The organism is Streptomyces sp. NPDC048473, assembly GCF_043200155.1.
Taxonomy (GTDB): Bacteria; Actinomycetota; Actinomycetes; order Streptomycetales; family Streptomycetaceae; genus Streptomyces.
On the sequence record NZ_JBICXE010000010.1, the window covers coordinates 55,138 to 112,808 of the forward strand.

Sequence of the window (57,671 nt, forward strand, 5' to 3'; positions counted from 1 at the left end):
CCAATGCGCGCGGCACTTCATGGGGCAACGGCACACCGCAGGGCGAGTCGATACCGCTGGACCAGTTCTACGTGGTGAAGCCGGGAGCGAGCGCCGCCACCATCAACGCGGCCGTGCAGCAGGGGCTGCATCTGCTCTTCACGCCCGGCGTCTACCACGTCGACCGTCCCATCGAGATCGACCGTGCCGACACGGTCGTGCTCGGCCTGGGGCTTGCGACCATCGTCCCGGACAACGGGGTCTCGGCCATCAAGGTGGGCGACGTGGACGGCGTGAAGCTGGCCGGGCTGCTCGTCGACGCCGGTCCGGTCAACTCGGACCGGCTGATCGAGGTCGGCCCCGAGGGTGCGTCCGCCTCTCACGCCGCCGATCCCACCTCGCTCCAGGACGTGTTCGTACGCATCGGTGGTGCCGGACCCGGCAGGGCGACCACCGGCATCGTCGTGAACAGCAACGACACGATCATCGACCACACCTGGCTGTGGCGCGCCGACCACGGCGACGGCGTCGGCTGGGAGACCAACCGGGCCGACTACGGACTCCGGGTCAACGGTGACAATGTGCTGGCCACCGGGCTGTTCGTGGAGCACTTCAACAAGTACGACGTGGAGTGGGCCGGCGAGAACGGCCGGACGATCTTCTTCCAGAACGAGAAGGCGTACGACGCCCCGAACCAGGCCGCCGTCCAGAACGGCAGCATCAAGGGGTTCGCGGCCTACAAGGTCGACGACTCCGTCACCACGCACGAGGGCTGGGGTCTGGGCAGTTACTGCTACTTCAACGTCGATCCGACGATCCGTCAGGACCACGGCTTCGAGGTGCCGGTGAAGCCGGGCGTGAGGTTCCACGATCTGCTGGTGGTCTCGCTCGGCGGTCAGGGACAGTACGAGCACGTCATCAACGACACCGGATCTCCTACGTCCGGGACGAGCACCGTTCCGTCGCAGGTGGTGTCGTTCCCTTAGCCGGGGGAACGGGGAACGGAGCGGGGCCCGGTCGCGTCGACAACGGCGACCGGGCTCCGCTCCGGCACTACAGCCAGCCCTTCTCGCGGGCGATGCGGACTGCCTCGGCCCGGTTGCGGGCCGCCATCTTCTGGATCGCCATGGAGAGGTAGTTGCGGACCGTCCCCTGCGAGAGGTGGAGCGCGGCCGCGATCTCCGCGTTGGTGGAGCCGTCCGCCGCCGTGCGCAGCACATCGCGTTCGCGGTCGGTGAGCGGGCTCGCCCCGTCGGCGAGTGCGGCCGCCGCGAGCGTGGGATCGATGACCCGCTCCCCCGCGAGCACCTTCCGTACCGCCGAAGCCAGTTGGGAGGCGGGGGCGTCCTTCACCAGGAAGGCGTCGGCGCCCGACTCCATGGCCCGGCGCAGATAGCCGGGGCGGCCGAAGGTGGTGACGACGACGATCTTCACGGCCGGGAGTTCGCGCCGCAGGACCGCCGCCGCGTCGATACCGGTCATGCCCGGCATCTCGATGTCCAGGAGCGCCACATCGATGCGGTGCTCGTGGGCCGCGGCCAGCACCTCGTCGCCGCGGGCGACCTGGGCCACCACCTCGATGTCCGGCTCCAGGCCGAGGAGTGCCGCGAGGGCCTCTCGCACCATGGACTGGTCCTCGGCGAGGAGGAGTCTGATCATGCTCATTCCGTGGATCCTAGGGCGGATCCGAGCGGAACACTCAAGGTCAGGATGAAGCCTTTACCCGAACCGGAACCGGGTTTGCCGGCCCGGGTGGTCAGCGTGCCGTCGACCGTGGCGAGGCGTTCGGTGATGCCGGTGAGGCCGTTGCCCGGTTTTGTGCCCGCGGCTCCGACGCCGTCGTCCGCGACGGTGAGTTCGAGGACCCGGCCGTCGAGGGTCTGGCGCGGAGTGAGGGCGACCGTGCAGTGCCGGGCGCTGCTGTGGCGTACGACATTGGTGACGGCTTCGCGCAGCGCCCAGGCGAGCACCTCCTCCGGCTTCTCGGGGAGGTCGTCGGGGGCCTCGGCGGGAACGTCTGCGGTGATGCCCGCGGCGGCGAGTGCGGTACGGGCTCCGGCCAGTTCGCCGGGGAGGGTCGGCCGGCGGTAGCCGGTGACGGCGCTGCGTACGTCGACCAGGGCCTGGCGGCTGACCTGTTCGATGTCCGCGACCTGGGCGGCCGCCTGCTCGGGGTGGTCGGGGAGCATCCGCCCGGCCAGTTCGCTCTTGAGCGTGATGAGCGAGAGCGAGTGGCCGAGCAGGTCGTGCAGATCGCGGGCGAGCCTGAGCCGTTCCTCGTTGGCGGCGAGCTGGGCGACGGTCGCGCGGGCCTCGCGCAGCTGGATCGTCGTACGGATCAGCTCCCGTACACCGGTCATCGCGAACCCGCCGAGCAGCGCCGGGAAGACCAGTGCGGTGATGATCTCGCGGGAGTGGTCGCCGGTCAGGCCGATGCCGACCATGACGGCCGTGACGACGGGGATCAGCCAGCGGGCGGTCCTCAGCGGCATGGTGGCGCCGACGGAGACCGCCACGTACACGAAGAGGACCAGCCACGCGGTGCCGAGCGCCAGGGAGAGGACGACGGCGAGGGCGCCGAGGAAGGCGATCGTGGAATGGACGAGGCGCCGGTCCAGGGCCTTTGACGTGTGGCGGAAGACCAGCACGAGATACGTCCCGACGAACACCGTCAGACCGAGGGCGCCGAGCGCGGTCGCCCACGGGGTGTGGCCACGGTCGATGAGGTCCTTGACCGGGGCGCTCATGAACGCGAGCCAGACACCGATCCAGAACAGCTTGATCCAGACCTGACGGCGCCCCGTGGGCGGGCGCCCGATGCCCACTGACGTCTCCTCGTCGTTCACGCCTTCAGGGTGTCCTTCCGGTAGAGCCAGGCCGCTCCGCCCGCGAAGATCAGGAAGTAGGCGCAGAGGATGGCGACGTCCTTGGCGTGCGGCGAGCCGCCCATCTCGATCGCCTGGCCTAGAGCAGCGTACGCGTGGGTGGGGAGCCACTCGGAAATGTTCTGCAGCCACTGCGGGAAGGTCGCGCTGGGCATCCACAGACCGCCGAGGATGGAGAGCCCGAAGTAGATGATCATCGTGATCGGGCGGACCGCGTCACCGCTGGCGATGTAGCCGATGGCGACCCCGAGTGCGGCGAAGACCAGCGAACCGGCCCAGATGACCCCGGCCAGCGCGAACCACTGCCAGGTGTCCAGCCGTACGTGCTTGACGGAGGCGGCGACCAGGAACACGACGACGATGCAGGGCAGGGTGACCATCGCGGCGCCGGCGATCTTCGCCAGGACGTAGCCGCGGCTGGGCAGTGCGGTGAGCCGGAGCTGGCGGACCCAGCCCTTCTCGCGCTCCTTGGCGATGCGTTCGCTGTTGCCCATGAGGACGGCGGTCAGCGCGCCGAAGGAGGCCATCGAGACCATGAAGAAGGCCTGGAGGGTGAGATCGCTGTTCGGGACCTTGTCGGTGGTGTTCTGGGTGCCGGAGATCAGCAGATAGATCACCGACGGGTAGATCACCGAGAAGAACATGAACTTCTTGTTCCGCAGAGTGCGGGTCACTTCGAGCCTGATGAGAGCCCACGAGAAGAAATTCAGCATGCGGTCCTGGCCTCCTCGGCCTCGGTGATGGCGACGAAGGCCTGCTCCAGGCCGAGTCCGGCGACTTCGAGCTCGCGCGGGTAGAGGCCCAGTGCGTAGACGGCGTGGACGGTCGCGTCGGCGTTGTGCGACTGGATGCGGACCCGGTTGCCGGTGATGTCGAGCGTGGCGAGGAACGGCAGCCCGCGCAGGGCCGCTTCGTCGACCGGGCCCTCCAGCTCGAAGGAGATCCGGCGGGCTCCGGCCTTCGCCTTGATCTCGGCGGCGGTGCCGTCGGCGAGCAGCCGGCCCTTGTGGAGGACGAGGACGCGGTCGGCGATCGCGTCGGCCTCTTCGAGGTAGTGGGTGGCGAACAGGACGGTACGGCCCTGCTCGGCCTGCTCGCGCATGGTGGCCCAGAAGGCCTGGCGGGCGGTGACGTCCATGCCGGTGGTCGGCTCGTCGAGGACGATCAGGTCGTTGGCCCCGGCGGTGGCGAGCGCGAACCGTACGCGCTGCTCCTGTCCGCCGGAGAGCTTGTTGACCATGCGGTCGGCGATCTGCGCGATGCCGGCCCGGGACAGCACCTCGCCCACCGGGTAGGGCCTGGGGTGCAGATCGCAGGCGAGGCGGACCAGTTCCCCGACCGTGACGTCCTCCATCAGACCGCCGCTCTGCAGCATCGCGCCGACGCGGCCCGCGGCGATGGCGCCCTGCGGGGTCGTGCCGAAGACCCGGACGGAACCGGAGTCGGCGGTGCGCAGGCCGAGCAGCAGGTCCAGAGTGGAGGACTTTCCGGCGCCGTTGGGGCCGAGGAGTGCCACGGTCTCGCCGGGGTGCAGGTCGAGGGTGAGTCCGTCGACTGCGCGTACCGCTCCGTACGCCTTGCTGACCTGGTCGAAGCGGACCACGGCGGTCTTCGCCCCGGTGGCCTCGGTGGCTGTCGTTGTCATGCGTCCAGCGTGGCGGAGAGGTGGGTACATCCGGCAGGGTCGCGGGTCGTGGAAACGGGATGACAGATGTCATGCCGCGCGCATGACGCCGCTGCGGGACCGGACGCATGCGGAGCGCGGCGCCGCTGTGGTGCTGAACGCCTGCGGCGCGCAGCGCCGCTGCGGGGCCGGACGCCTGATGCCGTTGTCGTGGCGTACGCCCGCCGGGCATGACGCCGCCCCCGGCCGGGGGTCCGGACGGGGGCGGGTGTGCGCTGTGGTTCGCCGCGGTGGGCGGTCAGCCGTTGCCGTTGAGGCTGATCGTGGCGGTCCGCTCGGCGGGGGTCTTGCCGAGCAGCGCGGTCTGCATGGCGGCCGCCACGTCGTCCACGCTGAGCTGGTGCTTCTTGCCGTCGCCCTTGGTGATCATGATGCCGTCGAACACGCCGTCGCAGAGGGTGTCGATGGCCTTCTTGTCGTAGTGCTGGACGAGCCGGCCCTTGATCGGCACCATCGTGAGGATCTGCGGCAGCGACTTGGCCGGGCCGAACTGGATCTGCTTGGGCCCGGCCTTGATGGTGATCAGACCGGACATCGCGGGCTTCGCGAAGTCCTTCATCGCCCGGTCCAGTTCGGCCTGGGTGATGGTGGGCTCGCGGGTGGTGACAGGCAGTTGGACGGTGCTCGCCCGGCCGGTCTGCACCTGGGCCCGGTACGCGTCGCGCACCGAGATCATCGACTGGTTGACGTCCAGCGCCTTGCCCGACTTGCCGGGTACGGCGACGGCCTTGCCCGGCTCGAACTTGATCGTGCCGTCGTTGGCCGAGCCGGAGACGCCCGCCAGGTCCGTCAACGCGACACCGAGCTTCTCCTCGTCGACCGGGATCACCGGGTCGACGGCGCGCTTGCCGCCGAAGAGGGAGCCGATGACGGAGACCGGGTTGTAGTCACTGCCCGCGGCGGAGCGCACGGTCTCCTGGCTGTCCAGGGCGAGCCCGGCCTTGTCCGGTGCGAGCTCGGCCTTCTTGCCGTCCACGGAGAGCTGGAGGGGTGCCTCGGCGCGCTTGCCGAGGGCGGCGTCCAGCTTCGCGACGCCCTCCTCCTTCGTACCGCCGCCGATGTCGACGCCGAGGACGGTGGTGCCCTTGGGGACATCGGAGTGGTTCATCAGCAGTCCGGCGCCGTACGCGACACCGAGCAGGCCGACGACGCCTGCGCAGAGGAGGACCAGCTTGGAGCGGCCCTTCTTCTTCGCGGGCGCGGGTGCCGGAGCTGGGCGGGCGGCGGCGGGCGGGGTGGGCGACGGGGCGACGGGACCGCCGGGGCCTGCAGGTCCGGTGCCCATCGGGTCGTCCTGGATACGGGGCGTCAGATCGGGACGTCCACCGCCCAGGCCGCCGGGGCCGCCCGCGCTCGGGAACGGGGACGGCGAGCGGTGCTCCGGCGGGACGACGGGGATGCCGCTGGTGAGGGTGTCACCGGAGACATTGCCGCCGGGCCCGGCGGAGGCCGGGGCCGCGAACTGGGGCGTCAGCACCGCCGTGTCGTCGGACATCCGCGGGGGCACGCCACCGGGGGCGCCGGGACCCTGCGGGCCCGCAGGACCACCGGAGACTCGCGGACCGCCGGGGCCTGCCGGGCCGGAGCCGAGGCCGCCCGCTCCGTCGAGGTTCGGGGTGAGGGACGAGGTGCCGGTGACCGGGCCCGTGGTGGGTCCGGAGGGGCCCGGCGTACGCACTCCGAGGTTCGGCGTGGGACGCGGGCCGGCCGCGGGTGCGCCGGGGCCGAACTTGTCGAGGGCGCTGCCGCCGGGGCGGGGCGCGTCCTGGTCGCCCGTGCGCTGCGGACCGTCCGAGAAGTACGGCAGGTCGGCGCGGGGCGGGGTGGGCGCGGCGCCCGTGGGGCCGTCGGCGCCACCGGCCGCGCTGCCGCTGCCGCCGACGACCGAGGTGTTCATGGGGGCCTTGCGCGGGGCGAACCAGTCGCCGCCGCTCTTCTCCCTGGCCGGCTTGTCGGCAGCCGGTTCCGCGGGCGCGGCACCGGCTCTCGCCTCGGCGCCCGGCGCGGCGTCGGAGGCACCCGACGCACCGCCCGGCGCGGGCGAGGCCGGGCGCGGGATGCTGCCCGTGCGCTCGGCTTCGGCGGTGTCGGCGTCGCTCATGGGCGTACGCATGACAACCGGCGGGATGGGGCGCGAGCCCGGAATGTTGATCCGGATGCGCGTCGTCAGCGTCGTCTCGGTCCTCGGTTCCTCGGACTGAGGCGGGTCCGCAGCCTCCGGGGCCCCCTCCGGGGCGTCCTGCGAAGGGTGCAGCGACGGATACTGGCGGGATCCGTACGGCGGCGTCCCCGAGGGGTACGCGGCTCCTCCGCGCCCCTGGGGCCCGGAGGACGAACTGTCAGTTTCACGACTCAAAGCAGGTTCTCCCGATTGGCTCCGCCGCCCGTACTTCCCCCATGCCGCAGGCCAGGGGACGGCTCGGCGCGCGAACCACCTTACTGGCCGCCGCCGACAGACACCCCTCGACCGGGGGAAACGACTGCGTGACCACCGGACGGACAACGGGCATTACGGGATCGGACGTGGCACATTACTTGCCAGGTCGGCCGCTGTCGGCGCCCGGTTGGGGCGACCGCGACATGGTGGCACAGATCACAGCGATCGCCATCCCGCCCAGCAGGAAAAGAGTGAGGCCCAGTTCATCGCCGAAGACATAGTCGCCTTCCGGCCGTCCGCCGAGCAGAAGCACGATCGAAATCAGCCAGCCCGCCGCGGGTGCCAGGGCGCCGAGCTGGGTGCCGAAGATGCAGCGCCCGCCGTAGAACAGTCCGGCACAGGCGACCAGCGCGAGCACCAACCCGGCGGGAAACCAGGCGGCTTGGACGAGCGCCCCGGCCATCCCGACGAGCGCGCCGAGGACGGCGAGGCCCACATAGGCGGCGATCCGCCCAGGGTTGACGGGCGCGGCGAGACCGGTGGCCTGCACGTCCCTGGAGGGCGGTCCGGTGCGCGGTGTGCGCTGCTTGCCGCTCATCGTTGCGCCCCCGGTACACCGGCGAACAGATCGTCTTCGCGCGCCCCTTGAGGGGCTCCGGAGGCGCCGTGCACCAACTCGTAGTACTCGGTGGTGAAGAGGGGCTGGCCGAGGTCGTTGGAGAGGGCGAAGAAGGGGCCGTCCACGGCGATCTGCGTGGCGTGGGCCCGCATCGCCGCACCCTTGGCCGCCGCATGGGGCAGGCCGTCGATCTGCGCGGTGATCCTCGTGTCGTCGACCACGCCCGGTACGTCGTCGATGGCGGCGATCCCCGGGAAGGCGTCCGGCGCCGCGTCCCGCAGACGTGCGAAGCCGGCTTCGGCGACCGAGCGCGGCACCCGGTTCCAGTAGATCTTGGCGACGGTGTGCACCGCGCCCGATCCGGTGCGGTACGCGGGATCGGCGGCGAGCTCCGCCGCACGCATCGCGACGCGGTGTGCCTGGATGTGGTCGGGGTGCCCGTAGCCGCCGTCGGGGTCGTAGGTGACGAGGACCTGCGGGCACACCGAGCGGATCACCTCCACGAGGTACCCGGCGGCTTCGTCCACGTCCGCGTCCCAGAAGGCGCCGGGGCGGTGGTTCTGCTCGGTGCCCATCATTCCGGAGTCGCGGAAGCGTCCCGGGCCGCCGAGGAGCCGGTGGTCGGTGACCCCGAGCTCCTTCATCGCCGCGGCGAGTTCGCCCTGGCGGTAGGGGCCCAGGGTGTCGTCCCGGTCTGCCGCGAGATGGGCGAGTGAGGGCGGGATGACCTCGCCCTCCTCGCCGAGCGTGCAGGTCACCAGGGTGACCTGGGCACCCTCGGCCGCGTACCTGGCCATGGTGGCGCCGTTGTTGATCGACTCGTCGTCGGGGTGCGCGTGCACCAGGAGCAGACGCCGGGCGGGATGGTCCGTCATGGGGACCACCCTACGAGCCGGGCGCGCCGGGGGCCGACCGTGCCCGCTCACCGACCGCCGACGAGCCGGGTCTCAGAACTTGATGCTTCCGATCATGCCGGCCACATTCGTGGTCAGGTCCGAGATGGTGGGCGCAATGGACGAGCTGGCGAGATAGAAACCGAGCAGCGCGCAGACCACCGCATGTCCGCCCTTCAGTCCGGATTTCCGGATCAGCAGGAAGACGACGATCGCCAGCAGCACCACCGCCGAAATCGAGAGTGCCACGGCGGTTCACCTCCATCAGTACGGTCGGGACGGGCAGCACATATGGAGCCGGCAGGTTCCTACCCACCGAGCGCTACGGATCATAACTATCCGTGGCACCGCATTGATCGGGGCACAGCAGCACGAGGGGCGCACGACCGGGTGGTCGGGGACTAGGTTCGGGCCCATGACTTCGCAGAAGATCTCGTTTCCCCGTCAGCACGCCAGGACCATGCGATTCACCCTCGGCGCTCCCCGCGCGTTCACCGTTTCACCCGACGGGGAGCGGGTGATCTTCCTGCGGTCGGGCTCCGGCACGGACCGGACGGGCCGGCTGTGGGTGCTGGATCTGCCTGCGGGCGGCACGCCGAAGGAACGCGTCGTCGCCGACCCCGAGACGCTGCTCGGCGGTTCGGCGGAGCGGCTGTCGCCCCAGGAGCGGGCCCGGCGCGAGCGCAGCCGTGAGGGTTCCTCGGGGATTGTCGGCTACGCGGTGGACGCGACGGCCGAGTTGGCCGCTTTCGCGCTCTCCGGGAAGGTGTACGTCGCGGAGTTGCGGGCGGGTACGGCGCGCGCGCTGCCGGTGCCGGGCCCGGTGATCGACCCGAGGCCGTCGCCGGACGGGCGCCACATCGCGTATGTGTCGAAGGGCGCGCTGCGCGTCGTGGGCACCGAGGGCGACGGGGACCGGGCGCTCGCCGAGCCGGAGGACAAAGACGTCTCGTACGGCCTCGCGGAGTTCATCGCGGCCGAGGAGATGCAGCGCTCGCGGGGCTTCTGGTGGTCGCCGGAGTCGGACCGGCTGCTGGTCGCCCGGGTCGACGACAGCCCCGTACAGCGGTGGTGGATCGCGGATCCCGCGCACCCGGACCGCAAGCCGGCCGAGGTCGCCTACCCGGCGGCGGGGACGCCCAATGCCGAGGTGCGGCTCTTCGTGATGGGCCTGGACGGCACCCGTACCGAGGTGGTCTGGGACCGGGCCCGCCACCCGTATCTGGCGCAGGTGCACTGGTCGTCGGCCGGGGCTCCGCTGCTGCTCGTGCAGGCCCGTGACCAGCAGAGCCAGCTCTTCCTCGCGGTGGACACGGAGACGGGTTCGACGCGGACGGTGCATGTCGACGAGGACCCGGTATGGCTGGAGATCTTCCCCGGTGTGCCCGCCTGGGCGCCGGACGGGCGGCTCGTGCGGATCGCGGACGAGGGCGGTGCGCGGGTGCTCGCGGTCGGCGACCGGCTGCTGACCGGGGCGCAGTTGCAGCTCCAGGCGGTCCTGGACATCGGTGAGTCGGATGTCCTGGTCTCGGCGTCGGCGGGCGAGGAGGCCGCGGAGCCGGAGATCGGCGAGAGCCATGTGTACCGGGTCAATGAGCTGGGCGTCGAGCGGGTCTCCGAAGGGGCGGGGGTGCATTCGGCCGTCCGCGCGGGCGGCGTGACGGTGCTGGTCTCCCACTCCCTGGAACGGCCGGGGGCCCGTGCCGAGGTGCTCCGGGACGGCAAGCGGATCGCCACCGTCGCGAGTCATGCGGAGGAGCCGGTTCTGTCGGCGCGGGTGCACCTCACCGAGGGGGGCGCACGGCGAATTCCGTGCGCCGTGCTGCTCCCCGAGGCGTACAAAGAGTCGGACGGCCCGCTTCCGGTACTCATGGATCCGTACGGCGGCCCGCACGGCCGGCGGGTGCTCGCCGCCCACAATCCGCATCTGACGTCGCAGTGGTTCGCCGATCAGGGCTTCGCGGTGGTCGTCGCGGACGGCCGGGGCGCACCGGGACGTTCACCGGGCTGGGAGAAGGCCGTCAAGAACAACCTCGTCCTCACCGTGGACGACCAGGTCGAGGCGCTGCACGCGCTCGCCGGACGGTTCCCGCTGGACCTCGGCAAGGTGGCGATCCGGGGCTGGTCGTTCGGCGGCTACCTGGCGGCCCTGGCCGTCCTGCGGCGGCCGGATGTCTTCCACGCGGCGGTGGTGGGCGCGCCGGTCACCGACCAGCGGCTGTACGACACCCACTACACCGAGCGCTATCTCGGCGACCCGGCCAAGCAGCCTGAGGTGTACGCGCACAACTCGGTGCTGACGGACGAGGGGCTCTCCGAGGCAGCGGACCAGGTCCGGCCAATGATGATCATCCATGGTCTGGCGGACGACAACGTGGTCGTCGCGCACTCGCTCAGGCTGTCGTCGGCACTGCTCTCGGCGGGACGCCCGCACGAGGTGCTGCCGCTCAGCGGGGTGACGCACATGACGCCGCAGGAGCAGGTGGCGGAGAATCTGCTGCTGCTCCAGGTGGACTTCCTGAAGCGGTCGTTGGGGCTGCTGGGGTGACCTGACCGGGGCGACCGGGCGATCGGCTCCGGCCGCCCCCGTCACCAGCCGGGCGGGGGCTGGGACGGGGGCGGCGGGCCGAAGACGCCGGGCTGCGGATAGCCGTACCCCTGGCCGTACCCCTGGCCGTAGCCCTGGTGGGGCCGGCCGGGGGCATCCGCGGAGCCTCGCCGGGCCAGCACGATGAGCACCACCGCACCGGTGATCACCTCGAAGAACCAGGTCGCCACCGTGAGTTGGTCCTCGGTCGGCAGATCGCCGAAGTGGTCCAGCATTTCGTAGTGCACGGCGCGGACCACTCCCGTCACCCCACCGGTCAGCAGCACAGCGGCGGCGATCAGGCCGAACGGCCGTGCGTGCACGGCGTGGAAGAGCGCGCTCGCGGCCGCGAACAGACAGAGCAGCGCCAGGACTGCGGTGAACCAGCCGGGCGGCGGGTCGATCAGCCCCTGGAGGACCCGGTCCCCGCCCACGTACCACTCCGGGTAGATGTCGGGGAACCTCACCGCCTGGCGGATCTCCCAGGCGATCGCGACCGCCCCCGCGGCGCCCAGCAGCAGAAAGGCGGTCACACTCGCGCCCTGGCCGGGCCGGGTCGGGGCGCGTTCGGAGAAGTCACGCGGTGGCCTGCGACCGGCCCCCGCGGTGATGATGAGCGCGATGCCTGCCGCGAGGGCCGCGAAGGCACAGATCAGGGCGCGGGTACGGAGGTCGTCGGCGAACCGCGGGTTCATCCGGGACTCACCGATGTTCCAGAGTCCGGGCAGCCGCACGGCGAGCGTGACCACGCCGGTGGCGACCAGCACAGTGGAGGCCACCGAGGACCGCAGGGCCGCGAAGGCGGCGACGAGATACACCACGAGCAGCACCACGTCGTTGGCCGAGGTGGCGGGCATCACGGAGAGCCGCGCGTCGTAGTAGCCGGCCCAGTACCGCCACAACTCACCGGAATCGTCGACCGCCCTGACATCCCGTACGAGCCAGCCGACGACGATCACCGCGAGCAGGGCGCAGAGTACAGCGCCGGTGATCCTTGCCCCCCGTGTGAGTATCACGCGAGCGATACTCCACCGTCGCCGCCCACCGGACAAGGGGTGCGCCCAGGTGGTGTGCGAACAGGCAACCGACCGGGGAGAGTTGACGTCACCCCGGCCGGTTCACGGCACCCGCACGGCCGTACGCAGACCATGCTGGCGCGTTCGTATATCGGACGTGAGACGGCCAAGTTGCCCGCGCGTTAACGCATCCTCGGTCAGCCGGCCCGGCCGCTCCCGGAAGGCGGCGGCCCGTCCTCCTGGCCCACGGCGCCCTCCTCCTCATCCTCCTCCTCATCCTCATCCTCGTCCTCATCCGCGTCGGCTTCCCCGGGCAACCCCCCCGGCGTCTCCAGCAGCCCCTCCGGCGGCACCACCTGCTTCTCCTCCGCGAAGTGGCAGGCCGAATCGTGCGCGGCCGGTGTGTCCGCCAGCCGGAAGACCGCCGGAACCGCCAGCAGCGGCACTTCCAGTTCGCACCGCTCCTGCGCCTTCCAGCAGCGGGTGCGGAAGCGGCAGCCGGAGGGCGGGTTGGCGGGCGAGGGGACATCGCCGTACAGGATGATCCGCTCCCGGTGCTCGCGGGCCATCGGGTCCGGCACCGGTACGGCGGACAGCAGCGCCTGGGTGTACGGATGCGTGGGGTGGTCGTAGATCTGCTCGTCGGTGCCGATCTCGATGATCCGGCCCAGATACATCACGCCCACCCGGTCGGAGATGTGCCGGACGATCGACAGGTCGTGCGCGATGAAGACGTAACTCAGCCCGAACTCCGCCTGGAGCCGGTCCAGCAGGTTGACGACCTGCGCCTGCACGGAGACGTCGAGGGCGGAGACGGGTTCGTCGGCGACGATGATCTCGGGGTTCAGGGCCAGCCCGCGGGCGATGCCGATGCGCTGGCGCTGGCCGCCGGAGAACTGGTGCGGATAGCGGTTGATGTACTCCGGGTTGAGCCCGACGACGTCCAGCAGGTCCTGGACCTTGCGGCGCCGCTCGCCCTTCGGGGCCACCTCGGGGTGGATCTCGTACGGCTCCCCGATGATGTCGCCGACGGTCATCCGGGGGTTGAGGGAGGTGTACGGGTCCTGGAACACCATCTGGATGTTGCGGCGCACGGCCTTCAGTGCGCGCCCCGACAGCTTGGTGATGTCCTCGCCCTTGTACCTGATCGCGCCGGCCGTCGGCTGTTCCAGATGCACCAGCATCTTGGCCACGGTCGACTTGCCGCAGCCCGACTCCCCCACGATGCCGAGCGTCTCGCCCGCCGCCAGGTCGAAGGAGACCCCGTCGACCGCCTTGACGGCGCCGACCTGCTTCTTGATCAGGATGCCCTGGGTCAGCGGGTAGTGCTTGACCAGATCGCGGACCTCCAGGATCGGCTCGCCGCCGGCCGCCGCGGACCCGGCCCGCGATCTGGCCAGCAGGGCGCGGGCCACCTCGCCCTCTTCGCGCGCCTCCCTGCGCCCCGAGTGGTCAGCGTGCATCGAGCGTCTCCTTCCAGAAGTAGCAGGCGCTCTCACGGTGCTCGGCCACCTCGAAGAGAGGCGGTACCTCACCTCGGCAGATCTCCTGGGCCATCGGGCAGCGCGGGTTGAAGGCGCAGCCGGGCGGGATGTGCAGCAGGTTGGGCGGCAGGCCCTTGATCGCGTACAGCTCCTGGCCCTTCTGGTCCAGGCGCGGGATCGACTGGAGCAGGCCCTTGGTGTACGGGTGGGCGGGTGCCTTGTAGATCTCGTGGACGGGGGCCGACTCGACGATCCGGCCCGCGTACATCACGGCGATGTAGTCGGCGACGTCCGCGACCACGCCGAGGTCGTGGGTGATCAGGATCAGGCCCATGTTCAGCTCGCGCTGGAGCTCGGCGAGCAGGTCCATCACCTGAGCCTGGACGGTCACATCGAGGGCGGTGGTGGGCTCGTCGGCGATGATCAGCGAGGGTTCCAGCGCCATCGCCATGGCGATCATGATGCGCTGGCGCATTCCGCCGGAGAACTGGTGCGGGTAGTTCCCGACGCGTTCCTTCGCGGCCGGGATGCGTACCCGGTCCATCAGCTCGACGGCCTTGCGCCTGGCGTCCTTGTGGGACATCCCGCGGTGGACGACGAACATCTCGCCGAGCTGCTCCCCCACGCTGAGCACGGGGTTGAGGGAGGAGAGCGCGTCCTGGAAGATCATGGCCATCTCCTGGCCGCGGATCTTCCGGCGCTCCTCCTTCTTCATCTTCAGCAGATCACGGCCCTTGAAGAGGATCTCGCCGCCACTGATCTTCCCCGGGGGCATGTCGAGAATGCCCATGATCGCCTGTGCGGTGACCGACTTGCCGGAGCCGGACTCGCCGAGGACCGCCAGCGTCTCGCCCTCGGCCACCGAGTAGTTGACCCCGTTGACAGCCTTGGCCACCCCGTCGCGGGTGTGGAACTCCACGTGCAGATCGCGCACTTCGAGCAACATGGCAGCGGGCTCCTCAGCGCAGCTTGGGGTCGAGGGCGTCGCGCACCGCGTCGCCGAGCATGATGAACGCGAGCACCGTGACCGCCAGCGCTCCGGCGGGCCAGAGCAGCATGTGCGGGGCGTTGCGGATGTAGTTGGCCGCGGCGGAGATGTCGATGCCCCAGGAGACGGCCGGCGGTTTCAGGCCGACGCCTAGGAACGAGAGGGTCGCCTCCAGCGAGATGTACGTACCCAGGGCGATGGTCGCGACGACGATCACGGGGGCGACCGCGTTGGGCGCGATGTGGCGCAGCATCATCCGCGCGTTGGAGGCGCCGAGCGCCCGCGCCGCCTGGACGTAGTCGTTGTGTTTTGCCGTGATGACCGATCCGCGGGCGATGCGGGCGATCTGCGGCCAGCCCAGCAGCACGATGAAGCCGATCACCGGCCAGACGGTGGAGCTCGGCACCACGGAGAGGAAGACCAGGCCGCCGAGGACCACCGGGATGCCGAAGAAGATGTCGGTGATACGGGAGAGGAACGAATCCGACAAGCCGCCGTAGAAGCCGGCAAGACCGCCGAGGAGGCTGCCGAGCAGGGTGACGCCCAGGGTGGAGCAGACGCCTACGGTCACCGAGTTCCTGGCCCCGTAGACGGTCCGGGTGTAGACGTCGCAGCCCTGTCCGTCGAAGCCGAAGGGGTGGCCGGGCTGTGAGCCCTCCTGGGCCTTGCCCAGGTTGCAGTTGAGGGGGTCCTGGTCCGCGATCAGCGACGGCCAGATCGAGATGATCACCAGGAAGACGATGATCAGGGCGGAGATGATGAAGACGGGGTTGCGGCGCAGATCCCGCCAGGCGTCGGACCACAGACTGCGCGGCTTCTCTGCGGGGCCGGTGCCTTCGGGGCCGCCCGGTGTCTTTTCGAGGGTCGCACCCTCCTCCAGGGCCAGGTCCATCACGCCTCCCGCTCCGGCCGGTGAGATCGCCTCGTCCGGTGTCTGCTCAGGCATAGCGGATCCTCGGGTCGAGTACGGCGTACAGCAGGTCGACGATCAGGTTCGCCGCCAGGAAGACGAGGACCAGAATGGTGACGAACCCGACGACGGTCTGGGAGTTCTGGCGCAGGATGCCCTGGTAGAGCTGGTAGCCGACGCCGTGGATGTTGAAGATCCGCTCCGTGACGATCGCCCCGCCCATCAGGGCGCCCACGTCCGTACCGATGAAGGTGACGACGGGGATCAGCGAGTTGCGCAGCAGATGCCGGATGATCACGCGGCGCCTGGGCAGTCCCTTGGCGACGGCGGTGCGGACATAGTCGGCGCGGGCGTTCTCGGCGATCGAGGTCCGGGTGAGCCGGGTGACGTATGCCAGGGAGACGGAGGCGACGACGAGCCCCGGGATGATGAGTTCGTTGAACGGCGCCTCCGAGGAGACGGACGGATCGATGATCCCCCACTTCACACCGAGGAGGAGCTGGAGCAGCAGACCGGTGACGAAGGTCGGGATGGAGATGACGACCAGGGTCAGGATCAGCACGGTGGTGTCGATGGGGCGGCCGCGGCGCAGACCGGTGATGACCCCGAGGCTGATGCCGATGACGACCTCGAACAAGAGCGCCACGATGGTGAGCCGGATGGTGATGGGGAAGGCGGTCGCCATCAGATCGGTGACCTTCTGCCCGTTGAACGCGGTGCCGAAGTCGCCGGTGAAGACATTGCCCATATAGGTGAAGTACTGCTGCCAGACCGGCTTATCGAGGCCGAATTCCGAGCGGAGCTGGGCTGCGGTCGCCGGATCGCACTGGCGGTCTCCGCAGAGACCCGCGATGGGGTCACCCATCACATTCACCATGAGGAAGATCAACAGCGTGGTGCCGAAGAAGACCGGGATCATCTGCAGCAGCCGCCGGATCACATAACGTCCCATGAAGGGCTCCGGGGGTCGCGGGGGTCAGAGGCGCGGGGCTGGGGAGCGCCGGGGCCGGGGAATCCCAGGCCGGGGAACGACGCGTCGGCGGGATGCGGAAGCCGGGCGGCCGGTGCCAGGAACGCACCGGCCACCCGGCCTCGACGGGTCACTTGACCTTGATCTGCTCGTACACCGGAACGCTGAACTGGTTCAGCGACACATGGGTGACGTTCTCCGAGTAGCCGGCGCTGCCGTTCTGGTACCAGAGCGGGATCACGGGCATCTGCGCGACCAGGACCTTCTCCGCGTCCTGGAAGGTCGAGACGGCCTTGGCCTTGTCGGACTCGGCGTTGGCCTTGTCGACGAGGCCGTCGAACTGCTTGTTGCTCCACTTGCCGTCGTTGGACGAGGCGTCGGTGTAGTACACCGGCTGCAGGAAGTTCTGGATCAGCGGGTAGTCCATCTGCCAGCCGGCCCGCCAGGCGCCGGTCAGCTTCTGCTGGGAGACCTGGCTGCGGAAGTCGGCGAAGGTGCCGACCGGGGCGCCGACGCAGGCCTTGTTGTTCCCCATCACCTTGTTGATGCTGTTGCAGACGGCATCGACCCACTCCTTGTGGGAGCCGGTGTCCCCGTTGTACGAGATCTTGAGCTGGCCGCCGGGGATGCCACCGCCCGCCTGGATCAGCTTCTTGGCGTTCGCCGCGTTGTACTCGCAGGGCGCGCCGCACAGCCCCTTCTTGAAGCCGCCGTCCGCGCCGAGCACCGGGGAGGTCCAGTCGGAGGCGGGGGTGCGGGTGTTCTGGAAGATCTGACTGGTGATCTGATCGCGGTTGATCGCCATCGACAGGCCCTGGCGGACCTTGATGCCGCCGGGGGTGTTCCACTTCTTGTCGTAGAAGGGGAAGCCGAGGGTCTGGATGATGCCGGCCGGGGTGTTGATGTACCGGTCGCCGAGGTCCGCCTTGACGTTCTTCAGCTGCGAGGCGGGCACATCGTCGACGAGGTCGAGGTTGCCGGCCGTCAGGTCGGTGTAGGCGGTGTTGTTGTCGGTGTAGACCTTGAGGTCGATGCCACCGTTCTGCGCCTTGTCGTCCCCGGGGTACTTGTCCCACCTGCGCAGGTCCATCGACGAGCCCTTGGTGTACTTGTCGACGGTGTACGGGCCGTTGCCGATCGGCTTGGACACCCAGGCGGCGTGGTCGGTGAAGAAGGCCCTGGGCAGCGGGGCGAAGGCCGGGTAGCCGAGGGTGTCGGGCCAGAGGGAGAACTTCTGCATCAGCTTGACCGTGAAGGTCTTGTCGTTGACGAGCTTGAGGCCGGAGAGCGTATTCGCGCTGGCACTGCCTGATGCGGGGTGCACCTTGTTGTATCCGTCGATATAACCGAAGAAGTAGGCATTCTTCTGATTGTTCTTCAGCAGGGCCCCGTAGTTCCAGGCGTCCACGAACGACTTCGCGGTGATCTTCTCGCCGTTGCTGAAGGTCCAGCCGTCCTTCACGGTGATCGTGAAGTTCTGGTTGTCCTTGGATTCGATCTTCTCGGCGAGCATATTGGTGGCCGCGCCGGTCTTCGGGTCGTACTTCTTGAGTCCCCGGAAGATCATGTCGAGGACCTTGCCGCCCTGCACCTCGTTGGTGTTCGCGGGCTCCAGCGGGTTCTGCGGGTCACCCCAGGAGGAGCTCACGATTCCGTCGGCACCACCGCCACCACCGCTGCTGCCCCCTCCGCCACATGCCGTCGCCGCCAGGGCGACGGCCACCGCGCATGCGGCCCACTTGGCCTGTGTGGCTCCGCGCATGGAGTGCCTCCTCTAGGTCTTCATCACACGTAGAGCCAAATATCACCTCAGATCGGGACCAACGCACCCTAACCGCGGCCGTACGTGTGTATCCGTCACCGAGTCGCCCGCATGCCCCGCATAACGAAATGGACACACACATGATCGGACGCGCCCGCCCGAGTTACCCCTATTGCCCAAGTGTGCAAAACAAGCGTCCACCTGTAGGACATCTGCTTCTTGTCAAGTTCTGGTCAAGAACCTAAAGACCAGGTGTGGAGTTCCGTAGCCGATTGACCGTTGTCAACGTGATTGATTGGGTCCGTTCCAACCCCTTGGTTCCTCCTGCCCCGGAGGATGCCGCTTTCCGTACGGGGACAGGAGCTCGATGACCACGCCATCCCCGGCCCCCATCGCTCCGGTGGACACCACTGCCACCGAAGTCGTTGAGGAGTCCCGGCAGCCCGCAGGCCCCGACAAGGGGGCCGACGCACGGAGTCCAGGCCAGCTGGCCTGGCGGCGCTTCAAGCGCGACAGGACGGGCGTGCTCTCCGCCTACATCGTCGTGTTCTTCTTCGTGATCGCGATCTGCGCGCCGCTGATCGCCAAGCTGTACGGCAAGAACCCGTACACGCAGTACGGCCAGGAGATCCCCGGGCTGCTCAACGGCTTCGCCTATCCGGTCAAGCCCAACGGCGGCATCAGCAGCGACTTCTGGTTCGGTGTCGAGCCCCAACTGGGCCGGGACGTCTTCACGTTCCTGCTGTACGGAATCCGCACCTCACTGCTGCTCGCGGCGGCGACCACCATTCTCGTCACGGTCATCGGTGTCGTCATCGGTGTCACCGCCGGATATCTGGGCGGCAAGACGGACTACTTCATCGGCCGGGTCATCGACATTCTGCTGTCGTTCCCGTCGACGCTCTTCTTGATCGCCTTCATGCCTGTCGTCTACGCGCTCTTCGTGGCGCCGGACGACGAGATCCCGACATCGCTGCGGGCCACGTGTCTGGTCCTCGCACTCACCGCTTTCGGCTGGGCCTCGATGGCCCGTCTGCTGCGCGGCCAGGTACTGGCCCTGCGCGAGCGGGAGTTCGTCGAGGCCGCGAAGGTGACCGGAGCCTCTCCGGCCCGGATCATCTTCAAGGAACTGCTTCCGAACCTCTGGACGCCGATCCTGATCCAGGCCACTCTCGCTCTGCCGGCCTTCGTGACGGCCGAGGCGGGCCTGGCCTTCCTCGGCGTCGGCATCATCGACCCGACGCCCGACTGGGGCGTGATGATCCAGCGCGGAGCGTCCTTCTACACGGACGACATCACCTTCATGCTCTTCCCGGGCATCTCGATGATCGTCTTCGTGCTCGCCTTCAATCTGCTCGGCGACTCAGTACGCGACGCGCTCGACCCGAAGTCGAAGCGCTGAGCTTCTGCTCCATCCAGCCCGGCCGCTGTGGTCCGGCCTGTCGTACCTGCTTCGTCCACCGATCCCAAGGACCGATACGCATGTCTTTCTCCCGCAGAAACTTCCTGATCGCCACCGGTGTGGCGGCCGCGAGCTCCACTGTCCTGAGCGCATGCAGCAGCGGTGACGCGGGCGGCGGCAAGGGCACCGACAAGGGCGCCCCGAAGGTCAGCGGCAGCAAGGGGAACGCGATCCTGGTCGGCACCAAGGCCGACTCCGCCGGTCCCGCCCCCGAGGTTCCGGGCGCGGTCAAGGGCGGCACGCTCTACTCGATGGACCAGATCGACTGCGACCACCTGGACCCGGCGCAGATCTGGTCGAGCTACGAGGGCTTCCTCACCCCGCTGTTCATGCGTGGCCTGGTCGGCTACAAGGTCGCGATGGACGGCACCACCACGCTCGTGGGCGACCTCGCCACCGACGCCGGCACGTCGAAGGACGGCGGCAAGACCTGGTCGTTCACCCTGAAGGACGGCGTGAAGTGGGAGGACGGCTCGGACATCTCGATGGACGATGTCCGCCACACCTTCGAGCGGCTCTTCGCCAAGTTCGTGACCTTCGGCCCGCGCTACCCGCAGGAGTGGCTGGCCGGCGGCGACAAGTACAAGGGCCCCTACGAGGGCAAGCACCTCGACTCGATCGAGATCGACGGCAAGACCGTCACCTTCCACCTCGATGAAGCCCACGGCGACTTCAACTTCACGCTGGGCATGCGCGCCTTCTCCCTGGTGCCGAAGAAGAAGGACACCAAGGAGGACTACGACAAGAAGCCGTTCTCCTGCGGCCCGTACAAGATCGACGCCCGCCAGATCGGCAAGTCGATGTCGCTGTCGCGCAACCCCCACTGGGACGCCAAGACGGACCCGATCCGCAACGCGTACCCGGACAAGTTCCAGCTGCAGTTCGGCTTCCAGTCCCTGGCGTCCACGGACCGCTACACCGCGGACCAGGGCAATGACCAGTACACGTTCTCGCTGCTCAACGAGGTCGCGGCCGAGCGTGTCCAGAAGGTGCTCGGCGACCCGGAGCTGAAGAAGCGCGTCCTGACGCACCTGGACACGGCGACCTACTACTACGCGATCAACACCACCCGCATCAAGGACGTCAAGGTCCGTCAGGCGCTCAACTACGCCTGGCCCTCGCAGCAGACCCAGCTGATCCGCGGCGGCGCCTCGTCCTCCGAGATCGCCACCACCGTCATCAGCCCGATGACCCCGGGCCACGTCGACTTCGACCTCTACGGCAAGAAGGCGAAGCCCGCCGGCGACCCGGTCAAGGCCAAGGCGCTGCTGAAGGATGCCGGCAAGGAAGGCCAGAAGATCGTCATCGCCTTCCAGCAGTCCGACAACGCGGTCAAGCAGGCCGTCGTCATCAAGAGCGCGCTCACCAAGGCGGGCTTCGACGTGGTGACGCAGCAGGTCGACAAGACCTCCTTCTACAGCCAGATCGCCCAGATCGACAACCACTTCGACATGTTCGCGGCCGGCTGGTCCGCCGACTGGCCGGGCGGCTACACCGCCCTCCAGCCGACCTTCGACGGCCGCGTGATCGCCAACGGTGCCTCCAACTGGCCGCAGCTGAACGACGCGGGCGTCAACAAGGCCATCGACGCGGCGGCCAAGATCACCGACCCGGAAGAGGCCAACAAGGCCTGGGGCGCCATCGACCGGCAGATCATGGAGCTGGCCGCCGTCGTTCCGGACTACTGGCCGATCCGTAACTGGTTCCACGGTTCCAAGGTCGGCGGCTTCGTCTACGACTCGGGCACCACCGGCATCGCGATCACCAAGCTCTACGCCAAGGCGTGATCCGGTAGGGGGAGGGCGGCCGGACCGGCCGCCCTCCCCCGATCCCGGTCACTCCCCGCTCACTACCCCTCGGCGACGGCGCCCCACCCGGAAAGTCACGACCCCATGCTTCGATTTCTTCTCCGCCGCGTGACCGGCGCTATCGTCATTCTGTTGGTCATCAGCGCCATCACCTTCTATCTCTTCTACTCGATACCCCGTGACCCCGCCCGGATGGCCTGCGGCAAGGTCTGCACACCCGAACTCCTCGCCCAGATCAAGCAGAACCTGGGAATCGCCGACCCGATGCCCGTCCAGTACTGGCACTGGCTGACCGGCATCTTCATGGGCCGTGACTACGGGAACTACGGTCACTGCCCGGCGCCCTGCCTCGGCTACTCGTTCACCAACCGCCAGCCGGTGTTCGGCACGATCATGGACCGTCTGCCGCTGACCCTCTCGCTCTCGGCGGGCGCGGCCTTCTTCTTCGTGATCCTCGGTGTCGGCTCGGGCATGCTCGCCGCGGTCAAGCAGGGCAAGCCGCTCGACAAGATCGCCAGTTCCCTCTCGCTGGTCGGCTCCTCGCTCCAGATCTACTTCGTCGGCTACATCGCGATGTTCCTGCTGGTGCAGCAGATGGGACTGCTCGACCAGCCCTCTTACACACCGCTCACCGAGGACCCGGTGAAGTGGGCATCGGGACTGCTGCTGCCCTGGCTGGTGCTGTCGATCATCTTCACCGCCAACTACACCCGTATGACCCGCTCCCAGCTCGTCGAGCAGCTCAGTGAGGACTACGTCCGCACCGCACGTGCCAAGGGTCTGTCGCGTCGCTCGGTCTTCTTCCGCTTCGCCTGGCGCGGGGCGATGGGGCCGATCGTCACGATCTTCGGCATCGACCTGGGCACGCTGATCGGCGGCGCCATCATCACCGAGGTGACCTTCAGCCTGCAGGGGCTCGGCCAGCTCTCCGTGCGCTCGGTCGACACCAGCGACCTGCCCATGCTGCTCGGGGTCACCATCGTCGCGGCGGGCGCGATCGTCTTCGCCAACATCATCGTGGACGCCGTCTACGGCCTCATCGACCCGCGGATCCGGCTCGCCTGACCCCGCTCCCCCTCCGGCCCACCCCCTTCTCCCGCAACATCCTCCTGGAGCGTCCCCGTGACGAGCACCGATCAGCAGCCCCTCCTCTCCGTCAGGGATCTACACGTTCACTTCTCGACCGAGGACGGCGTCGTCAAGGCCGTCGACGGCCTCTCCTTCGACGTGGAGAAGGGCAGGACGCTCGGCATCGTCGGCGAGTCCGGCTCCGGCAAGTCCGTCACCAACCTGACGATCCTCGGCCTGCACGACCCCGACCACACCGAGATCGACGGCGAGATCCTGCTCGACGGCCAGGATCTGCTCAGCGCCTCGCAGCGGGAGCTGGAGCGGCTGCGCGGCAACAAGATGGCCATGATCTTCCAGGACGCGCTGGCCTCGCTGTCGCCGTACCACACGGTGGGCCGGCAGATCGGTGAGGCGTACCGCAAGCACACCGGGGCTTCCAAGCGGGAGGCACGGGCGCGGGCCGTGGAGATGCTCACCAAGGTGGGCATCCCGCAGCCCGATCTGCGGGTGGACGACTATCCGCACCAGTTCTCCGGCGGTATGCGCCAGCGCGCGATGATCGCCATGTCGCTGGTCTGCAACCCGGAGCTGCTGATCGCGGACGAGCCGACCACCGCGCTGGACGTCACCGTGCAGGCCCAGATCATGGACCTGCTCAAGGACCTCCAGCAGGAGACCGGCACCGCGATCGTCTTCATCACCCACGACCTCGGCGTGATCGCCGACATCGCGGACGACGTGCTGGTGATGTACGGCGGCCGGTGCGTGGAGCGCGGCACCAAGAAGGAGGTGCTGCGGGCGCCCCAGCACCCGTACACCTGGGGTCTGCTGGGGTCCATGCCGAGCCTCGACGGCCCGGTCGACGTACCGCTGTCGCCGATCCCCGGCTCTCCGCCGAGCCTTCTCAACCCGCCGACCGGCTGCCGCTTCCATCCGCGGTGCTCGTTCACCGAGCAGGTCGGCGGCAAGCGCTGTGCGACCGATCAGCCGCTGCTGGAGCTGGTGAACGCCCGCGGGGCCGCCTGCCACCTCACACCGGAGCAGCGCACCGAATTCTTCGCCGACTTCGCCGGTACCCGGCCCAACTGACGTACAAGAGACGGGACTTCCCCACTATGAGCAGCACAGATCCCCTCCTGGACGTCTCCGGACTCACCAAGCACTTCCCGATCAAGGGCGGCTTTCCGATCCGGCGGACGGTCGGCGCGGTCCAGGCCGTCGACGGGCTGGACTTCTCCGTCGGCGAGGGCGAGAGCCTGGGCCTGGTCGGCGAGTCCGGCTGCGGCAAGTCGACGACGGGCCGGCTGATCACCCGGCTCCTGGAGCCGACGGCCGGCCGGATCACCTACCGCGGGCAGGACATCACGCACGCCTCGCGCAAGCAGCTGGCCCCGGTCCGCTCCGAGATCCAGATGATCTTCCAGGACCCGTACGCCTCACTGAACCCGCGGCAGACCGTCGGCAAGATCGTCGCCGGGCCGATGGAGATCAACAACATCAACCCGGCGGGCGGCCGCGAGGCGCGCGTACGGGAGCTGCTGGAGATCGTCGGGCTCAACCCGGAGCACTTCAACCGCTTCCCGCACGAGTTCTCCGGCGGTCAGCGCCAGCGCATCGGGGTGGCCCGCGCGCTCGCTCTGGAGCCGAAGCTGATCGTGGCCGACGAGCCGGTCTCGGCGCTGGACGTGTCGATCCAGGCCCAGGTGGTGAACCTGCTGCAGGAGCTGCGCCAGGAGCTGGGCATCGCGTTCCTCTTCATCGCCCATGACCTGGCCGTGGTGCGCCACTTCTCGCAGCGCGTCGCCGTCATGTACCTCGGCCGGATCGTGGAGATCGCCGACCGGGACGATCTGTACGGCAACCCGCGGCACCCGTACACCAGGGCGCTGCTCTCGGCCGTGCCCGAGGCGACGGCCGACGACGTGCCGGCCCGTGAGCGCATCCTGCTCACCGGCGATGTGCCCTCCCCGGTCAACCCGCCGTCGGGCTGCCGCTTCCGCACCCGTTGCTGGAAGGCGACGGACAAGTGCGCGAGCGAGGCTCCGCCGCTGGTACGGGTCGAGGGCAGCCGGGACGGCCATCTGACGGCCTGCCACTACCCCGAGGACCCCCAGACCGTGTCGTCCGTTCCGCAGGCCCGTAGCTCCTCCCAGGGCCCGAAGCTCGAGAAGACCACCAAAGACCCCAAGACCGAGGCCTGACACCCCTGGCCCCGGCCCCGGGGGCGCCCTCGCCGACACGGACCTGACCGGTCCGTGAACCGCGGAGCTCTCCCGGCCCAAGGAACCGAGCACGTCGGCCCATTGACCCGAGCCACCTGCGAGCCCGGTTCCCGGGTATACGGGAAAGGCGCCCGGAACCGATCGGTTCCGGGCGCTTCCGTATGCCCGCGCGCCGAACGGCCCGATGCTGCCGCCCGGCGCCTCCCCGGGACGAAGTATCGATCATGTCCGCGTCCCGCTACCAAAGCTCAATAATCACTCAAGTCCCTTATTTAACTGGGCACTTGGATGCCAGGATGTGACACGTAACCCACAGGAAGACCACAGATCCGGGGGATCTACGTGAAGCGTGTCATGAGCACCGTTCTCTCCACCGCGCTGCTGGGCGCCGGAGTCGTAGCGGTGTCCGCCGCACCGGCCTCGGCCGGCACCAAGTGCGACGACACGCCGATCTACTCGATCGGCAGCAAGAAGACCGTCTGGCGTGCGACCAACGTGCACAGCGACTGGGCGAAGCCGGGCGTGACCATCAGCTACGCCAAGAACAAGACGGGCACCTGGACGGCCACCGGCACCGCGACCGTGGGCGCCGAAGCGGGCGTCATCTTCGCCAAGGCGTCGACCTCGTTCAGCGTCGCCGTCGGCAAGTCCTGGACGAAGTCCGACACCTGGACCTACTCGGCCAAGGTCGCGAAGAAGAAGGGCAAGACCAGGGGCCGCCTGATGATGTACCACGAGGCCAAGGGCTTCAGTGTCACCAAGTCCCACCTGGTGCCGAAGTTCGGCGGCGGCTGCAAGAAGGTGAAGATCTGGACGAAGTCCAACAACGTCGCCCCGGTCAAGAAGAGCAGCAACCTGTGGGGCATCCAGTACAAGTGACCCGCACAGAAAAGACATTGACGTACCGTCATTGAACGCGGAGGGTGACGGTCCGTAGAGCACGGCAAGAGGCCCGGAACCTCGAAAGGTTCCGGGCCTCTTGTGTCGGACGCTCCGTACTACGAAGCCGTGCCGACGACGTCCTTCTCCTCGGCGAAGTGGCACGCCGACTCGTGCGCGGCCGGGGTCGTCGATGCCTTGAAGCGCTCGGGGACCGCCAGCAGCGGCGTCTCCGTGGCGCACTTGTCCTGGGCCTTCCAGCAGCGCGTACGGAAGCGGCAGCCCGACGGCGGGTTCGCCGGCGACGGGACGTCACCGACGAGGATGATCCGCTCGCGGCCCTCGCGGGCCTCCGGGTCCGGTACCGGGACCGCCGACAGCAGCGCCTGGGTGTAGGGGTGCGTCGGGTGGTCGTAGATCTGCGTGTCCGTACCGATCTCGGCCATCTTGCCCAGGTACATCACACCGACCCGGTCGGAGATGTGCCGGACGATGGACAGGTCGTGCGCGATGAAGAGGTAGGAGAGGTTGAACTCGTCCTGGAGCTTCTCCATCAGGTTGATGACCTGCGCCTGCACCGACACGTCGAGCGCGGAGACCGGCTCGTCGCAGATGATGATCTCCGGGTTGAGCGCGAGGCCGCGGGCGATGCCGATGCGCTGGCGCTGGCCGCCGGAGAACTGGTGCGGATAGCGGTTGATGTACTCCGGGTTGAGCCCGACGACGTCCAGGAGCTCCTGCACCCTGCGGCGCCGCTCGCCCTTCGGGGCCACCTCGGGGTGGATCTCGAAGGTCTCCCCGATGATGTCGCCGACCGTCATGCGCGGGTTCAGCGAGGTGTACGGGTCCTGGAACACCATCTGGATGTTGCGTCGTACGGCCTTCAGCGCGCGGCCGGACAGCTTGGTGATGTCCTGGCCCTTGTAGAAGACCTCGCCGGCGGTGGCCCGCTCCAGCGTCATCAGGAGCTTGGCGACGGTGGACTTGCCACAGCCGGACTCGCCCACGATGCCGAGCGTCTCGCCCTGGTACAGGTCGAACGAGATGCCGTCCACTGCCTTGACCGCGCCGACCTGCTTCTTGAACAGGATGCCCTGGGTCAGCGGGAAGTGCTTGACCAGGTTGCGGACCTGGAGGATCGGCTCGCCCTTGGACACCGGCGCGTCGATGGCGGCGACCGCCTCCGCCTCGGTGTCGTTCGGGGCGGCGTCCACGGAGTCCTTCTTGATGTCAGCCATGGATCGTCTCCTTCCAGAAGTGGCAGGCGCTGCCGCGGCCGACCAGCTCGGTGCCGTCCTGCTCGGTCACCGGGCTGAGCACCGGAATGTCCGTACGGCAGATGTCCTGCGCGACGGTGCAGCGCGGGTTGAAGGCACAGCCCGTCGGGACGTGCAGCAGGTTGGGCGGCAGACCCTTGATCGCGAAGAGCTCCTGGCCCTTCTGGTCCAGACGCGGGATCGACTCCAGCAGTCCCTTGGTGTACGGGTGCGCCGGGCGCTTGTAGATCTCGTGGACCGGGGCGGTCTCGACGATCCGGCCCGCGTACATCACGGCGATCTTGTCCGCGACGTCCGCGACGACACCGAGGTCGTGCGTGATCAGGATCAGACCCATGTTGTACTCGCGCTGGAGCTCCGCGAGCAGGTCCATCACCTGGGCCTGGACGGTCACGTCGAGGGCGGTGGTCGGCTCGTCCGCGATGATCAGGTCCGGTTCCAGCGCCATCGCCATGGCGATCATGATGCGCTGGCGCATACCGCCGGAGAACTGGTGCGGGTAGTCCGAGACCCGGGCCGCGGCGGCCGGGATCTTGACCTGGTCCATCAGCTCGATGGACTTGGCCTTGGCTTCCTTCTTGGACAGGCCCTGGTGGACCCGGAACATCTCGCCGAGCTGGTAGCCGACGGTGAGGACCGGGTTCAGCGAGGAGAGCGCGTCCTGGAAGATCATCGCGATCTTCTGGCCGCGGATCTGCCGGCGCTCCTCGCCGGACATCTTCAGCATGTCCTTGCCGCGGAACAGGATCTCGCCCTGCGGGATCCGCCCGGGCGGCATGTCCAGGATGCCCATCACCGCCTGTGCGGTGACGGACTTGCCGGAGCCGGACTCGCCGAGCACGGCGAGGGTCTCACCGGCGGAGACGGTGTAGTTGACACCGTTCACCGCCTTGGCGACACCGTCGCGAGTATGGAACTCGACGTGCAGGTCGCGGACTTCGAGCAGCGGAGCGCTGCTGTCCTCACCCCGCGGGGAGGGGACGGATGCCGTTTTGTCGATGGTGGTCATTTACGCCCTCCTCAGCGCATCTTGGGGTCGAAGGCGTCACGGACCACGTCACCGAGCATGATGAATGCCAGCACGGTGATGCTGAGCGCGGCGGCGGGGAACATCAGGGCGTGCGGAGAGGTGAGGAACCGGTCCTGCGCGTCGCTGATCATCAGGCCCCAGGAGATGTTCGGGGACTGAATACCGATACCGAGGTACGAGAGTGCCGCCTCGGAAGCGACATAGACACCGAGGTTCATCGTGGAGATGACGATGATCGGGGCGAGCGTGTTCGGCAGGATGTGCCGGAACGCGATCCGGTTGGTGCTCGCGCCGAGCGCACGCGCCGCCATCACGTAGTCGTTGTACTTGTTGGAGATGACCTCGCCGCGCATGATGCGGAAGACCTGCGGCCAGCCGAGCACCGCCATGATCGCCGAGACCGACCAGACGTCGCCGCCGCCCACGATGGACATGATCAGCAGCGCGCCGATGATGAGCGGCAGCGCGAAGAAGATCTCGGTCACTCGCGAGAGGATCACGTCGAGCCAGCCGCCGCGCAGACCGGCGATCATCCCGAGCAGTGCGCCGACCAGCGTCGTCAGGATGGTGGTGACCACACCGACGATGATCGAGTTCCGGGTGCCCCAGACCGTACGCGTGTAGATGTCGCAGCCCTGGAGGTCGTATCCGAAGAGGTGACCGTTGCCGGGCTTGGTCATCGAGTTCTGCAGCTGGCAGAAACCGTCGCTGAACGGGGAGCGCGAGGTGAACAGCCCGGGGGCTATCGCGAGTGCGAGCAGTGCCAGGATGATCAGCGAACAGAAGATGAACATCGGCCGCTTGCGCAGGTCGATCCAGCCGTCCTTGAGCAGACTGGCCTGGCGGGCCGCGGCCTTTTCCTCGGCTGCGGCAGCCTTCTCCGAGACGGCGTCCTCGGCCGCGACGGACTTTTCGATGGTCTTCTCACTCATAGCGGATCCTCGGGTCGAGCACGGCGTAGAGAAGGTCTACGACGAGGTTGGCCACCAGGTAGATCAGGACGAGCAGGGTGACCAGACCGACCACCACGGGACGCTCGCGCAGATAGACGGACTGGGCCAGCTGCCCGCCGATGCCGGGCAGGTTGAACACCCGCTCGGTGATGATCGCGCCGCCCATCAGCGCACCGAGGTCCATGCCCAGGAACGTGACCACGGGGATCAGCGAGTTGCGCAGGGTGTGCACCCCGATGACCCGGCGACGGGGCAGACCCTTGGCGATTGCCGTACGGACGTAGTCGGCACGGATCGACTCCATCATGCTGGCGCGGGTCAGCCGGGCGATGTACGCCATCGACGTCGAGGCCAGCACGAAGGCCGGGAGGATGTAGCTCTGGGGCCAGCCCTGGTCGATACCGGCGACCGGAGTGAGCTTCCAGTTGACGCCGAATTCGAGCTGCAGCACGTTACCGAGCACGAACACCGGTATCGAGATGAGCACCAGCGTGCTGATCAGCACGATGTTGTCGACGAACTTGCCCTTTTTCAGCGCCGCGAAGACGCCGGCCAGGATGCCGATGACCGCTTCGATGACGAACGCGGTCAGCGAGAGCTTCAGGGTCACCGGGAACCGCTGGGACACGATCTCCGAGATCGGCCGACCGGTGTACGTCGTACCGAGGTCGCCGGTGAAGAGACCGGAGATGTAGTGCCAGTACTGCATGACCAGAGGGTCATTGAGGTGGTACTGCTCGCGCAGCATCGCCGCGATGTTGGGGTCGGCGCGCTTCTCGCCCGCCAGTGCCTGGATCGGATCGCCGTTGAGGGCGAAGACCAGACAGAAGATGAGGAACGTGACGCCTATCAGTACAGGGATCGCCTGCAAGATACGGCGCACGACGAATCGGCCCATCGGTTCTCCAGAGGGGTGCTGACTCGTCCGGTGCCGGGATCATGGGTGGCAGAACGGACGGCGGACGGCAGGAAGGGTGGACAGGGGGATTCCTGTGCTGGACTCCCCCTGCCCACCCTCAGCCCGCTACTTCAAGGGGCTGGATCGCACTACTCGCTCAGCTGAGCTTGACGGTGTCCCAGAGGACGTCGCCACCGGCGATCTTCATGCTCTTGATCTTGCTGCTGTAGCCAGCGTTGAGCTTGTAGAAGTACACCGGGATGTACGGCATCTCGTCCAGCAGGACGTCGTCCGCTTCCTGGTACTTCTTGATGGCCGATTCCGGCGTCGTCGCCTGATCGCCGTCCTTGAGAAGCTGCTCGAACTTCTCGTTGGTGTAGCCGGCGTAGTTGGAGCCGTTCTCGATCGCGTCCTTGGAGAAGATCGGACGGAGGTAGTTCTCCATGTTCGGGTAGTCCATGTTCCAGCCCATACGGAAGGCGCCGCTGTACTTCTTGGCGTCCAGGTCGTTCAGGATGGTCTGGAACTGCTCGAACGGCTTGGCCGTGACCTTGATGCCCAGGTTCTGCTGGATCTGGTTGGCGACAGCCTCGATCCAGCCCTTGTGGTCACCGTCGGCGTTGTAGCCGATCTCCAGGGTGTCGTTCGGCAGGCCGCCGCTCTTCTTGTAGAGCTCCTTGGCCTTGGCCGGGTTGAGCGTGCAGGCGTCGCCGCACGCGCCCTGGCGGTAGCCCTCGATGATCGGGCTGATGAAGTCGTCGGCCGGCATGCGCGAACCGAGGAAGATCTTCTCGGCGATCGTCTTCCGGTCGATGGCCATGGAGAGGGCCTTGCGGAGGTCCTTGTTCTGGAACTCCTTGTTGTACTTCAGCGGGAAGCCGATGTAACCGACGCCGGAGTCCGACTCGTCGATCGTGCGACCCGGAAGGTCCTTCTTGTACGTGGCCAGACCCGAGGTCGGGATGGTGTCCTGGATGTCCAGGTTGCCCGCGACCAGGTCCTTGTAGGACGTGTCGGCGTTCGAGTAGATCTTGAAGTCGATGCCCTTGACCTCGAACTTCGAGGCGTCCGGGTACTTGTCGTACTTGACGACGCTGATCTTCTCGTTGTGCTGGAACTTGCCCGACATCTTGTACGGACCGTTGCCGATCGGCGCCTCGCCGAAGGCCTTCGGGTCGTCGAAGAAGACCTTGGGCAGCGGCATGAAGGCCGAGAAGGAGAGCTGCGAGGTGAACGCGGAGAACGGCGCGTCCAGCGTCACCTGCAGGGTGGTTGCGTCGACGGCCTTGAGGCCGGACATCTCCTTCTTGGTGACCTTCTTCTTCGGGCCCGGGTTCAGGTCGCGGTAGCCCTCGATGTGCGAGAAGAGCGGGTTCGTCTGCTGCGCGTTGTCCTGGTTGGCTGCGTAGTTCCACGCGTCCACGAAGGACTGGGCCGTGACGGCCTCACCGTTGTGGAAGGTGTAGCCGCTCTTGAGCTTGAACGTCCAGACCTTCGAGTCCTTGGTGGTGATGGACTGCGCGAGGTCGTTGACGACCTCGTTCTTCTCGTTCAGCTGGGTGAGACCGGTGAAGAGGGCCTTGACGACCTCTCCGCCCTCGGTCTCGTAGGTGTTCGACGGGATGAGCGTGTTCTGCGGCTCACCTATCTCCATGGAGATGACGCCGTTGCCCTTGCCCTTGCCCGAGCTGTTGCCATCACTTCCACCGCCACCACAGGCAGTCGCGGCCAGGGCGACAACGGTCGCCCCCACGACCCACTTCGCACTCTTGGCACCGCGCATGGGTTCCTCCTCATGAGTCCACTGATCTACAAGAAGGGCCTTGGGCATTCGCCGACACCCCTGACGGCAATGACACCCAAGTGCCCCGAGTGTGCTCGTGAGTCGGCACTCCCCACAGTGCATGACCCATTGACCCGAGCTCAACGAGCCAACTATCAAGTACAACCCAGGCCGTAAACCACACTTAAAGGGTCTCGTTTTGACAACATCAATCGCACGCGTAGACCCGAAATGCGGACAAAGTGATCCCAGACAGACACCCCCGAAACGGACCGTTAATACATGTTCCGGAGAGCGACGCCCGATAACCGGACGTCTGGCCCACAAAAACGGGTTGTGCGCCGGCGGGCGATGCGTCCGGGCTCGCTTCACCGGCCACGAAGACACACAAGCGCCCCGCCGGCGCCGTGTGGGCGGATCAGCGGGGCGCATACGCAACCGGCCTGTCTGTCAGGTCAGCAGTACTTCTTCTGCACCAGGTTGGCGATGCTCTTCTTGCTGACCTTCTCGCCGCAGCGGGTGGCCCCTTCGACCAGTGCGCCGTACGTCTTCGCCGTGCCGTGCGCCTGCTTGATCCACTTGGTGCCCCGGTCGCACCGGTACCCCTGCCAGTACCCCGACGCCTGGAGCCTACCCGCGTAGAACCAGTACCGGCCCTTCTTGGTGAGCTCGTCCGTCACAGTGATGCTCTTGGTCGTGGTGTGCCCCTTGGAGTGCGTATAGCTGCCCTCCACATTCGCGTCGAGGCTCGCCAGCACCTTGCCCACCGAGAAGCCCGCGGACGCCCCGCCGGTGACGGCCCAGGTGGCGGACAGCGTCTTCTCGTGGGTAACGGTCCGGCTGTACGTCTTCTTGCCGCCCGAGTACTCCTTCTCCAGCCCCTTCGGATCGTGCGTGAGCACGCGGCTGTGGCTCGCCGTGACCCAGCTGACCGAGCGGCTGCCCGGATCGCAGATGATCGGCGCGGCGCTTGCCGTGGTTACCGGCACGGCGACCAGAGCCGAGGCGACAAGTGCGGTCCCGGCAACCGCCGAAGCGATACGCATCTTCAAGATTCCCCATTTCGTTCTGCGCAGACGGCACGGCGAACACCACCGCCCCCTGCGCCCGAATTCATTGCTTCCGCGAATCAACAATCATTCGCATTGCAACCCCAACCCCACCGTTCGGTGCGACAGGTGCAAGCATGACGCTCAACAGCACGACAGCGCCAGCGATTTGAGGAATGTTTGAGCCATCCGTACCGAACAGGAACACTGCCATCGCAAATGTGACAGCGGACAGACGTTCGCAACAGCACACACATGTCCGTCCGTACGGCATGAACCGCCACTTTCGGGTGGAGCCTCACCACAAAGGCCCGGCCTCCCGCACGGTGTGCGGGAGGCCGGGCCTCAAGTCCGACGCGTCCTGCGTCCGCTCCGGCGAACCGGACCGGGCGCAGGCGCTCGGTTCAGCGCTTGGCGCGCGACGCGGAGCGGCCGCGCTCCTTCTGGTCCAGGACGACCTTGCGGATACGGACCGTCTCCGGGGTCACCTCGATGCACTCGTCGTCGCGGCAGAACTCCAGCGACTGCTCGAGCGACAGCTTGCGGGCGGGCACCACGTTCTCCGTGGTGTCCGCGGAAGCCGCACGCATGTTGGTGAGCTTCTTCTCCTTGGTGATGTTCACGTCCATGTCGTCGGCGCGCGAGTTCTCGCCGATGATCATGCCCTCGTAGACCTCGGTGGTGGCCTCCGTGAAGATGACACCGCGCTCCTGGAGGTTGACCATGGCGAACGGCGTCACGACGCCCGCACGGTCCGCCACCAGCGAGCCGTTATGACGCGTGCGCAGCTCGCCGAACCACGGCTCGTGGCCCTCGAAGAGGGAGTGCGCGATGCCCGTGCCGCGGGTCTGGGTCAGGAACTCCGTACGGAAGCCGATCAGGCCGCGGGACGGGACGATCCACTCCATGCGGACCCAGCCCGAACCGTGGTTCGTCATCGTCTCCATGCGGCCCTTGCGGGTCGCCATCAGCTGCGTGATCGCACCGAGGTGCTCCTCGGGGGAGTCGATCGTCATGCGCTCGATCGGCTCGTGCGTCTTGCCGTCGACCTGCTTGGTGACCACCTGCGGCTTGCCGACGGTGAGCTCGAAGCCCTCGCGGCGCATGGTCTCGATGAGAATGGCCAGGGCGAGCTCACCACGGCCCTGGACCTCCCAGGCGTCGGGGCGCTCGGTCTCCAGGACACGGAGCGAGACGTTACCGACCAGCTCCCGGTCCAGACGGTCCTTGATCTGCCGGGCAGTGACCTTGTGGCCCTTGCCGCCCTTGCCGACCAGCGGCGAGGTGTTCGCACCGATGGTCATCGAGATGGCCGGCTCGTCGACCGTGATCAGCGGCAGCGCGATCGGGTTCTCCGGGTCGGCCAGCGTCTCGCCGATCATGATGTCCGGGATACCGGCGATCGCGCAGATGTCGCCCGGACCGGCCTTCTCGGCGGGCTTACGGGTGAGCGCCTCGGTCATCAGGAGCTCTGTAATGCGGACATTGGACATCGAGCCGTCGCGCTTGATCCACGCGACGGTCTGGCCCTTGCGCAGCTCGCCCTGCTCGACACGGCACAGCGCAATACGGCCGAGGAAGTTGTCGGCGTCCAGGTTGGTGACGTGGGCCTGGAGGGGCGCGTCGTCGTCGTACTCCGGGGCCGGGACCGCGGAGAGGATCGTGCTGAAGAACGGCTCCAGGCTGTCGCTGTCCGGAGGGACGGTACCGTCCTCCGGCTTGGTCAGCGAGGCGACGCCGTCACGGGCACAGGCGTAGACGATCGGGAACTCGATCTGGTCCTCGTCGGCGTCCAGGTCCAGGAAGAGGTCGTACGTCTCGTCGATGACCTCGGCGATCCGGGAGTCCGGACGGTCCGTCTTGTTGATGCAGAGGATGACCGGCAGCTTAGCCGTCAGCGCCTTGCGGAGCACGAAGCGGGTCTGCGGGAGCGGGCCCTCCGACGCGTCGACCAGCAGGACGACCGCGTCCACCATCGACAGGCCGCGCTCGACCTCGCCACCGAAGTCGGCGTGGCCGGGGGTGTCGATGATGTTGATGGTGATGACGTCGCCGCCATCCTTCGGGTGGTACTTCACCGCCGTGTTCTTGGCGAGGATCGTGATGCCCTTCTCACGCTCCAGGTCGTTCGAGTCCATCATGCGGTCGTCGAGGTGCTCGGCGGCGTGCGCGGCGAAGGCGCCGGCCTGCTTGAGCATGGCGTCGACCAGCGTGGTCTTGCCGTGGTCGACGTGGGCGACGATGGCTACGTTACGGATGTCGTGGCGCGTGGGCATGGGTGGCTTGCGCTTCTCTCGGATCGTGGGATCAGGCGTCTCAGTCGGTCTCGGGTCCTCGTACGCCCGCCGGGCGGACGCGCCACGGCTACCCCCCATGGTACGGGGCTGGCGCGTCCCGGGCTTCCCGGGCCGATTCGCGAGACCGGTCTTAAGCCACTCTTCAACCGATATTCGGCCGGTATTACCTCAGTATCGGGACTGTGCCAGGTGGGTGTGCATGGCGGGAAGAGGGGAATGCGGAGGGATCCGTGGGGGGATCCGTGGGGGCTCCGCAAGGTCCCGTGGGGGGCGTGTGGGGGCAAGCATCTCGGGTCCGGACAGGACACGACCTTGCCCGCCGGGGACCCCGGCGGGCAAGGGACTTGAGCCAGTTCTGAGCTTCCGGCGCCGTTCTGACCTGCTACTTCTTCTTCTTTGCCGGAGCTCCGGCGGACTGCGGCTTCTTGAAACCGATGTCCTGGTAGTGGGGCACGCCGAAGCCGAAGGCGCCGACGTTCACCAGTTTCCTGTCGGTCGCCACGAGCTGCGGACGCTGATAGAGCGGAATCGATCCCGCGGCGGCCCAGATCCGGGCGTCCGCCTGTTTCATCAAGTCCCGGGCGGTCCCCTCGTCGAGCTCCGAGACCGCCTGCTCGAAGAGCTGGTCGATGTGGTCCGTACCGACGCGGGTGTAGTTCTGCTCGACCAGCAGGGAGCCGTCGGTGGCCGGCACCGGCTTGGCGAAGATCGGGCGGTCGTCGGTCGCCGGGTAGGCGGTGGCGGGCCAGGAGTACAGCGCCAGGTCGTAGTCGCCGGAAGCGATGTGGTCCTGGAAGTAGCTGTCGTCGGAGACCTTGGTGATGGACGTACGGATGCCGATCGAATCGAGCATCGCCGAGATCTTGTCCCCGACGGCACGCAGCGGCTCCGACCCGGGACCGGCCGGCAGGACGAAGCGCAGGGTCAGCGCCTTGCCGTCCTTGCCGAGCGGGCCGCGGCGCGCGTCGGGGGCCTGGGCGGGGGCCGCGGTGCCCGCGGGGGCGTATGCACCGGTGGCGCCGTCCGGCCGCTGGTCCTGGGCGGCGGCCTCGGAGCGGACGTCCTCGGAGGTGCCGGTCGCGGCCAGGTATCCGGCCTGGCGCAGCAGAGCGGCGCTGTGGAACGCGGCGGTGGGGGCGGGGGCGAGGACCTGGGGGGCGTTGCCGGCTCGGTCGCCTTCGCCGGGCTTGTTGTCGTCGGTCTTGCTGCCGGTCTTGCCGGGCTTCTCGGACGGGGCCGTCTTGTCGTCCTTCCCGGCGGTGGTGTCCTTGTCCTTCGCACCCTTCTTCCCGGCCTCGCTGCCCGCCTTGGCGCCGCCCGGCTTCTTGACCGCGCCCTCCCGCGTCCAGCCCGCGTCGGCCAGCAGCGCCTGGGCCTCGTCGGTGTCCTGGCCGCCGAGTGCGCCGCTGTTGTCCTTGTACGCCGGCTGTCCGGCCAGGGCCAGGTGGCTGCCGAGCGGTGTGGCGGGCAGGCCGAGCGGTTTGAGTACGGTGTCGACGAGCTCCTGGCGGTTCAGGGCCCGGGCGACAGCCCTGCGTACCCGCTCGTCGGCGAGCGGCCCGGACTCGCCGTTCAGCGCGAGCTGGGTGTAGGCGGGCTCCAGCGACTTGCGGACCGCATACGCGCGCAGCTTGCCCTGTTCGGTGGCGTACGCCTCGGCGGCTGCCCGGTTCTTCTCCCTGACAGCCTGTGCGGCCGCCGCCGCCTTCTCGTCCGAGCCGTGTGCCTCGGCCCAGGAGCGCAGTGCGGCGGCCGGGCCGGTCCCGGAGCCGGGGCCTTGGGCGAGCGGCTGTCCGTTCCCGCCGCTGTCGCGGGCCGCCTGCACGATCCGGTGCGCGGCCGCGGCGTCGATGTCGGCGACGTCGACCTTCCCCTCGGTCAGGGCCTCGGTGCGGTCCTGCGGCTTGACGGCCCGGAAGACCAGCGAGTCGAGCTTGGCCCGGCTGCCCCACCAGCGCGGATTGCGGACCAGGGTGACCTCGCCCTTCGCCGTGTCCACGCTGCCCAGCCGAAACGGTCCCGCAGTGGCCTTGAGGGTGGTCCGCGCGCCGTCGTTGAAGGCGTCGGGGGAGCCGGTCACCTCCTTGGGGTACAGCGGGGAGAAGAGCGAGCGCCAGTCCGCGTACGGCTTGGCGAAGGTGACCCGGACCTCCTGGTCGTCGGCGCCGCGCTCGATCTTCTCGATCCGCTCGTAGCCGGCGTTGCGGGCGGTCCAGTACGCCGAGTCCTTGCCGCTCAGCGCCCGCCACTGGGCCACGAAGTCGGGCGCCCCGATGTCCCGGCCGTCGCTCCACACCGCCTGCGGGTTGATCCGGTAGAGCACCACCTGCCTGGGTTCGCGCTCGACCACCTTCGCGGACTCCAGATAGTCCCGGTCGATCTGCGGCCTGCCCTTGGCGTCCAGCGGGAAGAGCGTCGGCAGCAGGGCGCCCGTGATGCGGGTGGTGGAGCTGTTCGCGTCGGCCTGGAAGGCGTTGAGGGTGGCGGGCAGGGCGTCGATCGCCCAGTTGACCGTGCCCCCCGCGGCGACCAGGTTCCGGGCCGCGACCGCGATGTCCTGGGGAACGACGGCCGCGGCCGGGCCGCCGCTGTCGTCGGAGCTGCAGCCGGCCAGTACGGGGAGCGTCAGCACACCCGTCGTGAGGAGCGCGAGTGAGCGGCGCTTTCGGGCCGTCCCCCGCGGGACGCCGACGTGGGACATGGCTGATACCTCCGGGGCCGGCCCTGCCCACCCGCACGCGGATGGGCAGGATTATGCGTGTTTGGTGGCATATGCAGTTGATCACACTGGTTCCGTCCGTCCACTGAAGGCGCACCCGCGCGAGAGGCGGCGCAGACACGGCGTCACCGGCCCCGAACCTCACCCGCGCGGCGGAACCCCGCGAGACCGGGAGGGCCCGCACTCTTCACAACCGGGGTGTGACGCGCGACACTCTCAGGCGCATGAGCATGACCACCCGCGACCGCGGAAGTGAGAGCAAGTCATGTCACTGCACGAAGAATTGACGGCGATTCAGCACTGCCTCGACGACCTGGTCCGCACCGTCGGCCGGCTGGAGCGGAGCCTTGCGCGGCTGCGCGGGGCGGAAGCCGGGCCTGCGCCGCTCGAAGCCGCCGGTCGCACCGAACCCGTCGACGGCGTCATCACGATCAGCGAAGCGCCGTACGACGCCACCCTGTGGACGGACTCGGACGACGAAGGTCTGGGCGTCCGGGGCCGGCACGCCCCCTAGGAGAGTTCCTTGGCCACCGGTACGGAAACAGGAACAGCACCAGGTACGGAACCACCTCGACCGAATGCGGCGGCGACGCGGGCGGCAGGCGTCCACCACGCCTCCCGGGCCGCCATCGCCGCCCGCCATCTGCGGACCGACCGCTGGTGGCTGTCGCCCGCTCTGACGGCCGGCGGGCTGCTCGCCTTCATCGTCTACTCGACATGGCGGGCCTTCTCGAACGCCGACTACTACGCGGCCCCGTATGTGTCACCGTTCTACTCGCCCTGTCTGGCGGAGAACTGCGCCCCCATGCGGCACGGCCCGAACTGGGAGCTCTTCGGCAGCTGGTGGGGCCTCTCCCCCGCCCTGCTGGTCCTGATCTTCCCGCTGGGCTTCCGGCTGACCTGCTACTACTACCGCAAGGCCTACTACCGGGGCTTCTGGGCATCGCCCCCGGCCTGCGCGGTCGCCGAGCCGCACGCGAAGTACACCGGCGAGACCCGCTTCCCGCTGATCATGCAGAACATCCACCGGTACTTCTTCTACGCCGCGGTGCCGGTCGCCGGGATCCTCACGTACGACACCGTGCTCTCCTTCCGCGACGGGCACTACGCCTGGGGCCATATGGGTCTCGGCTCGCTGATCTTCCTGGTCAACATCACCCTGATCTGGGCGTACACCCTGTCCTGCCACTCCTGCCGGCACATCATCGGCGGCCGGCTGCGGCACTTCTCCAAGCACCCCGTGCGCTACCGGCTGTGGGGCTGGGTGGGCCGGCTCAACGCCCGGCACATGCTGCTCGCCTGGGCCTCCCTGATCAGCGTGGCGCTCGCCGACTTCTACGTGTATCTCGTCGCCTCCGGCGCCTTCGACGATCCGAGGTTTTTCTGAATGACAGAGCTCGAACGGCAGCAGTGGGACGTCGTCGTGGTCGGTGCCGGAGGTGCCGGGCTGCGCGCCGCCATCGAGGCGCGGGAGCGCGGAGCCCGTACCGCGGTCATCTGCAAATCGCTCTTCGGCAAGGCGCACACGGTCATGGCCGAGGGCGGGATCGCCGCGTCCATGGGCAATGTGAACTCCGGGGACAACTGGCAGGTGCACTTCCGCGACACCATGCGCGGCGGGAAGTTCCTCAACCAGTGGCGGATGGCGGAGCTGCACGCCAAGGAGGCGCCGGACCGGGTCTGGGAGCTGGAGACCTGGGGTGCGCTCTTCGACCGTACGCCGGACGGAAAGATCTCCCAGCGCAACTTCGGCGGCCATGAGTACCCGCGGCTCGCGCATGTCGGGGACCGTACCGGCCTCGAACTGATCCGCACCCTCCAGCAGAAGATCGTCTCCCTGCAGCAGGAGGATTACCGCGAACACGGCGACTACGAAGCCCGGCTGAAGGTCTTCCAGGAGTGCACCGTCACCCGCGTGCTGAAGGACGGCGAGAGGGTCAGCGGCACCTTCTGCTACGAGCGCGAGTCCGGCCGCTTCTTCGTCCTCGAAGCCCCCGCGGTCGTCCTCGCCACCGGAGGCATCGGCAAGTCCTTCAAGGTGACGTCGAACTCCTGGGAGTACACCGGCGACGGCCACGCCCTCGCCCTGCTGGCGGGCGCACCGCTGCTGAACATGGAGTTCGTGCAGTTCCATCCGACCGGCATGGTCTGGCCGCCGTCGGTGAAGGGCATCCTCGTCACCGAGTCGGTGCGCGGGGACGGCGGGGTGCTGCGCAACTCCGAGGGCAAGCGGTTCATGTTCGACTACGTCCCCGATGTGTTCAAGGAGAAGTACGCACAGTCGGAGGAGGAGGGCGACCGCTGGTACGAGGATCCGGACCACAACCGCCGCCCGCCCGAGCTGCTGCCGCGCGACGAGGTCGCCCGTGCCATCAACTCCGAGGTGAAGGCGGGCCGGGGCTCGCCGCACGGCGGGGTGTTCCTGGATGTGTCGACCCGGATGCCCGCGGACACGATCCGGCGCCGGCTGCCCTCGATGTACCACCAGTTCAAGGAGCTGGCGGATGTCGACATCACGGCGGAGGCGATGGAGGTCGGCCCGACCTGTCACTACGTGATGGGCGGGATCGCCGTCGACTCCGACACCGCGGCCGCCGTGGCCGTGCCCGGTCTGTACGCGGCGGGCGAGGTCGCGGGCGGCATGCACGGCTCCAACCGGCTCGGCGGGAACTCCCTCTCCGACCTGCTGGTCTTCGGACGGCGGGCCGGGCTGCACGCCGCCGAGTACGCGGACGCCATCGGCACGCCGCCGGTGGTGGACGAGGAGCAGATCGACGCGGCAGCGGCGGAGGCCCTTCGTCCGTTCAGCGCGGAGGGCCTGGAGGACGGGGCGACGGCGGAGAATCCGTACACCCTCCACCAGGAACTCCAGCAGACCATGAACGACCTGGTCGGCATCATCCGGCGGGCGCCCGAGATGGAACAGGCCCTGGAGAAACTGGCCACGCTGCGGCTACGGGCGCACCGCGCCGGTATCGAGGGGCACCGGCAGTTCAACCCCGGCTGGCACCTCGCCCTGGACCTGCGGAACATGCTGCTGGTCAGCGAGTGCATCGCCCGGGCCGCGCTGGAGCGCACGGAGAGCCGCGGCGGTCACACCCGCGAGGACTGCCCGACGATGGAGCGCTCCTGGCGCCCGGCCAATCTGCTGTGCCGGCTGGCCGACGAGGCTGCCGAAGGTGCGTCGGGCGGCCGGATCGAACTCCTGCGCAAGACGACCGAACCCATCCATCCGGATCTGCTCTCCCTCTTCGAGAAGGAGGAGCTGGTCAAGTACCTGGCCGAAGAGGAGCTGTACGAGTGAGCAGCTACAACGCGCAGTTCAGGGTGTGGCGCGGGGACCCGGACGGCGGTGACCTGGAGGACTTCGAGGTCGAGGTGAACGACGGCGAGGTCGTCCTCGACATCATCCACCGGATCCAGGCCACCCAGGCGGGCGATCTGGCGGTGCGCTGGAACTGCAAGGCGGGCAAGTGCGGTTCGTGCAGCGCGGAGATCAACGGCAGGCCGCGGCTGATGTGCATGACGCGCATGTCGGTGTTCGGCCGCGAGGAGACGATCACCGTCACCCCGCTGCGGGCCTTCCCGGTCGTCCGCGATCTGGTGACGGACGTGACGTTCAACTACGCCAAGGCACGGGAAGTGCCCGCCTTCGTACCCCCGCAGGGGGTGAAGGCGGGCGACTACCGGATGCAGCAGGTCGATGTGGACCGCTCACAGGAGTTCCGCAAGTGCATCGAGTGCTTCCTGTGCCAGGACACCTGCCATGTGGTGCGCGACCACGAGGAGAACAAGACGGCGTTCGCCGGACCGCGCTTCCTGATGCGGATCGCCGAGCTGGACATGCACCCCCTGGACGCCGCCGCCGAGTCGGGACTCGACCGGAAGGCGACGGCCCAGGAGGAGCACGGGCTGGGCTACTGCAACATCACGAAGTGCTGTACGGAGGTGTGCCCCGAACACATCAAGATCACCGACAATGCGCTGATCCCGCTGAAGGAGCGGGCCGTGGACCGCAAGTACGACCCGTTGGTGTGGCTGGGGAACAAGATCGGCCGACGCGGGGACCGGCCGTGAAGGTCAGCCGAGCAGCTTGAGAATCGCCTCGGTGGTGTCCGTCTCGCCGAGCCGCGGGAAGATCCTCTCGACGCTGTTGCGGTGGGTGTCGGCGTCCATGTCGGTGACCGCGTCCGTGGCAACGGTGACGTGGTAGCCGTACTCGTGGGCGGAGCGGGCGGTGGACTCGACGCCGATGCTGGTCGCGATGCCGGTGACGACGACCTGGGTGACGCCGAGGCGGCGCAGCTGAAGGTCGAGGTCGGTGCCGTAGAAGGCGCCCCAGGTGCGCTTGGTGACCACGATGTCGCCCTCGCGCGGGCCGAGCTCGGGCACGATGTCCGCCCAGTCGGCGGCCGGCTGCCCGGACTGCGCCGGGCCCTCGTTGCGGCCGGGGGCGCCGCCGGTGACCCGGACCAGGACGACCGGGAGGCCCTTGGCGCGGAAGGCGTCGGCGAGGGTCGCGGAGTTGGCGACGGCGTCGGCGGCGGGGTGGGGGGCGGTGGGCAGACTGACAATGCCCTTCTGGAGATCGACGACGACCAGGGCGGTCTTCGGGTCCAGGGTGGTGGCGGTCATGATGGCGCTCCTCTGAGGGGAATGGGGCGATCGGTGGGGTTCAGGTACGGCGCGCACGGAATCCGGGGGCAGGTGTCTCCGTGGGCTCCGGCGCCGCCCCGGGGATCGCTTCCGGGGACGCTCTCGTGGCCGGTCGTCTCGCGGCCGGACGCCTGGCCGGTCATCTCGCGGCGGCGCGTCGTCGCCCGGCTGGACGCCTGGCCGGTCACTTCCCGACCAGGCGGTCGATCAGGTCCGTGGCCTCGGCGACCGTGCGGCGTTCGGCCCCGTCGAGCTCGGCGGCGATGGCCTCGGCGAGCCAGTTGTGCTTGGCGGCGCGGACGGCGGCGAGCGTCGCGAGTCCGGTGTCCGTGATCGACATCACCGACTTCCGGCCGTCGGCCGGATCGGGCGACCGCTCGACGATCCCCTGACTCTCCAGCGCGCCGAGGGTCAGCCGCATGGACTGCGGACGTACATACTCGGCGCGGGCCAGCGCGGCCGTGGTGGCCGGGCCCTCACGGTCGAGTCTGGCGAGCACCGAGCGCTGCGTCGGCGTGAGCAGGCTGTCCGACGACGTGGTGCGCAGCCGCCGCAGCAGTCGGCTGACCACGGCGGTGAGCTGTGTCGCCACCTGCTCGGCACTCGGCTCGGCGAAGAGCTCGGCGCGAGGGTCGGCGGGGGTGGCTTCGGTCGGTTCCGGCACGGCTTCAGCATAAAGATGCACAGGCCATCTTGCAAGGTTGCCTGTCTATTTTTTGGGCGGTCTTGCCCGTCGTGCGGCCTGCGATCTAGGGTGAATGCGCTTTCAAAAGAGGGTCGGTACATGCAACAGCAGGTGCTTCGGTACGGAAGAAGAAGCGGACGGTCGGTCGAGTGAGCGCCCCAACGGTGTACGACGTCGCCGAGCGGTCGGGCGTCTCCATTGCCACGGTCTCGCGGGTCTACCGCACCCCCGATTCGGTACGTGCCCAGACCCGTGAGCGGGTCCTCGAAGCCGCCCGCCAGCTCGGTTACGTACCCAGCGGGAACGCCCGGGGCCTGGCCAGCCGGACCACCGGCGTGCTCGGCCTCTGCTTCCCCGACTACGCCGACGCCGACGCCGAGGCCGACGCGGAGGCGGACAGCGACGCCGACGACGCGGTGATGCTCTACTCCGACCAGATCATCCGCGGCATGGAGCGGGCGGCGCGCCGGCACGGTTACGCGCTGCTGATCGCCGCCTCGCTGGAGGGCGGCCCGGAGAGCCTCGTCGCGAAGGTCGCGGGACGGGTCGACGGCTTCGCGGTACTGGCGCAGACCGTGCCGACCGAGGACCTCGAAGTGATCTCGCGCCGACTGCCGGTGGTGATGCTCGCCGGACCTCGCGAGATCGACCATCTCGACCACATCGTCGTCGCGAACGCCGACGGGGAGCGCGCACTGGCCCGCCACCTGATCGAGGACCACGGGCTGCGCAGGCTGGCCTTCGTCGGGGGCGATGTCGACTCGCCGGACGCCGAGGCGCGGTTCCTCGGCTTCCAGGAGGCGTGCCGCGACGCCGGGCTGCCGGTGCCGGACGAGCCGGATCTGCGGACCGAGATGATGACCCAGGCCGAGGGCGCGCGGGCTGCGGAGGCGCTGCTCGACCGGGGGCCCGAATGGCCTCAGGGCGTGCTGTTCGCCAATGACCAGATGGCGGTGGGCGCGCTGCGCGCACTGGAGCGGCGCGGGGTGCGGGTGCCCGAGGACATCGCGGTGACCGGCTTCGACGGTATTCCGCTGAGCCGGATCGTACGGCCGCCACTGACGACCGTACGCCAGCCGATCCGCCAACTCGGCGAGCAGGCCGTTGAGTTGCTGGTGCAGCGCCTGGGCAACAGCGGCCGCGACCCGGTATCGCTCATGCTCCCGGTATCCCTGATCCACCGCGCGAGCTGCGGCTGCAGACCAAGCCCGTCCGGCGCTTGAGAGCGGAGCCCTCGGCGAATCGAGCCCGTCCGGCGCTTGAGGACGGAACCCTCACGCCGGACCGGGACGCCGGCACCACCCGTCCCGGCACATCAAGCCCGTCCGGCGATTGAGGACAAAGCGCCCGCCGGGCGTCCCCGGCCACCGCCCCGCCCACCCAAACCTCACCGCCCCAGCCGCGCCCCGAAGAACCCCCGCCGAGCCTCCCGCAGCTCCGCCACCTCCGCCGCCAGCCCCTCATGCTCGAAGTGCCCCGCGCTCAGCACCCGCAGCTTTCGCTCGCCGGCCAGCGCATTGTGCACGGCGAACTGCCCCGGCGGCGGCACCGAGGGATCGAAGAGCGCCGCAGCCACCAGCGTGGGCAGCTCCAGCCGCGTCGCGGCTGTGGCGGCGTCGAAGTACCGAAGCACCTCGGCGACCTCGGGGTGCTCCCGGTGGTAGCCCCGCACCGCCTCCCCGCTCCCCACACACGGCAGGGTGAGCCGCAGCGGATGGTTGCCGAACGTCGGCACCGTCAGCTGCGCGGCCCCGAACCGGTCGTCCCAGGGCAGAGCCAGCGCACCGAGCCCGCCGCCGAAGCTCTGTCCGAGGTACCCGAGCCGCGGGCCGCCCTCCCCGGGCGCCAGTTCCGGCACCAGCTCGTGCAGCGCCGACGCCGCACACCACAGGTCCGCCACGCAGTCGCCGATGACATAGGTGTCACGCGATTCGATGCCGTGCAGCACATGACTGTCGGCCACGTCCGGGATGCCCGCCTGCAGGCCGCGCGCCCCCATGCCCCGTACGCACGGCAGGATCGCCGCCGCCCGGGGCAACGGCAGCGGCACATCGGGGCCCGGCTCCTGCCGGCCGCCGTAACCGTGCCCGATGACGAATCCGTGCTCCGCGGCCCCCTCGACGGGCAGCGCGGCCCAGCCCCCGAGCCGCACCCCGCCCACCGAGGTGAAGGTCACCCCGTGAATCCGTACACCGTCGCGCTCGTCCTCCAGCGGGCCGAGTGCCGGCTCCGTGGCGACCTTGCGGGCCTCCTCGTACCGGTCCCGCCAGAAGGCGTCGAAGTCGTCCGGGGCGGCGGGAGCGGGGATGCGCAGCAGGTCGTCGAGCGTGCACCCGTAAGCCGGATCGAAGGGGAAGCCATGATCGAACGGAGCCATGATCACGACAATATCGCCGCCGCCCATGCCGGTACAGACCATTGACCCCATGGACAACGCCGCGAAATAGGTCACATCGTTTCCAATTCCACAAACAGCACGCTTACCGTGCAAGTTGACCATCCAGATGTCCGGCACGTTGCGCGAGTGTGACCTAGCACCCTCTTGCGGATTCCCGAATCTCTGTCGCAGAGTGATGTATGCGCTTACAGGCAGCGCATACATTCGGATTGCTCAAGGAGGAGCCCTCCATGCCCCGCACCGTCAGAAACGCCTCGGTCGGTATCGCAGTCGCAGCCGCGCTCACTTTCGGCATCACCGCGTGCGGCAGTTCCGGTGGCGACGATGTCGCCGCGGACAAGAAGCAGACGATCACCGTCTGGGCCATGGGGGCCGAGGGCGAGAAGCTCGCGGATGTGGCCAAGGTCTACCAGAAGGCCAACCCGAACATCACCGTCAAGGTGACCCCGGTCGGCTGGGACGTCGCCCACCAGAAGCTGGTCTCCGCGGCCGCCGCCGGCACCCTGCCGGACGTGGCACAGATGGGCGGCAGCTACATGGGCGAGTTCGCCGATCTCGGCGTTCTGGAGCCGGTCGACACCAAGACGTTCGACGAGAAGGACTTCTTCCCGTCCGGCTGGCAGCAGGGCGAGGTGGACGGCCAGGCGTACGGCGTGCCGTGGTACGTCGACACCCGCGTCCTCTACTACCGCACCGACCTGGCCGAGAAGGCCGGCATCACCAAGGCTCCGACCAACTGGAAGGAGATGCAGGACCTCGCCTCGGCCTACCAGAAGAAGGCCGGAACCAAGTGGGGCCTGTCCATCCAGCCGAGCGGCCTGGACACGGTGCAGAACTTCTACTCCTTCCTGTACTCGGCCGGTGGCGAGATCGTCAACGACAAGGGCGAGGCCGTCATCGACAGCCCCGAGGCCGTCAAGGCGCTCAAGGAGTACGGCTCGTACTTCGACAAGGGGCTCTCCAACAAGTCCGTGCAGCCCGGCTACGACGTGGTGAAGGACTTCGGCAACGGCCGCGTCCCGATGTTCTTCGGCGGCCCCTGGCACGTCACTCTGCTGAACGAGGGCCAGCCGCAGATCAAGGGCAAGTGGGCGGTGGCCAATGTGCCCGCCGACAAGTCCTCCGTCTCCATGGCCGGCGGTTCCTCCCTGGTGATCTCCAAGGACAGTGAGCACAAGGCGGCCGCCACGGAGTTCATCAAGTACCTGACCGACACCAAGGGCCAGGCCGACTGGTACAAGCGCACCAAGGACCTGCCGGCCAACACCTCGGCCTGGACCTCCGGTGACCTCGCCGACGACGCCGGTCTCCAGGTCTTCAAGAAGCAGATGGACACCGCCAAGTCCTCCCCGTCGCTGGCCAAGTGGACGGAGATCACCGACAAGGTCGACCAGGCCATCGCCAAGGTCACCCAGGGCAAGGCGTCCGCCGAGGACGCTCTCAAGACCGCCCAGTCCGAAATCGAAGGCCTCGTGAAGTAGGAGTCATGCGCACCATGACCTCAAAGGCCGCTCAGCCGGCCAAGGTGCAGGCCGGGCCGGGGGCTTCCGAGTCCCCGGCCACCGGGCCCGCAGGTCGCCGGGGTGGCAAGAAGTCCTCGATGGGCGTGCAGAACCTGGCCGGCTGGCTGTTCTCCACTCCCTTCCTCGTCCTCTTCCTCGTCTTCATGGCGTTCCCGATCCTCGCGACGCTGGTGATGAGCTTCACCGACTTCGGGCTGCGCAATGTCACGCACCCGCTGGACGCGAACTTCATCGGCTTCGAGAACTACGTCAATCTGTTCAGCGACGACAAGTTCCTCAAGTCGCTGTTCAACACGGCGTACTTCGTGGTGATCGGTGTCCCCCTGACGATCTCCCTCGGGCTGGTCGTCGCCGTACTGCTGAACAACGGCATCGACCGGGCGCGGACCTTCTTCCGCGTCGGCTTCTACGCCCCGGTGGTCACGACCATCGTCGCGGTCGCCGTGGTCTGGCGGTTCGTGCTCGACCCGAGCGACGGGCTGATCGCGGGGCTCTTCTCCGAAGTGGGCCTCACCTCGCCCGACTTCCTGGGCTCCGAGACGCTCGCCATGCCCTCGATGATCGCGATGGCGGTCTGGCGCAACCTCGGCACGGTCATGGTGCTCTTCATCGCCGGTCTGCAGGCCATTCCCACCGAGGTACGGGAGGCCGCGCGGCTGGACGGTGCCGGTATCTGGCAGGAGTTCAAGGGCATCACCGTGCCCCTGCTGCGGCCCACGCTGCTCTACGCCACGGTGATCACGACCATCGGCTACCTCAATGTCTTCGAGGAGCCGTTCGTGATGACCCAGGGCGGCCCCTCGGACTCCACACTCACCGTCTCGCTGAACATGTACCGCGAGGGCTTCAACTTCTTCCACATGGGCTATGCGAGCGCCATGGCGTATGTCCTCTTCGTAGTGATCATGGGCATCACGGTGCTGCAGCTCCGACTGCTGAAGGACAACACGAAATGAGCGCCACCAGTGCACCGGGCGCCGTCTCGACGGCGCCGTCGAAGAAGCCCGGGGACACGCGGCCGTCCGAGGCGAAGAAGCCCCGCAACCCGAAGCGTCTCCTCGTCTACGTCCTGCTCTCGGCCGGGCTGCTGGTCATGTCGGCGCCGTTCCTGTGGATGGCTCTCTCGGCCTTCAAGACGCAAGCGGACCTGACGGCCAGCCCGCCCGTGTGGCTCCCGACCGAGTGGACCCTGGAGAACTTCCGGAACCTGCTCGACAAGCTGGATCTGCCGCTGTACTTCATGAACTCGGTGATCGTGGCGGTGCTGGTCACCGTCTCGAACCTGGTGTTCTGCTCGATGCTCGGGTACGCCCTGGCCAAGCTGAACTTCGCCGGCCGCAACAAGATCTTCGGCCTGGTTCTCGGCGCCCTGATGGTGCCCGGCAACCTGATGCTGCTGCCGCTCTTCGTGCTGATGAGCAAGCTGCACCTGATCGACTCGTACGCCGGTCTGGTGCTGCCGTTCGCCGCCGGAGCCTTCGGTGTCTTCCTGATGCGGCAGTTCATGCAGTCGATCCCGGACGAGCTGCTGGAAGCGGCCCGGATGGACGGCGCAGGTGAGTGGTACATCTTCTGGCGGATCGTGATGCCGCTGGTGAAGCCCGCCCTGGCGACGCTCTCGATCTTCACGTTCCTGGGCTCCTGGAACAACTTCGTCTGGCCGCTCATCGCGACCAACGACCCCGACAAGTACACCCTTCCGGTCGCCCTGGCCACCTTCGCCACCGACCCCAACAAGGCGGGCGGATCCAACGGCATGCTGATGGCCGGGTCCCTGCTGGTCGTCCTGCCTGTCGTGGTCCTGTTCATCGTGCTCCAGCGGCACTTCACCCAGGGCATCGCGACGGCCGGCATGAAGTAGCCGTCCCCCTGGGCAGGCCGGCCCGTCCCGGCCGCCCCACCGAAACGTACGAGGCCGCACCCCACACCCCTGCCGGCCACACCCCTTCATCACCAGAGAGACAGTTTGCGATGACTCACACCCAGATCCCGTTCCCCGAAGGCTTCCTGTGGGGCGCCTCCACGGCCGCCCACCAGATCGAGGGCAACAACACCAACAGCGACTGGTGGGTCAAGGAGCACGCCGCGGGCACCCACATCCAGGAGCCCAGCCTGGACGCCTGCGACAGCTACCACCGCTGGCACGAGGACATGGACGTGCTGGCCGGTCTGGGTTTCACGGACTACCGGTTCTCCATCGAGTGGGCGCGCATCGAACCGGCCGAGGGCCAGTTCTCCCGGGCCGAGCTCGCCCACTACCGCCGCATGGTCGAGGGCGCCATCGAGCGCGGCCTGCGCCCGATGATCACCCTGCACCACTTCACCGTGCCGCAGTGGTTCGAGGCGCGCGGCGGCTGGACCGCCGACGGCGCGGTCGAACTCTTCGCGCGCTACGTCGCGGCCTGCGCACCGGTGATCGGCGAGGGCGTCAGCCACGTCTGCACGATCAATGAGCCGAACATGATCGCCGTGATGGCCGGCCAGGCCAAGCGGGGCGACAACAGCTTCCCGCCCGCCGGTCTGCCGACCCCCGACGACGAGACCACCCAGGCCGTCATCGCCGCGCACCACGCGGCCGTCAAGGAGGTCAGGGCGATCGACGCCGGCATCCAGGTCGGCTGGACCATCGCCAACCAGGTCTACCAGGCCCTTCCCGGCGCCGAGGAGGTCACCGCGGCCTACCGCCACCCCCGCGAGGACATCTTCATCGAGGCCGCCCGCGGCGACGACTGGATCGGTGTGCAGTCCTACACCCGGACCAAGATCGGCGCCGAGGGCCCCATACCCACGGCCGACGGTGTCGAGCGCACCCTCACGCAGTGGGAGTACTACCCCTCCGCGGTCGGCTACGCGCTGCGCCACACCGCCGAGGTCGTCGGCAAGGACGTGCCGCTGATCGTGACCGAGAACGGCATCGCGACCGACGACGACAGCCGCCGGATCGACTACTACACCGGTGCGCTGGGCGAGGTCGCGTCCGCGCTGGAAGACGGCCTGAACATCCAGGGCTACCTGGCCTGGAGCGCGCTCGACAACTACGAGTGGGGCTCCTACAAGCCGACCTTCGGCCTGATCGGCTGGAACCCGGAGACCTTCGAGCGCCTGCCCAAGCCGTCCGCCGTCTGGCTGGGCGAGATGGGCCGCACGCGCGCGCTGCCGCGCATCGCCGACTGACGTCGGCCCCCCGACCGGGAGCGACCTGACAGCTCCCGCCCGTACGGGAACCGGCGGTACCTGACGGACGCCGATTCCCGTACAGCTCTGCCCGCGTGGGCCCCGCACGTATTCAGCCCCGCCGACGTGCGGCGCCCGCGCGGGTGCTGTACATATCACGGCGCCCCGCGCCCTCAGTCACGACCGACGAACGAAATCCGCCCACCGCCCACAGTCGGTGGCTCTTCTTCGAGGGGTTCTGATGGACCGTCGCACGTTTCTCACCGCCGCGGGAACAGGGGCTGCCGCCCTGTCTTTCGGAGCCATATCCGCGCCTTCAGCAGGCGCCGCGCAATCCGTGCGCGGCTCGGACGCACCACTGCTCCTGCGCTGGTTCCGCGACACCTACCGCTCGATCGAGGCGATGACGACCGACTTCGGTCTCGCCGTCGACAAGATCGACGTCAGCGGCGCCGCCCCCGTCCAGTCGCGCCAGACGTCTCCCACCAACATCGGCTGCGGCCTCTGGTCGACCGTCGCCGCGGCCGGACTCGGCGTGATCGGCGATGCCACGATGGAACGCAGGCTGGAGCGCACCGTCCGGGCCGTCGAGAAGCTGGAGCGCCACCACGGCTTCTGGCTCAACTGGTACGACGCGCACGACGGTTCGGTCCTGACCGAGTGGCCCGGCACCGGCGACCCGGTGCGTCCGTTCCTCTCCTCCGTCGACAACGCCTGGCTGATCACCGGTCTGCGCATCGCCGCCGACGCCTCACCGGCTCTTCGCCCCCGCGTCGCCCGCATCCTGGCCACCGCCGACTGGTCCTACTACTACACGCCGTACGACCCGGCCGACCCCGTCGCAGGCCCCGGCCAACTGCGCGGCGGATTCTGGACCGACACCGAGGAGCCCACCGGCCACCACTACGGCGCGCTCAACACCGAGCCGCGCATGGCCAGTTACCTGGGCATCGCCGACGGCTCGCTGCCCACCGACCACTACTGGCACCTGCTGCGCACGATGCTCCCCGAGAACGAGCAGGAGCAGCACCCGCAGGGCAGCTACGTCGCCATGGACGGCGTACGCGTCTGGCAGGGGCACTACACCCACCGCGGCCGGAAGATCGTCCCCACCTGGGGCGGGTCGATGTTCGAGGCCCTGATGGTGCCGCTGTTCGTGCCGGAGCCGGAGTGGTCGCCGCGGTCCTGGGGCCTCACGCACCGGCGCTACGTCCGCAGCCAGATCGAACACGGCATGAAGGAAGCGGAGTACGGGTACTGGGGCTTCTCCCCCGCCAACATTCCCGAAGGCGGGTACCAGGAGTACGGCGTCGACGCCATCGGCATGCAGGTCGACGGATACGCCTCCAACACCGATCGCACGTTCACCACGGACGGTGCTCCGCTGCCGCCCGCCTCGGCGTTCACCAACGGTGTGGTCACCCCGCACGCCTCCTTCCTCGCCCTGCCCCATGCGCCGGACGAGGCGATCGCGAACCTGCGTGCGCTCGACCGCGACTTCGGTGCCTACCACGCCGGATACGGATTCCGGGACTCCGTCAACGTCCGCACCGGGCGGGTCAGTGACTACATGCTCGCTCTCGACCAGGGCATGATCGCCGCGGCGCTGGCCCAGGCGATCCGCCCGGGCCTGCTGCAGCGGCCGTTCCGGACCGGCGGGTTCCAGTCGAAGGTGCGGCCGCTGCTCGCCAAGGAGCGGTTCTCCATCTGATCCGCCTTGTGGCGGCGTGCCAGGGGGTCAGTTCCAGCCCTTCCGGTACGCCGCCCAGTCGCCGTCCCGTGCCGCGAAGTCGACGTAGAGCGCGACCCCGAACCGTTCGCGGCCGCGGTCCGTGCGGCCCAGACCCAGTCTGGTGCCCCGGACCGCGGCCGCGACCGTTTCCGCCGACTCGTGGTGTCCGAGGTCGTTCTCGTGGAAGAACGGCAGCCCCATCAGCAGATCGGTGTCCCGGGGCGTCACTTCCAGAGCGAGCGCCGTCTGCTGGGCGACATGGCCGCCGAACATGCCCTCCAGCGGCATCCAGGTGTCGTACGACATGACGGCGATCTGGTCGACCCGGCGTGCGACCTGCCCGAAGAACTTCTGCGACCACCACTTCTGGCGGCCGCTGAGCGCCCCCAGCACACTGTGCGCCGCCGGCAGCGGGTCGATCTGGTGGGCGGCGATCGACAGGGGGACCTTGCGGGCCCGCGTGAGCTCGCGCAGGTCGTCGAGGAGCGAGAGGTAGTTGCCGTCGCCGGAGTGCAGCGGCTCCAGGTCGAAATGAACGCCGTCGAACCCGGCGTCCAGGATCTGCCGGGCCGATGCGACGACCGCGCTGCGGGACGCGGCCCGCTCCAGGCGCAGCCCGTCGGGCCCTTCGGTGGCGAGCTTGTCGCCGAGCCATGCCTGGACCCGGATGCCGGGCAGGGTGCGGTGTACGGCGTCGAGCAGCCATCGCGCCCGGGGGTAGCGGGCTGCGGGCAGGGTGCCGTCGTGTTCCAGGGGCCCGGCGTGGACGTACAGGTCCTTGATGCCGGTCCCCTTGATCCGGGCGGCGAACGCGGCGAGGTCTGCGTCGTCCTTGCGCCCGTCGACCCAGGCGTGGCCGAGCCAGATGGCGTCGCGGCCACGGGTGCGGGTGCCGTCGCCGGGGTCACCCGAATAGTTGAGCCGCAGGGCGACCCCGGCGGTGAGGACCGGCACCACGATCACCAGGACCGCTCCCAGCGCGATCCGTCTCGGCCAGGTCCGCCACAGCCCGCTCCAGCGGAACCGGGCCACCCGGTTCCGCACAGCCTGGGCGATGCGCTTCATCCGCGTACGCACGTCCGTCCCCCTGAATGCCGGTGTGCCGTCGCAGTATGCACGGCACCGGCCCCGATTCCGGTTCCGGTTTCGGACCCGATCACCGGGTCGCGAGTGACAGAGGGTGGACATAGCCTCACAAATGTGATGCCGCTCGTGAGCCGTACCCGGATATCCATACCGGGCCGGGCCCTTCTCGCCGCGCTGTTGACGGTGTGCTGGCTGGCCCTTCCCGCCGCGCTGACCGCTCGCGCGGACGATCCCGTCACCCTGTCCAAGGACGGGCAGATCACCGACAAGGTGGGGGCGCTCGGGGACCGCAGGGACCAGGTCACGGCCGCACTCGACCGGCTGTACGCCGACCGCCGCGTCCAGCTCTTCGTCGTGTACGTACGGGACTTCTCCGGCCGGTCCGCGCAGAGCTGGGCCGATGAGACGGCCAACCGCAACGGCCTCGGCCGCGACGACGTCCTGCTCGCCGTCGCCACCCACGACCGGCAGTATGCGTACACCGTCGAACAGGGCTCACGCCTCACCGACTCCCAGCTCCAGGACGTGGCGAGCACGGCGATCGAGCCCGCGCTCAGGGAACACGACTGGGCCGGCGCGGCGATCGGCGCCGCGAACGGGTACTCCGCCGTGCTGGCCGACAAGGCCGTGCCCACGCCGACGATCACACCCGGTGTCGCCGATCCCGGAACCGGAAGTTCCGCCGGGACGGGCGCCGGAGACCTGATTCTGCCGGTGGTCGTCGTCGGCGGAGCGGCAGCGGTCGCCGGCTATGCGTACACCCGGCGCAGGAGGCGGGCCACGACCCGCACCACGCCCGGTGCGACCGGCTGGGGTACGGGCTCCGCCGGATCGGGCGGGCCGACCCCACCGCCGACTCCGCTGCCGGAGCTCGATGCCCGGGCGAAGGAGACGCTGGTGGACACCGACGACGCGGTCCGCACCAGCGAGGAGGAACTGGGTTTTGCCACCGCCCAGTTCGGCGAAGAGGCCGCAGCCCCCTTCACCGAGGCCGTCACCTACGCGAAGGGCGAGCTGACGGCCGCGTTCCGGTTGCGCCAGCAGCTGGACGACGCCTTTCCCGAGGACGATGCGACGCGGCGCCGGATGCTGGACGAGATCATCAGCCGCTGCACGGACGCCAACACCCGCCTCGACGCCGTGTCCGAGGACTTCGACCGGCTGCGCGCCCTGGAACGTAACGCTCCGCAGGCCCTGGCCACGGCCGAGACCGCCTTCCGCGCCCTCGCCGGCCGCGTCTCCACTGCCGTTGCCGCCCTGACCGCGATGCGCAGCCAGTACGCCGATTCGGCCTCCGCGCCCGTCGCCGGCGCCATCGAACAGGCCAAGGACCGCCTCGTCTTCGCCACTTCCAGCCTCAATCAGGCCCGGCAGTCGGTGGACAGCGGGAACAACGCCGCGGCGGCGGTGTACGTACGGGCCACCGAGGGCGCTGTCGACCAGGCGACCAGGCTCGTCGATGCCGTGGACCGGCGAGGCCGGGAACTCGCGGAGGCAGCGGGCAAACTGCCTGCCGCCCTCACCGAGACGGAAACCGACCTCGCCGATGCGGGCGGGCTGCTCGAAGGCACCGCGGAGGGTGTGCCGACGGCGGATCTACGGGGCCGGATCGCCCGTGCGGAGTCGGTGCTCAGTGATGTGAGGGGGGAAACGCAGGCCGGTCCGTACGACCCCATCGACGCACTGCGCAGGGTGGAGGAGGCCGATACGGCGCTCGACGAGGCACTGGCCGGCGCCCGCGAACAGGAGCAGGGCAACCGGCGGGCCCGCTCCCTTCTCGACCAGGCGACGCTCACCGCGCGTTCGGCGATCGCCGCCGCAGCCGACTTCATCACCACGAACCGCGGAGCCGTGGGCAGCCAGGCCCGCACCCGTCTCGCGGAGGCCCAGCGGCGGATCGACCGGTCCCGTGAACTGGCCGGGACCGACGATCCCCAGGGCGCGCTGGCCGAGGCGCAGCAGGCGGACTCCCTGGCCGGGCAGGCCCGGAGTCTGGCCGAACAGGATGTGCGGTCGTACGGGGGCCGGAGCGGCCCGGGCGGTGTGCAGGGAGGGGGCGGCGGCGGGGTCGGCGGCGCGGTGCTCGGCGGGATCATCCTCGGGGGACTCCTGGGCGGCGGTGGGGGCGGCCGCGGCGGCGGGGGTTACGGAGGAGGGTTCGGCGGGGGTTACGGAGGGGGCGGCGGGCCGGGCAGTTTCGGCGGCGGGGGCACGCGCGGCCGGCGGGGCGGCGGCGGCCGCTTCTGAGCCGACGGCACGGGCATCGCCTCAAGGACTTCAAAGGACTTCAAGGGGCTTCAAGGGGCTTCAAGGGGCTTCATTCGTACGAATTCACCCACAGGAGAGGTGCCATGACCAAGCAGACCATCCTCGGCCGCGTCACCCAGCTGGCGAAGGCCAATATCAACGCGTTGCTGGATCAGGCGGAGGATCCGCAGAAGATGCTGGACCAGCTGATCCGCGACTACACGGCCAACATCTCGGAGGCCGAGCAGGCGGTCGCCGCGACCATCGGCAATCTGCGGCTGATGGAGCAGGACCACAAGGAGGATGTCGGCGCGGCCAAGGAGTGGGGCGACAAGGCGCTCGCCGCCAGTCGCAAGGCCGACGAGCTGCGGGCGGGCGGGGCGGGCGCGGAGGCGGACAAGTTCGACAACCTGGCCAAGGTCGCGCTCGGCCGTCAGCTCCAGTCGGAGAAGGAGGCGAAGACCGCGGAGCCGACCATCGCCTCGCAGACCGAGGTGGTGGACAAGCTCAAGTCCGGCCTGGACCAGATGAAGATCAAGCTGACGGAGCTGAAGTCCAAGCGCGACGAGCTCGTCGCACGTGCCAAGTCCGCCCAGGCGCAGAACCGGATGATGGACTCCGTCAAGAACATCGATGTGCTCGACCCGACCAGTGAGCTCAGCCGTTTCGAGGACAAGGTACGGCGCGAGGAGGCGAGGGCGCTGGGCAAGCAGGAGCTCGCCGCGTCGTCCCTGGACGCCCAGTTCGAGCAGTTGGACAGCCTGGGCGACAGCGCCGAGGTCGAGGCCCGTCTCGCCGCCCTGAAAACGGCCTCATGACGTGAAGCCCCGGCACCGCTCAGTACATGCTCAGCAGCTGCTCGACCGTGCGCTCGGCGGCCGGCTCCCCGTCGGGCAGCGCCAGTTCGAACCAGACAGTCTTGCCGCGCGGTGTCCGTCTGGACCCCCAGGCCACACTCAGCAGCCCGACCAGTTGCAGCCCGCGCCCGCCCTCATCGGTGTCGCGTGCCCGCCGTCGCCGCGGCTGGACGAGACCCGCGTCCCATACCTCGCACACGAGCGTACGGTCGCGCAGCAGCCGGAGCCGGATCTCACCCTCGCCGTACCGCAGGGCGTTGGTGACCAGTTCGCTGACCAGTAGTTCAGTGGTGTCGACCAGCTCTTCGAGGTCCCAGGCGAGCAACTGGCCACGGGCCAGTTCGCGGGCGCGGCCGACGGAGCGGGGTTCGGGGGGCAGCCGCCAGTCGCCGACGGCGTCGGCCTCCATCCCCTGGATGCGGGCCATGAGCAGGGCGATGTCGTCCTCGCCGTGCCGGGTGTCGAGGGTGGTCAGTACGTGGTCGCAGACGTCTTCGAGTGGCCGTTCCGGTTCGACGAGCGCACCGCGCAGGGCATCCAGTCCTTCGTCGAGCGGATGGTCGCGGGACTCGACGAGGCCGTCCGTGTAGAGGGCGAGCAGGGCGCCCTCCTTCAGTTCGACCTCGACTTCCTCGAAGGGTTCGCCGCCGACGCCGAGCGGCATCCCGGGCGGGACGTCGAGCAGCATGGCCGGTTCGCCCGGCTCGACCACGGCAGGCGGGAGATGGCCGGCGTTGGCGAAGGTGCAGCGCCGGGTGACCGGGTCGTAGACCGCGTAGACGCAGGTCGCCAGGTAGACCTCGGAGAGGTCTGCCTCGCGGGACTTGTGAGCGGCCCGAGAGGGCCACTGGGCGCCGCCGCCGAAACCGTCGGATGAGGAGGGGCTGCCGGGGGTGCCGAGCCCGCGGGCGACCTCGTCGAGTGCGGAGAGCACCTCGGCGGGTTCCAGGTCCAGGAGGGCCAGGGTCCGTACGGCGGTGCGCAGTTCGCCCATGGCCACGGCGGCTCGCAGGCCGCGGCCCATGACGTCGCCGACGACGAGGGCGGTCCGGTGGCCGGGGAGTTCGATCACGTCGAACCAGTCGCCGCCCACCTCGGTGGCCGTGTTGCCGGGGAGGTAGCGGCAGGCGATGTCGAGGCCGGCGGCCACCGGGTCGCCGGGTGGCAGGAGGCTGCGCTGGAGGATCAGTGCGCGCTCGTGCTCGCGCCGGTAGAGGCGGGCGTTGTCGATACAGACCGCGGCGCGGGCTGCGAGCTCGGTGGCCAGCGCACGGTCCCTCTCGCCGAAGGGTTCGCTGCCCTTCGTACGGGAGAACTGGACGAGACCGACCACCGTGTCGTGGGCGACCATCGGTACGGCGAGCGTGGACTGGACGAAGCCCCGGTCGTCGCCGGGCACATCCTCGACATGACCGGTGCGCAGGGCGATGGCACAGGGCGAGTTGTACGAGAAGCGGTGTACGGCGCCGAGCGCGGGCGGACCGGTGCCCGGGCCGGGAGCGGCGGTGACGGGCAGGGCGTCCGACACGGCGCTGGCAAGCGCGACACGGCGCAGTTCGGCGGAGCCGCCGACGGACTCCTGGCGGAGCGAATCCCAGCTGCCGGGAGGCGCGTCGTCGCCGGTGAGCAGCCCCTGGTAGAGGTCGACGGAGGCGAGGTCGCAGAAGCCGGGCACGGCGACATCGAGGAGTTCGCGGGCGGTGGTCTCCAG

General features: G+C 68.7%; 47 protein-coding genes (2 of these 47 only partly in view). 20 read left to right on the forward strand and 27 right to left on the reverse strand.

Translation table 11 applies throughout. The features are described from left to right. On the forward strand, positions 1 to 965 hold the 3' portion of the coding sequence (locus tag ACGFU7_RS18800; RefSeq protein WP_393697136.1) for a coagulation factor 5/8 type domain-containing protein. 808 nt of this gene lie to the left of the window's left edge; 965 of the gene's 1,773 nt are visible here — the last part of the coding sequence; its start codon lies off the left edge, out of view; the stop codon is at positions 963 to 965. 67 nt (positions 966 to 1,032) lie between these two features. On the opposite strand, the gene ACGFU7_RS18805 is transcribed toward ACGFU7_RS18800, so the two are convergent. The 8 genes from ACGFU7_RS18805 to ACGFU7_RS18840 all read right to left on the reverse strand — a co-directional run bounded on the left by ACGFU7_RS18805 (position 1,033) and on the right by ACGFU7_RS18840 (position 8,686). Continuing rightward, entirely contained in the window at positions 1,033 to 1,644 is a 612-nt protein-coding gene (locus tag ACGFU7_RS18805; RefSeq protein WP_393697137.1) for a response regulator, read from the reverse strand. Then, entirely contained in the window at positions 1,641 to 2,825 is a 1,185-nt protein-coding gene (locus ACGFU7_RS18810) for a sensor histidine kinase (protein WP_393697138.1), read from the reverse strand. The genes ACGFU7_RS18805 and ACGFU7_RS18810 overlap by 4 nt, the downstream gene beginning before the upstream one ends. Next, entirely contained in the window at positions 2,822 to 3,577 is a 756-nt protein-coding gene (locus tag ACGFU7_RS18815) for an ABC transporter permease (protein ID WP_393697139.1), read from the reverse strand. The genes ACGFU7_RS18810 and ACGFU7_RS18815 overlap by 4 nt, the downstream gene beginning before the upstream one ends. After that, a complete protein-coding gene (locus ACGFU7_RS18820) occupies positions 3,571 to 4,509 on the reverse strand; it encodes an ABC transporter ATP-binding protein (protein ID WP_393697140.1) in 939 nt (312 codons plus the stop codon). The genes ACGFU7_RS18815 and ACGFU7_RS18820 overlap by 7 nt, the downstream gene beginning before the upstream one ends. Positions 4,510 to 4,786: 277 nt before the next feature. After that, complete coding sequence (locus tag ACGFU7_RS18825; protein ID WP_393697141.1) at positions 4,787 to 6,649, reverse strand: hypothetical protein; 1,863 nt, start codon at positions 6,647 to 6,649, stop codon at positions 4,787 to 4,789. A 430-nt stretch (positions 6,650 to 7,079) separates the two neighbouring features. Further along, complete coding sequence (locus ACGFU7_RS18830; RefSeq protein ID WP_393697142.1) at positions 7,080 to 7,523, reverse strand: DUF6113 family protein; 444 nt, start codon at positions 7,521 to 7,523, stop codon at positions 7,080 to 7,082. Beyond that, positions 7,520 to 8,419: an N-acetyl-1-D-myo-inositol-2-amino-2-deoxy-alpha-D-glucopyranoside deacetylase gene (mshB, locus tag ACGFU7_RS18835; protein WP_393697143.1), complete on the reverse strand. Its 900-nt coding sequence runs from the start codon at positions 8,417 to 8,419 to the stop codon at positions 7,520 to 7,522. The genes ACGFU7_RS18830 and mshB overlap by 4 nt, the downstream gene beginning before the upstream one ends. A gap of 72 nt (positions 8,420 to 8,491) precedes the next feature. Further along, positions 8,492 to 8,686: a hypothetical protein gene (locus ACGFU7_RS18840; protein WP_393697144.1), complete on the reverse strand. Its 195-nt coding sequence runs from the start codon at positions 8,684 to 8,686 to the stop codon at positions 8,492 to 8,494. Positions 8,687 to 8,852: 166 nt separating this feature from the next. Between ACGFU7_RS18840 and ACGFU7_RS18845 the strand changes: the two genes are divergently transcribed. Beyond that, the gene (locus tag ACGFU7_RS18845; RefSeq protein WP_393697145.1) at positions 8,853 to 10,985 is read left to right on the forward strand and encodes an alpha/beta fold hydrolase; all 2,133 of its coding nucleotides are present in this window, start codon (positions 8,853 to 8,855) and stop codon (positions 10,983 to 10,985) included. 41 nt (positions 10,986 to 11,026) lie between these two features. On the opposite strand, the gene ACGFU7_RS18850 is transcribed toward ACGFU7_RS18845, so the two are convergent. The 6 genes from ACGFU7_RS18850 to ACGFU7_RS18875 form a co-directional block, all read right to left on the reverse strand. After that, positions 11,027 to 12,040, reverse strand: a complete 1,014-nt coding sequence (locus ACGFU7_RS18850; protein ID WP_393697146.1) for a hypothetical protein — start codon at positions 12,038 to 12,040, stop codon at positions 11,027 to 11,029. A 197-nt stretch (positions 12,041 to 12,237) separates the two neighbouring features. Beyond that, a complete protein-coding gene (locus ACGFU7_RS18855) occupies positions 12,238 to 13,503 on the reverse strand; it encodes an ABC transporter ATP-binding protein (RefSeq protein WP_393697147.1) in 1,266 nt (421 codons plus the stop codon). Continuing rightward, positions 13,493 to 14,470: an ABC transporter ATP-binding protein gene (locus ACGFU7_RS18860; RefSeq protein ID WP_393697148.1), complete on the reverse strand. Its 978-nt coding sequence runs from the start codon at positions 14,468 to 14,470 to the stop codon at positions 13,493 to 13,495. The genes ACGFU7_RS18855 and ACGFU7_RS18860 overlap by 11 nt, the downstream gene beginning before the upstream one ends. Positions 14,471 to 14,483: 13 nt before the next feature. Then, a complete protein-coding gene (locus ACGFU7_RS18865; RefSeq protein WP_393697149.1) occupies positions 14,484 to 15,458 on the reverse strand; it encodes an ABC transporter permease in 975 nt (324 codons plus the stop codon). After that, positions 15,451 to 16,374, reverse strand: coding sequence for an ABC transporter permease (locus tag ACGFU7_RS18870; protein WP_393697150.1), 924 nt, complete (start codon positions 16,372 to 16,374; stop codon positions 15,451 to 15,453). The genes ACGFU7_RS18865 and ACGFU7_RS18870 overlap by 8 nt, the downstream gene beginning before the upstream one ends. A 148-nt stretch (positions 16,375 to 16,522) precedes the next feature. Next, positions 16,523 to 18,154 carry an ABC transporter substrate-binding protein gene (locus ACGFU7_RS18875; protein ID WP_393697151.1) on the reverse strand — a complete coding sequence of 544 codons (1,632 nt, stop codon included), beginning with the start codon at positions 18,152 to 18,154 and terminating at the stop codon, positions 16,523 to 16,525. 367 nt (positions 18,155 to 18,521) lie between these two features. On the opposite strand from ACGFU7_RS18875, the gene ACGFU7_RS18880 reads away from it, so the two are divergent. The 6 genes from ACGFU7_RS18880 (at position 18,522) to ACGFU7_RS18905 (ending at position 25,596) form a co-directional block, all read left to right on the forward strand. Then, positions 18,522 to 19,556, forward strand: a complete 1,035-nt coding sequence (locus tag ACGFU7_RS18880) for an ABC transporter permease (RefSeq protein ID WP_393697152.1) — start codon at positions 18,522 to 18,524, stop codon at positions 19,554 to 19,556. A gap of 80 nt (positions 19,557 to 19,636) precedes the next feature. Beyond that, a complete protein-coding gene (locus tag ACGFU7_RS18885; protein ID WP_393697153.1) occupies positions 19,637 to 21,403 on the forward strand; it encodes an ABC transporter substrate-binding protein in 1,767 nt (588 codons plus the stop codon). 105 nt (positions 21,404 to 21,508) lie between these two features. Next, positions 21,509 to 22,489 carry an ABC transporter permease gene (locus ACGFU7_RS18890; protein WP_393697154.1) on the forward strand — a complete coding sequence of 327 codons (981 nt, stop codon included), beginning with the start codon at positions 21,509 to 21,511 and terminating at the stop codon, positions 22,487 to 22,489. A gap of 57 nt (positions 22,490 to 22,546) precedes the next feature. Then, complete coding sequence (locus ACGFU7_RS18895) at positions 22,547 to 23,584, forward strand: ABC transporter ATP-binding protein (RefSeq protein ID WP_393697155.1); 1,038 nt, start codon at positions 22,547 to 22,549, stop codon at positions 23,582 to 23,584. Between the two features lie 26 nt (positions 23,585 to 23,610). Further along, positions 23,611 to 24,696, forward strand: a complete 1,086-nt coding sequence (locus tag ACGFU7_RS18900) for an ABC transporter ATP-binding protein (protein ID WP_393697156.1) — start codon at positions 23,611 to 23,613, stop codon at positions 24,694 to 24,696. A 375-nt stretch (positions 24,697 to 25,071) separates the two neighbouring features. Next, positions 25,072 to 25,596: a hypothetical protein gene (locus ACGFU7_RS18905; RefSeq protein ID WP_393697157.1), complete on the forward strand. Its 525-nt coding sequence runs from the start codon at positions 25,072 to 25,074 to the stop codon at positions 25,594 to 25,596. A 119-nt stretch (positions 25,597 to 25,715) separates the two neighbouring features. Here ACGFU7_RS18905 and ACGFU7_RS18910 read toward each other — a convergent pair whose 3' ends face one another. The 8 genes from ACGFU7_RS18910 to ACGFU7_RS18945 form a co-directional block, all read right to left on the reverse strand. Continuing rightward, a complete protein-coding gene (locus ACGFU7_RS18910; RefSeq protein WP_393697158.1) occupies positions 25,716 to 26,834 on the reverse strand; it encodes an ABC transporter ATP-binding protein in 1,119 nt (372 codons plus the stop codon). Then, positions 26,827 to 27,882, reverse strand: coding sequence for an ABC transporter ATP-binding protein (locus ACGFU7_RS18915; RefSeq protein ID WP_393697159.1), 1,056 nt, complete (start codon positions 27,880 to 27,882; stop codon positions 26,827 to 26,829). Before ACGFU7_RS18915 ends, ACGFU7_RS18910 begins: the two co-directional genes overlap by 8 nt. A gap of 11 nt (positions 27,883 to 27,893) precedes the next feature. After that, complete coding sequence (locus ACGFU7_RS18920) at positions 27,894 to 28,835, reverse strand: ABC transporter permease (protein WP_393697160.1); 942 nt, start codon at positions 28,833 to 28,835, stop codon at positions 27,894 to 27,896. Then, positions 28,828 to 29,754, reverse strand: a complete 927-nt coding sequence (locus tag ACGFU7_RS18925) for an ABC transporter permease (RefSeq protein ID WP_393697161.1) — start codon at positions 29,752 to 29,754, stop codon at positions 28,828 to 28,830. The genes ACGFU7_RS18920 and ACGFU7_RS18925 overlap by 8 nt, the downstream gene beginning before the upstream one ends. A gap of 157 nt (positions 29,755 to 29,911) precedes the next feature. Further along, on the reverse strand, positions 29,912 to 31,537 hold the full coding sequence (locus ACGFU7_RS18930) for an ABC transporter substrate-binding protein (protein ID WP_393697162.1): 1,626 nt from the start codon (positions 31,535 to 31,537) through the stop codon (positions 29,912 to 29,914). Between the two features lie 455 nt (positions 31,538 to 31,992). Continuing rightward, a complete protein-coding gene (locus ACGFU7_RS18935; protein WP_393697163.1) occupies positions 31,993 to 32,583 on the reverse strand; it encodes a hypothetical protein in 591 nt (196 codons plus the stop codon). A 407-nt stretch (positions 32,584 to 32,990) separates the two neighbouring features. Further along, positions 32,991 to 34,862, reverse strand: coding sequence for a translational GTPase TypA (gene typA / locus ACGFU7_RS18940; protein ID WP_327126628.1), 1,872 nt, complete (start codon positions 34,860 to 34,862; stop codon positions 32,991 to 32,993). Positions 34,863 to 35,265: 403 nt separating this feature from the next. Beyond that, complete coding sequence (locus ACGFU7_RS18945) at positions 35,266 to 37,584, reverse strand: ABC transporter substrate-binding protein (RefSeq protein ID WP_393697164.1); 2,319 nt, start codon at positions 37,582 to 37,584, stop codon at positions 35,266 to 35,268. A gap of 283 nt (positions 37,585 to 37,867) precedes the next feature. On the opposite strand from ACGFU7_RS18945, the gene ACGFU7_RS18950 reads away from it, so the two are divergent. From ACGFU7_RS18950 to ACGFU7_RS18965, 4 genes are read left to right on the forward strand one after another with little or no spacing between them, the layout of a single operon-like run. Then, positions 37,868 to 38,116 (forward strand): hypothetical protein, encoded by a 249-nt coding sequence (locus ACGFU7_RS18950; protein WP_393697165.1) that lies wholly within the window; start codon positions 37,868 to 37,870, stop codon positions 38,114 to 38,116. A gap of 9 nt (positions 38,117 to 38,125) precedes the next feature. Beyond that, complete coding sequence (locus ACGFU7_RS18955; protein ID WP_393697166.1) at positions 38,126 to 38,989, forward strand: hypothetical protein; 864 nt, start codon at positions 38,126 to 38,128, stop codon at positions 38,987 to 38,989. Beyond that, positions 38,990 to 40,906, forward strand: coding sequence for a fumarate reductase/succinate dehydrogenase flavoprotein subunit (locus ACGFU7_RS18960; RefSeq protein WP_393697167.1), 1,917 nt, complete (start codon positions 38,990 to 38,992; stop codon positions 40,904 to 40,906). After that, positions 40,903 to 41,679, forward strand: coding sequence for a succinate dehydrogenase/fumarate reductase iron-sulfur subunit (locus ACGFU7_RS18965; RefSeq protein ID WP_393697168.1), 777 nt, complete (start codon positions 40,903 to 40,905; stop codon positions 41,677 to 41,679). Before ACGFU7_RS18960 ends, ACGFU7_RS18965 begins: the two co-directional genes overlap by 4 nt. Before the next feature lie 3 nt (positions 41,680 to 41,682). Here the strand turns inward: ACGFU7_RS18965 and ACGFU7_RS18970 are convergent, their stop codons facing one another. Both ACGFU7_RS18970 and ACGFU7_RS18975 read right to left on the reverse strand, forming a co-directional pair. Further along, the gene (locus ACGFU7_RS18970) at positions 41,683 to 42,237 is read right to left on the reverse strand and encodes an isochorismatase family protein (RefSeq protein WP_393697169.1); all 555 of its coding nucleotides are present in this window, start codon (positions 42,235 to 42,237) and stop codon (positions 41,683 to 41,685) included. A 205-nt stretch (positions 42,238 to 42,442) separates the two neighbouring features. Further along, entirely contained in the window at positions 42,443 to 42,922 is a 480-nt protein-coding gene (locus ACGFU7_RS18975) for a MarR family winged helix-turn-helix transcriptional regulator (RefSeq protein WP_393697170.1), read from the reverse strand. Between the two features lie 170 nt (positions 42,923 to 43,092). Here ACGFU7_RS18975 and ACGFU7_RS18980 point away from each other — a divergent pair, with 170 nt between their 5' ends. Continuing rightward, positions 43,093 to 44,166 (forward strand): LacI family DNA-binding transcriptional regulator, encoded by a 1,074-nt coding sequence (locus tag ACGFU7_RS18980; protein WP_393697171.1) that lies wholly within the window; start codon positions 43,093 to 43,095, stop codon positions 44,164 to 44,166. Positions 44,167 to 44,330: 164 nt separating this feature from the next. Here ACGFU7_RS18980 and ACGFU7_RS18985 read toward each other — a convergent pair whose 3' ends face one another. Continuing rightward, positions 44,331 to 45,320 carry an acetylxylan esterase gene (locus tag ACGFU7_RS18985; RefSeq protein WP_393697172.1) on the reverse strand — a complete coding sequence of 330 codons (990 nt, stop codon included), beginning with the start codon at positions 45,318 to 45,320 and terminating at the stop codon, positions 44,331 to 44,333. 251 nt (positions 45,321 to 45,571) lie between these two features. On the opposite strand from ACGFU7_RS18985, the gene ACGFU7_RS18990 reads away from it, so the two are divergent. From ACGFU7_RS18990 to ACGFU7_RS19010, 5 genes are all read left to right on the forward strand, one after another. After that, complete coding sequence (locus ACGFU7_RS18990; RefSeq protein WP_393697173.1) at positions 45,572 to 46,822, forward strand: sugar ABC transporter substrate-binding protein; 1,251 nt, start codon at positions 45,572 to 45,574, stop codon at positions 46,820 to 46,822. Between the two features lie 5 nt (positions 46,823 to 46,827). Further along, positions 46,828 to 47,820 carry a carbohydrate ABC transporter permease gene (locus tag ACGFU7_RS18995; protein WP_393697174.1) on the forward strand — a complete coding sequence of 331 codons (993 nt, stop codon included), beginning with the start codon at positions 46,828 to 46,830 and terminating at the stop codon, positions 47,818 to 47,820. Continuing rightward, complete coding sequence (locus ACGFU7_RS19000; protein WP_393697175.1) at positions 47,817 to 48,725, forward strand: carbohydrate ABC transporter permease; 909 nt, start codon at positions 47,817 to 47,819, stop codon at positions 48,723 to 48,725. The genes ACGFU7_RS18995 and ACGFU7_RS19000 overlap by 4 nt, the downstream gene beginning before the upstream one ends. A gap of 110 nt (positions 48,726 to 48,835) precedes the next feature. Continuing rightward, positions 48,836 to 50,038 (forward strand): glycoside hydrolase family 1 protein, encoded by a 1,203-nt coding sequence (locus ACGFU7_RS19005; protein ID WP_393697176.1) that lies wholly within the window; start codon positions 48,836 to 48,838, stop codon positions 50,036 to 50,038. A gap of 241 nt (positions 50,039 to 50,279) precedes the next feature. After that, positions 50,280 to 51,749 (forward strand): glucoamylase family protein, encoded by a 1,470-nt coding sequence (locus ACGFU7_RS19010; RefSeq protein ID WP_393697177.1) that lies wholly within the window; start codon positions 50,280 to 50,282, stop codon positions 51,747 to 51,749. Positions 51,750 to 51,776: 27 nt separating this feature from the next. Here ACGFU7_RS19010 and ACGFU7_RS19015 read toward each other — a convergent pair whose 3' ends face one another. Then, on the reverse strand, positions 51,777 to 52,847 hold the full coding sequence (locus tag ACGFU7_RS19015) for a hypothetical protein (protein WP_393697178.1): 1,071 nt from the start codon (positions 52,845 to 52,847) through the stop codon (positions 51,777 to 51,779). Positions 52,848 to 52,982: 135 nt separating this feature from the next. Here ACGFU7_RS19015 and ACGFU7_RS19020 point away from each other — a divergent pair, with 135 nt between their 5' ends. Continuing rightward, complete coding sequence (locus ACGFU7_RS19020; RefSeq protein WP_393697179.1) at positions 52,983 to 55,103, forward strand: TPM domain-containing protein; 2,121 nt, start codon at positions 52,983 to 52,985, stop codon at positions 55,101 to 55,103. 104 nt (positions 55,104 to 55,207) lie between these two features. After that, positions 55,208 to 55,921, forward strand: coding sequence for a PspA/IM30 family protein (locus tag ACGFU7_RS19025; protein ID WP_393697180.1), 714 nt, complete (start codon positions 55,208 to 55,210; stop codon positions 55,919 to 55,921). A gap of 19 nt (positions 55,922 to 55,940) precedes the next feature. Here ACGFU7_RS19025 and ACGFU7_RS19030 read toward each other — a convergent pair whose 3' ends face one another. Then, positions 55,941 to 57,671, reverse strand: partial view of a SpoIIE family protein phosphatase gene (locus ACGFU7_RS19030; protein ID WP_393697282.1) — the 3' portion only. 819 nt of this gene lie beyond the right edge of the window; 1,731 of the gene's 2,550 nt are visible here — the last part of the coding sequence; its start codon lies beyond the right edge, outside the window; the stop codon is at positions 55,941 to 55,943.

What these genes read in the sequence shown, in the direction of transcription:
- ACGFU7_RS18805 (WP_393697137.1), bottom strand. Translation starts at nt 1,644, where the DNA reads ATGAGCATGATCAGACTCCTCCTCGCCGAGGACCAGTCCATGGTGCGA.
- ACGFU7_RS18815 (WP_393697139.1), bottom strand. Translation starts at nt 3,577, where the DNA reads ATGCTGAATTTCTTCTCGTGGGCTCTCATCAGGCTCGAAGTGACCCGC.
- ACGFU7_RS18820 (WP_393697140.1), bottom strand. Translation starts at nt 4,509, where the DNA reads ATGACAACGACAGCCACCGAGGCCACCGGGGCGAAGACCGCCGTGGTC.
- ACGFU7_RS18825 (WP_393697141.1), bottom strand. Translation starts at nt 6,649, where the DNA reads ATGAGCGACGCCGACACCGCCGAAGCCGAGCGCACGGGCAGCATCCCG.
- ACGFU7_RS18830 (WP_393697142.1), bottom strand. Translation starts at nt 7,523, where the DNA reads ATGAGCGGCAAGCAGCGCACACCGCGCACCGGACCGCCCTCCAGGGAC.
- mshB (WP_393697143.1), bottom strand. Translation starts at nt 8,419, where the DNA reads ATGACGGACCATCCCGCCCGGCGTCTGCTCCTGGTGCACGCGCACCCC.
- ACGFU7_RS18845 (WP_393697145.1), top strand. Translation starts at nt 8,853, where the DNA reads ATGACTTCGCAGAAGATCTCGTTTCCCCGTCAGCACGCCAGGACCATG.
- ACGFU7_RS18855 (WP_393697147.1), bottom strand. Translation starts at nt 13,503, where the DNA reads ATGCACGCTGACCACTCGGGGCGCAGGGAGGCGCGCGAAGAGGGCGAG.
- ACGFU7_RS18860 (WP_393697148.1), bottom strand. Translation starts at nt 14,470, where the DNA reads ATGTTGCTCGAAGTGCGCGATCTGCACGTGGAGTTCCACACCCGCGAC.
- ACGFU7_RS18865 (WP_393697149.1), bottom strand. Translation starts at nt 15,458, where the DNA reads ATGCCTGAGCAGACACCGGACGAGGCGATCTCACCGGCCGGAGCGGGA.
- ACGFU7_RS18870 (WP_393697150.1), bottom strand. Translation starts at nt 16,374, where the DNA reads ATGGGACGTTATGTGATCCGGCGGCTGCTGCAGATGATCCCGGTCTTC.
- ACGFU7_RS18875 (WP_393697151.1), bottom strand. Translation starts at nt 18,154, where the DNA reads ATGCGCGGAGCCACACAGGCCAAGTGGGCCGCATGCGCGGTGGCCGTC.
- ACGFU7_RS18880 (WP_393697152.1), top strand. Translation starts at nt 18,522, where the DNA reads ATGACCACGCCATCCCCGGCCCCCATCGCTCCGGTGGACACCACTGCC.
- ACGFU7_RS18885 (WP_393697153.1), top strand. Translation starts at nt 19,637, where the DNA reads ATGTCTTTCTCCCGCAGAAACTTCCTGATCGCCACCGGTGTGGCGGCC.
- ACGFU7_RS18890 (WP_393697154.1), top strand. Translation starts at nt 21,509, where the DNA reads ATGCTTCGATTTCTTCTCCGCCGCGTGACCGGCGCTATCGTCATTCTG.
- ACGFU7_RS18900 (WP_393697156.1), top strand. Translation starts at nt 23,611, where the DNA reads ATGAGCAGCACAGATCCCCTCCTGGACGTCTCCGGACTCACCAAGCAC.
- ACGFU7_RS18905 (WP_393697157.1), top strand. Translation starts at nt 25,072, where the DNA reads ATGAGCACCGTTCTCTCCACCGCGCTGCTGGGCGCCGGAGTCGTAGCG.
- ACGFU7_RS18910 (WP_393697158.1), bottom strand. Translation starts at nt 26,834, where the DNA reads ATGGCTGACATCAAGAAGGACTCCGTGGACGCCGCCCCGAACGACACC.
- ACGFU7_RS18915 (WP_393697159.1), bottom strand. Translation starts at nt 27,882, where the DNA reads ATGACCACCATCGACAAAACGGCATCCGTCCCCTCCCCGCGGGGTGAG.
- ACGFU7_RS18920 (WP_393697160.1), bottom strand. Translation starts at nt 28,835, where the DNA reads ATGAGTGAGAAGACCATCGAAAAGTCCGTCGCGGCCGAGGACGCCGTC.
- ACGFU7_RS18925 (WP_393697161.1), bottom strand. Translation starts at nt 29,754, where the DNA reads ATGGGCCGATTCGTCGTGCGCCGTATCTTGCAGGCGATCCCTGTACTG.
- ACGFU7_RS18930 (WP_393697162.1), bottom strand. Translation starts at nt 31,537, where the DNA reads ATGCGCGGTGCCAAGAGTGCGAAGTGGGTCGTGGGGGCGACCGTTGTC.
- ACGFU7_RS18935 (WP_393697163.1), bottom strand. Translation starts at nt 32,583, where the DNA reads ATGCGTATCGCTTCGGCGGTTGCCGGGACCGCACTTGTCGCCTCGGCT.
- typA (WP_327126628.1), bottom strand. Translation starts at nt 34,862, where the DNA reads ATGCCCACGCGCCACGACATCCGTAACGTAGCCATCGTCGCCCACGTC.
- ACGFU7_RS18945 (WP_393697164.1), bottom strand. Translation starts at nt 37,584, where the DNA reads ATGTCCCACGTCGGCGTCCCGCGGGGGACGGCCCGAAAGCGCCGCTCA.
- ACGFU7_RS18950 (WP_393697165.1), top strand. Translation starts at nt 37,868, where the DNA reads ATGTCACTGCACGAAGAATTGACGGCGATTCAGCACTGCCTCGACGAC.
- ACGFU7_RS18960 (WP_393697167.1), top strand. Translation starts at nt 38,990, where the DNA reads ATGACAGAGCTCGAACGGCAGCAGTGGGACGTCGTCGTGGTCGGTGCC.
- ACGFU7_RS18970 (WP_393697169.1), bottom strand. Translation starts at nt 42,237, where the DNA reads ATGACCGCCACCACCCTGGACCCGAAGACCGCCCTGGTCGTCGTCGAT.
- ACGFU7_RS18985 (WP_393697172.1), bottom strand. Translation starts at nt 45,320, where the DNA reads ATGGCTCCGTTCGATCATGGCTTCCCCTTCGATCCGGCTTACGGGTGC.
- ACGFU7_RS18990 (WP_393697173.1), top strand. Translation starts at nt 45,572, where the DNA reads ATGCCCCGCACCGTCAGAAACGCCTCGGTCGGTATCGCAGTCGCAGCC.
- ACGFU7_RS18995 (WP_393697174.1), top strand. Translation starts at nt 46,828, where the DNA reads ATGCGCACCATGACCTCAAAGGCCGCTCAGCCGGCCAAGGTGCAGGCC.
- ACGFU7_RS19000 (WP_393697175.1), top strand. Translation starts at nt 47,817, where the DNA reads ATGAGCGCCACCAGTGCACCGGGCGCCGTCTCGACGGCGCCGTCGAAG.
- ACGFU7_RS19005 (WP_393697176.1), top strand. Translation starts at nt 48,836, where the DNA reads ATGACTCACACCCAGATCCCGTTCCCCGAAGGCTTCCTGTGGGGCGCC.
- ACGFU7_RS19010 (WP_393697177.1), top strand. Translation starts at nt 50,280, where the DNA reads ATGGACCGTCGCACGTTTCTCACCGCCGCGGGAACAGGGGCTGCCGCC.
- ACGFU7_RS19025 (WP_393697180.1), top strand. Translation starts at nt 55,208, where the DNA reads ATGACCAAGCAGACCATCCTCGGCCGCGTCACCCAGCTGGCGAAGGCC.